This window comes from Leuconostoc aquikimchii (assembly GCF_040838325.1).
Lineage (GTDB): Bacteria > Bacillota > Bacilli > Lactobacillales > Lactobacillaceae > Leuconostoc > Leuconostoc aquikimchii.
In genome coordinates, this window is record NZ_JBFPER010000001.1 from 1672471 (window position 1) to 1730141 (window position 57671).

A 57671-nucleotide genomic window follows, 5' to 3' on the forward strand; every position below is an offset into this window, starting at 1 on the left:
ACCTGGGTGTGCTGCAAGCCAGTTCAACTCTGCTTGTGTTTTACGCAAATATTGCGGATTAAAATCAGCAATATCGTTGACTGGATTGGCCTGTAGGCCTAATGATACAATACCTTGCCCATCAGGTAAACTCTCGCTTGGCGTTAACATATGAGCACGTGTACCAAATGTTTCAGTAATATGCGCAGAAAAAACATCAGTATCACCTAAAAAAATAATTGGTTCATCGTGTGCCTGCAACCAGTTAAACAAGTTAGCAATTGGCTGGTGTGCATCTGCCAAAACATTGTTACCATTGTGATAAACACCCGCAAAGACATTATCATTACGTGCATTAAACAACGGCACAATCAGCCCTGGTGCCGTTACCTGTTGCGCTAAAATAGCCAGGCTAGAGACACCAACGAGGTCTATTTTTAAAGTATTAGCTAATACTTTAGCCACAGTCACACCAATTCGCAAGCCAGTGAATGAACCAGGGCCTTGAGCCACTACAATACGATCAATATCTGTCAGTGTCCAATTTTGAGCTGCAATCGTTTCCTGAATTGCAGGTAAAAGTTGAATCGAATGGTTACGCGCCTCATTGGTTGAAAAAACACGTTTTACCTGATTATCTTCCGCCAAACTCACTGTCAGTGGTTGGTTACTTGTGTCAAATGCTAGAATCTTCATAACCTATATTTTAACACAAAAACAACCACCAAACGGTGGTTGTGATAGAAGTTATTTGATTGGTGCTTGATATGGCATAATTGGCGTTGTGACACCCGCATTTGTCGCATACGTATATTTTTGACTATCTAATCTCGCTAGATTCTGTGTCCGTCCAGTCACAATTACACCAGCAAATTTTGCCGTTTTGAGATTCTTGGAAACTTGTTTTTGACCATCTTTTGCAATATCAACATTATTCACGGTTCGCTGTCCGAACTCTTGTTTTAACGCGCTTTTTAGTCCTTGATAACCCAAAAACTCGTTTCCACCTGCTTTTCCTTCAGTCAGTTTTCCGGTACCATCATCGCTAGCATTTAAACCGACATAAGAACCTGCAGCACTCATTGTGTCCAATTTATCACTATGAATACCTAACCAATAATAATTGATCATGACATTTTCGGGTATCATTTGGCGAATGTCATCATAGGAATAGCGCTTATCAAAAGTGATCGCCACCTCACCCAAAGTATTTGATAATTGACTTAATGTCTCGGCCTCATGTGTTGGTATACTGGGCTCTAACAACGCTTTTTTATCTTTTGCAGATTGATATGCGCGTTCATACTTCACATTGAAAAATATTGGTTCCTTTTGTTGTGATTGCCGGTTTCTAGCAATTATTTCTTTAGTTTTTGGATTTTTATTATACATATTTGGTTCTTGTGCAGAAGCACTTTCAATACCATGCGTGTTAAATGTCACATTTTTTTCTGGATAAGCAACCCGATAACCATCAATATTTTTTTCGCGGTCACTTTTCAATGTGCTCTGTGTTGTTTTTGTCATTGAAAAATATTGTGATGTCGATATAATATTTGGTGAAGAGATAAGATCATCAATATTAAATTGCCGTTGTTGTTTTGCAGCTTGTTTGACCATTTGTCTGCCTAATTGCTTATATACAGCATAGAACAAACTACCACCAACTATTGCTGTTACTGCACTCGTAACCGCTATTATTTTTAACCATTTCTTGCGTTTCTCTGTTCTAATAATCTTTTCAAAATTAACATTATCACTCATTTTCGTACCCCATCATTATGTCTTTTAATTGCTGTCTCGTTCGATACAAATCTACTTTAATTTTTGATGTACTGACATCATATATCATAGCGATATCGTTGATGTGTTTTCGATCATCATAATATAATACAATCAACGCGCTTTGGTAATCATTTAACTTTTCCAATGCGCGTTGTAAACCACTATAATCTGTCAAAACTGGCTCAACTTCAGAATATTGTGCATATTGTTCTAGTAAAATATCACGATAACGTCTTTGTCGGCGGTAGATATCGTAAAAACGCGATAACGCAACACGATACAACCACGGTCTTAATTTATCAGGTGCCAATAAAATATCTGCTTGAAGTAATTTTACAAAAACATCTTGCAGAATATCTTCCGCATCACCCTTTTTAGCACCATTATTAATCAAAAAACCAATGATCTCATTTGCAATATTGATCAGCTCTTTTTCATAGTTATTAATCTTCATATCCCCTCCTTTCATAGATATAACGAACGAATTAGTAAATGGTTACAAAAAACACAAAAAAACTGCAAACACGACTTCAAAACTCAAGTCATGTTTGCAGTTTTTTTAATTTAGTTTGAAAATTACAATACTTTATTTCGTTGCTGCTTCAACTAAGGCAATCACATCTTCATTAGTTTCCGCGTCTAAGGCCTTCGCAGCTAACAACTTCATGTCAGCTGTATCCAACTTTTTCATCAACGAACGTGTCTGCAAAACAGATGGTGCACTCATTGAGAATTCATCCAATCCCATACCCATCAAAACAGGCACGGCAATCGGATCACCAGCCATTTCACCACACATCGCAACAAATTTACCTTCATTGTGAGCTGCTGTAATCACAGTATTAATTAAACGTAGAATTGAGGGGTTATAAGGTTGATACAAATAAGCAACTTTATCGTTACCACGATCGGCAGCCATGGTATAACCAATCAAATCATTCGTACCAATTGAGAAGAAGTCAACTTCTTTAGCAAATTTATCTGCCAAAACGGCCGCGGCTGGAATTTCAATCATAATTCCCAGCTTGACATCACCCATTGACACACCAGCTTTTTCAAGTTTGGCGCGTTCTTCCAAGTACACTTTTTTGGCCGCACGGAACTCACCTAACGTGGCAATCATAGGGAACATAATCCACAAATCACCATAAGCAGACGCACGTAGCAACGCACGTAACTGTGTTCGGAAAATTTCTGTTTGATCCAAAGAAATACGAATGGCACGATAACCTAAGAATGGATTCTCTTCTTTTGGTAATTTCCAGTAGCTCAAATTCTTATCGCCACCAATGTCCATGGTACGAACAGTTACCGGCTTACCAGCCATCTTTTCGACAACTGTTTTATAGGCTTCAAATTGCTCATCTTCGGTTGGCAAGTGATCTGATTCCATATATAAGAATTCAGTTCGGTATAAGCCAACACCTTCGGAACCGTTTTCTAGTACAGCTGCCATATCCTTAGGCGAGCCAATATTAGCCCCCAACACAAAGTTTTTGCCGTCAGCACTAACTGATTGTTGGTCTTTTAACAAAGCCCATTCAGCACGTTGTGCCAAATAATCGGCTGCTTTTTGTTGGTAAGATACCAATGTATCGGCATCTGGATCAACAATCACATCACCAGTCAGGCCATCAACAATCACAGTGATACCATCGGTTATTTTTTGCGTAGCCACTTCAGATCCTACCACTGCAGGAATTTCTAGTGTACGTGCCATAATTGAAGCATGTGCTGTGCGACCACCCAAGTCAGTTAAGATACCCTTAACAAATTGACGATCAAGTTGAGAGGTATCAGAAGGTGTTAAATCTTTCGATACTAAGACAACCTCTTCGTCAATTAAAGCAGGATTAGGTAATGACACATTTAAAAGATGCGACAAAATACGTTTAGTCACATCACGAATATCTGCTGCACGTTCTTGCATATAAGCATTATCAGTCATTGCTTCAAACATGCCAATATACATGTCTGTCACTTCTTTAACTGCTTGTTCCGCATTTACCTTATCATCAGCTATTTTCTGTTTGAATGCGCCAGACATTTCTGGATCTGACAAAATCATTAAGTGTGCCTCAAAAACTTGGGCCTCATCTGCTCCCAAATTCTTTTCAGCGCGGGATTTAATGATTTCAACATCCACACTAGCAGCCTTCAAAGCATCGTCGACACGAGCTTGTTCAGCTGTCACATCTGTAATTGTCGTCTTAGTAAAAGACAAATCTGGATCAACTAACAAATAGGCTTTAGCGATTGCTATCCCATTACTTGCCGCGATTCCTTTGAAGTTATTAGACATTGTTATTCTGCAAGTCCTTCTGTTTCCATTGCTTCAACGATAGCTGTCATAGCAGCTTCTTCATCGTCACCGTCTGTTTTGATTGTCACATCGGCACCTTGACCAACACCCAATGACATCACACCCATGATTGACTTCAAGTTAACATCTTTACCTTGATATGACAATGTCACATCTGAAGTGAATTTCGATGCTGCTTGTACCAACAAAGTTGCTGGGCGTGCATGGATACCTGTTTCTGCTACGATATGAAAGTCTTTTGATTGTGTCATAATTAATTTCTCCTTTTTAGCTGTTAAACAGCCTCTGTTATTAGTTTATCAAAGCGCTTACAAAATATCAAGTGAATTATCGCGTAAATCCTTGATATATCAGGCAAAAACGTCTAGAATGCCTATCTGACGGCGTTTCTTATGTAAACGTTTACATACTGATTACGAATTGTTTTCTGTAAACGTCACCCGTCACGCTTCACAACCTGTTGTCATATACTAAATTCTTGGTTACCTGCAGATTTTGCCAGTCGATTATTAAATGCCTTACCAATACCGATTGGCGACATTTTTTCAACATAAATTGTCGTAATTTGTTCTTCATCATCATAAAAACGTAAACCAGCAAATAATTGTTCCGTTGCGTTTTCCAGTGTTTCACCAAGCGACCATGATTGTTCTAAAGACAACTGCATCACAGCAATTGTTGTATCTTGTGCCATGACAACATCGTTTGATTGTAAAATGCGCTTGAGATCCAAAGCATCTAATCGATCAAACATGATGACTTTTTTATCTGGTGCGTAGTGCCGATATTTCATCCCTGGTGCTTTTGGTATCACATCACTCGCCACTGATTTCGTACTCGTCGCATCAATCACTGTGACACCAAGTGTATCTTGTAATTGTTGCTGCGTGACGGCACCAGGACGTAAAATAGTTGGCACTTTAGAAGACATATCAACAACAGTTGATTCTACACCAATTTGCGTTGGTCCATCATCGATAATTGCAGCAATTTTGCCATTCATATCATGCCACACGTGTTGCGCAGTTGTTGGTGACGGTTTGCCAGAAGTATTAGCACTCGGCCCAACAATTGGTACACCAGCCGCCCGAATCACTGCGCGTGCCACATCATTATCTGGCAATCGAAATGCGACAGTTTGTAAGCCACCAGTGACAATCATAGATACTTTTCCTGGCTTAGTGGGTAAAATAATCGTCAAAGAGCCTGGCCAAAAAACTGCCATTAAGTGTTGCGCCGCTTCTGAAATCACAACAAAGGCATCTAATTGCTGTACATCAGCTACTGTCATAATTAATGGATTATCTGCTGGGCGCCCTTTAGCTGTAAAAACTTTTTTTACAGCCAACTCATTCGTTGCATCAGCGCCTAGACCATAAACAGTTTCCGTGGGAAAAGCCACGACTTCACCTGCTTTAAGTAAACCACCAGCATGTTGTATATCTTTACTTGTTAATAGTTCAGTCTTCATTATAAAAGTATGCGTTGCCAATTGATAATAAGCTTACGCGACTATCCTTTCACTACCCGTACCATTCTATCCAGGCCGGAGAAATCTTTTTTTAGGGTTACTTCTGCTTGTGGTAAGGCATGCTGCATCATCGCCACAACTTGTTGTCCTTGCTTGTAACCAATTTCAAAATACGCACGCCCGTTATCGGATAAGTAAAGCGCCAAATCTGCTGCTATTTTTTCATAGATTGCTAAACCATCATGATCAGCAAATAATGCTGTATGTGGCTCATATTCAAGTACGTTGCCACCCACCTCATCTTCATCAGTTGTTGCAATGTAGGGTGGGTTACTAACAATTATATCAAATTCAAGTCCTGCTACAGCACTATAGACATCACTCTTGACCACATGCAGATAATTCAAACCAAAACGTTGCGCGTTCATTTCCGCAACCGCTAAAGCGCCTGATGAAATATCTGCTGCAAATCCGCGTACACGGGGATTTTCTAACATTAACGTTTCAATAATAGCACCCGATCCCGTACCAATATCTAAGATAGACACCGGTTTACCAGTTGTACGATTCAAATCTTTTAAAATCCATTCAACGAGTTGTTCCGTTTCGGGACGTGGTATCAAAACCCTTGGATCAACCATAAATTCACGACCATAAAAAGGCGCATGCCCTAAAATATACTGCACGGGCTCATTGTTCATCAACTTGGCCAGCCATTGTGGCCAAACAGTTGCTAAATCAGTTGGCATCGTCCGTGTAATATTGGCACGCAGATAAGCATAGTTAATATTTAAGGCACCACTCAATAAAAAATCCACATTATCCTGTGCATCTTCTTTTGGCATACCAACACTTGTTAATTCTGCAATTGCCCACTTACGACCCTCAAGTAACGAAATTTTAACATCGCTTGGTTTTGTCGGTTTCTTAATATCGTCCCAATCATACCAGTTAGGTGCAGTCAACTTATCTGGCGTGATTTTACGTGCCGGTTCGTCATTACCAACCTGCTTAAATTGTTTTGGCGTTTCAAATTTTTTTTCAGTCATTTTTAGGCTTGATTGAGTTCGGCCAATTTGGCTGTCTGATCAGCAATGACCAAGGCAGCCACAATGTCACCCAGTTCACCGTTCATGATACGGTCCAGTTTGTTAAGTGTCAGACCAATACGATGATCTGTGACACGATTTTGCGGATAATTATACGTACGAATACGTTCAGACCGATCGCCAGTACCAACAGCAGACTTGCGTTTTTGAGCATACTCAGCTTCATTTTGTTGTGCATAAAAATCATATACACGGCTGGCAAGTAACTTACGCGCTTTATCACGGTTTTTTATTTGCGTACGCTCTTCTTGCATTTTAACCATGATGCCAGTTGGCTTGTGCACTAAACGTACAGCCGTTGAAACTTTGTTGACATTTTGACCACCAGCACCACCTGAACGGAAAAATTCTTCTTCCAAATCAGATTCAGCGAGTTCAAAATCAATTTCTTCAAATTCAGGCATCACCCCAACAGTCGCAGTTGATGTATGCACACGACCTTGCGTTTCTGTTGATGGTACACGTTGTACACGATGTGCACCGGATTCAAATTTTAATTTTGAATAGACATTGTCCCCAGTAATCATAATAGCGACTTCTTTATAGCCACCAACTTCAGTAGCTGTTTCATCAATGATACTGACAGCCCAACGTTGTTTCTCTGCATAGCGCCGGTACATATCAAGTAAATCTGCAGCAAATAACGACGATTCATCGCCACCTGCTGCGCCACGAATTTCCATAATAATATTCTTATCATCATTTGGATCTTTTGGTAACATCAAAATTTTAAGCTGATCTTCTAATTCAGCTTTTTCAGGTTTCAACGCGTTTAAGTCTTCTTTAGCAAGCGGTGCCATTTCCGCATCATCAAGCATGCCTTCTGCATCAGCAATACCTTGCATTACCCGTTGATAGTGCGTATAAACTGTCACAGTTTCACGCATTTCACCTGCTTCTTTTAACAATGCCATATATTTTTGGCCATCACCAGCAACATCTGGATCGGCTAACTGTTCGTTTAGTTCATCGTAGCGATCAACAACTGTTTGTAATGATTGAAATATTGGGTCCATCTATTATTCTCCAAGATGTGAACTGTTTTCTAATTGTATCAGTTCACGTATTTATTTTATGTTATGTACGAATTAACTGATTGTCAATTCTTATTATATGCTTATTTAGCATTTAAGCACGTCTCTTTTTGTAACTCACACATTAAGTCGTTACTTAATTGGAAACATTGTCGCAATCTTTTCTAAATCAGGATTGTACCAATGCCTGCGGCACGTTGGAATGTACGCTTCGTCACCGCCGATGAAGACTTGCGCACCTTGACGTTGTGGTTTACCATTAACTATTCTCAGTTGTGTTGTTGCTTTTTTACCACAAAACGAACAAATAGTTTTCATTTCTTCTAGCTTATCTGCCAGCTCAATCAAACGTTTTGATCCAGCAAATAAGTTGTTAAAAGCATCTTGTTTTAAGCCAAATGCCATCACTGGAATATGTAACGTATCTACTGTATAGGCTAATTGATCCACCTGTTCTGGCGTTAAAAACTGTGCTTCATCCACTAAAACAACTGCCAAATCGTCAGCTGCCATATTTTTAATCAAGCCATATAAATCGTCTGTTGGTTTGACCGCTAAGGCCTCACGAGACAGCCCAATGCGACTTGCAACAACACCAATACCTGCACGTGTATCAGTAATTGGTGTCATCAAGAGTACTTGTCGACCTTGCGATTCGTAATTGTGCGCCACTTTTAAAATTTCAATCGATTTACCCGAACTCATTGCGCCGTATTCAAAGAATAGTTGTGCCATATTTTTAGCGTGTTAGCGATTGTGTCTCATGACTGCACTACAATCGTTTATAAACACTTATCCTCCTTAATATTAAATAAAAATTTATGTTGTGCATCTTGGTTAAGATGTTCAAACAGAAACTATCACTTACTATTATAGCAATTTTTGACACAACAAAAAACCATGAGTTGACGTGACACCAAAAATTAATGATCAACAACCTGTCGCACTGCTCCGGGTTTAAATAATCCGGCCCACGTCAACGTTTGTGACGTTTTAGCATTCACTAAATCATCCAACCGGCTGATCGCTACACCATGAGTTGGCGCAGAATCATGTAATATGAAACCATTTCCTAGATAAATAGCAGCGTGCAGCCGCTCTTCCGTATATGTATCCGGTGTCACCAATATATCACCACGTTGCATATCAGACCATGCCACAGGCGTACCAACTTGATTCAATAACGTCGTTGAAGCCGCTGACTGAACAACCAAAGGCTGTCCTGCTTGACGATAAAACCAAGCAATAAAAGACGAACAATCAAATTCATTATTGGCAATCGATTTTGGTGTCCTACCACCGCCATAAACATACGGGCTTTTCCCAACGAGTTTCATACCACCGGCGATCGCTTTTTCAACAATTTTGTTGTTACTTGTCACCGATGACGCTGTTTTTTCATAGGCTAATTGTGCGTTACTGACCCCATCTTTATCAAAATAGTAACTATCGCCAGCAATCATTTTTAAGCCATAGACCATTTCACCTGTTTTTGGGGCAAAATAATAGGTTTTTTCCCCAATTGTTTGAAATCCAACTAACTTTTTTTGCGTTGTATTGGCCAGTAAGTATCGCTTAGTCAATGTACTCTTGATTGTTACTTTTTGACCAGTTGTGGTTGTTTGAGTTGGCGATGTGTTAATTGTCATCGCCTGAATTGGCGCGATAAACTGAGATAAATTAATTGTTTTTGTCATCACTAAAATACCCGCTATGCTGCCAAGAACAGGTACGATTAACCACAATCGTTGACGTTTTCTTTTTTTATCCCGTTTCATTCGGGTTCTTTTTGCATTAGGCACTTTGATCATGCTCCTTCTCTAAACAGTTACTTTCTATATCACTTCTATATTAACACGACCGTCTTGTACGAATATTAAATCAACTTAATTGTAATATCACTAAATGGGCCTTAACTTTTAAGTAAAAATCCCCACCACACACCCGCTCGTGGTAAAATTATAGTCATGAAAGTGGGGAAATTATGACACTCAAAAGCACACTAGCACGCGTTACTGCAAAAAGTTCTTATTGGCTCTTGCATGACGTTTTACATCGCGGTGCCACAAGCTTGCCCGGCAAACTCGCGGTAGCAATCGATCCTAATATTTTAACAACTATGCAACAAAATTTTGATTTGATCATTGTAACTGGTACAAACGGAAAAACATTAACTACTGCACTCGTTACACGTGTTTTGCAGGCAGGTGGTTACACTGTTATTACCAACCCATCTGGTTCAAACATGATTCAAGGTATCACCGGTACCCTTGTCACAGCAAAGGTTAAGCCTTCACCAAATGGCGAAAAACCCATTGCTGTCCTTGAAGTAGATGAAGCAAACGTTGAAAAAATCGCCGCTGCTATGAAGCCAAAAATGTTTGTGTTGACCAACATTTTCCGTGATCAACTTGATCGTTACGGCGAAATTTATACGACATACGATAAAATTATTGCTGGTATTAAGCATGCACCCGAGGCTGTTGTTTTAGCTAATGGCGATTCACCCATTTTTACACGCGGTGATTTTACTAATGAACGCAAATTTTTTGGTTTTAATCATGTGCAACCAACCGATTACAGCCCTGCTGTTGCGCCAATTAATACCGATGGTATTTTATCCCCTACCGATCATTCTGTCTTAGAATACGATTTTATAACTTACGCTAATTTAGGTAAATATTTTAGTACGACAGACAGTTTTGTACGTCCAAAACTAAACTATCAAGTCACCAGTGTCGATGAATTAACGCCCAAATATTCAACTTTTAGCATTGATAACACACCACTCCGCATTGAAATTGGTGGTTTGTACAACATTTACAATGCATTAACTGCTTTTGCAGTCGGACGTGAGTTTAACGTCGATTCAAAACAAATCAAAACAGCATTTGAATCTAATGCGCAAATATTTGGCCGTCAAGAAGCCCTTCATGTTGATGGTAAAGATGTCACAATTGTTTTGATTAAAAATCCCGTAGGCACAAATTCTGTCATTGACATGATGCTAACTGAAAAAGATGATTTTTCGTTGTTAGCTTTGCTGAATGCCAATTATGCCGACGGTATTGATACCAGTTGGATTTGGGATGCAGAATTCGAAAAACTACATGATACTCACATCAAAGCAGTTGCTACTGGTGGCGAGCGATACAAAGACCTACAAGTTCGCCTAAAAATGGCAGGTTTCCCAGATCAAGCTGTGTATGAGGATCTGACTAAAATTGTCACAGCAATTAAAGCATTACCAACCGATAAAGTTTATATCGCAGCAACTTATACAGCTATGCTGCAATTACGTGAACAATTGGGTGCAGCTGGCTACATCAAAGGAGGATTTTAATGGCAGATTTTGAGATTTCCGTTGCACACCTTTATGGCAACTTGATGAATACGTATGGCGATTACGGCAATATTATTGCATTGACCTATTATGCTAAACAAATTGATGTGGCTGTTAATTATCATCTGATATCACTTGGTGATAATTTTGATGGCGATAACTTTGACTTTGCTTTATTTGGCGGCGGGCAAGACTATGAAGAAACAATTGTTGCCAAAGATTTGAAAATTAAAGCTGATCAGGTGCGCCACTACATTGAAAACGATGGCCCCTTACTAGCCGTTTGCGGCGGCTTCCAGTTACTTGGCCATTACATGGTCATGGCAGATGGCACGAAGGTTGACGGCATTGGTGTCATGGATCACTACACCACCAACATGCATGACGATAACTTAACTGTGTTAACCGATAAACGACTGACCGGCAATGTTGTGATTAAAAATAATGATACGGGTGAAACTTATCATGGCTTTGAAAACCATCAAGGTCGTACTTTTTTAGGTAAAAATGAACGCGCCTTAGGAACTGTTATTTCAGGAAACGGTAATAACGGTATGGATAAAACTGAAGGTGTGATCTACCGTAACGTTTACGGTTCATATTTCCATGGGCCAATATTTACCCGTAATGGTAATTTAGCTAAACGCGTTTTAGCAACAGCCTTGTCTCGTAAATATCCTAAAGTTGATTGGACTGAGAAATTAGACCAAATTGAAACAGAAACATTTTAGTTAGATAACCGCTATTTTGCAGTCATTCTAAAGTAGCATGTAACACATGACAACAAAAAAGATAACACCAGTAAAAATAATTGTTGGTATTATCTTTTTTTGTGTAGCATGATAGTGAACTATTCACTATCATGCTGCTTCATTTGTTCATCACGTTTAACTTGCTTGACTTTATTTACTTCACGATGGTACCAGCGCATAATCACAACTAAGCCAATTGTCGAGATAAGCATGGCAATTACCACCCAAATAAAAAATAACATTAATTTTGTATCTTGTGACATAACCCATTATTAGCGTGTACTATTTGATGCTATCTCACGCTATTCCCTTTCATATTTACTCTGATAAATGATAATAATAAGTCGATACCGAAATATCTTTTCGCGCAGCAAATGCTGTTCGCAAACGCAACGAATTCTGGTTATGCAAAACATTTTGCCAAGGTTTTTTGGGCACAAACTGTGGTACCAGCACCGTCACAGAATGATTGCGCTTCTCTGCCTGCTTAACCACAGCATCCACAAAACTCAATGCTGGCTTAATAATTGAGCGATATGAAGAATGAATATCAACATATCGGACATCTGGAAAATCAACTTTAAATTGATTAGAAGTTTCTAATTCCTTTTTAGGGTTCACATCAAAGCTCACATGCATGGCCACAACGTAATCACCAATTGATAGCGCATAATCAACTGCTTCCGTTGTTACTTTCGTGACATTTGATACCAATACAATGACAGTTGATCCATCATAATGATGACGCACCGCATGATCATTTTTAGCATATGCTAATCTCAGTTGGCGTGCAATGCTTGTGTAGTGCCGTTTAATTTTCAAGAAAATATACATGACAATGGGCATAATTAATAAATAAGGCCAAACATGTTCGATCCGTGTGGCAAACAACGTTATAACTAATACGGCGGAAATGAAAGCCCCAATAAAGTTAATAATTGCCTTCATCACCCAGTTTTTTGGTCGCTTACGCCACCAGTGAATAATCATACCGGATTGTGATAAGGTAAATGGTACGAATACACCAACGGCATACAATGGAATCAAAGCATTCGTTGACCCATGGAAAATCACCAGCAATACCACTGCCCCAAAAGCGAGTGATAAAATACCATTGGAATATCCTAAGCGATCGCCTTTATCCATGTAAAGGTGTGGCAAATATTTATCGCGCGCCAAATTCAAAGCAAGCATCGGAAAAGCTGAAAAACCTGTGTTAGCAGCAACTGCCAGAATCATGGCTGTTGCTAATTGCACCACATAAAAGCCAACCCCGTGGCCGCCAAATGTCGTAGCCGCAATTTGTGATAATACTGTTGAATGTGCATCTGGTCTAATACCGTACCAATAACTTAAAAATGTAATACCACCAAAGAATGTGGCCAAAATAACGGCCATGGTTGTTAACGTTGCGGCAGCATGACGCTCTTTTGGCACTTTAAAGTTCGGCACCGCATTTGAAATTGCCTCGACACCCGTTAATGATGACGAACCACTAGAAAAGGCACGCATAAATAAGACAAATGATAAACCAGAAAAACTCGTACCCACCCTTGAAGCGGCCTGATAGGGCAACTGTCCAGTGACTGCTTGAAAAAGTCCCCAAAGAATCATTAACGCTATAACCGCCACGAAAAAGTAAACTGGAAACATCAAAAAATTAGCGCTTTCACGTAACCCACGCAAATTCATACCGGTGAGTAAAATAACGACTACAATCGCCAGTGGCACTGCAAAAGGTAACATCTCTGGCACAGCAGCAGTAATAGCATCAGCAGCAGCCGAAGCCGAAACCGCCACGGTTAACATATAATCAACCAATAACGAACCACCGGCAATTAAGCCAGCTTTCGGTCCCCAATTTTCACTGGCCACAGCGTAAGCACCACCACCAGAAGGATAAGCATGAATAATCTGACGATAACTCATGACAATCGCTGCCAGCAGTATCAACACCAATAGAGCAATCGGTAATTGCAACCATAATGCGACAGCGCCAGCAGCCAATAGGGCTGTTGTGATCGATTCAGTACCATAAGCAACTGATGATAAAGCATCTGACGATAATAATGCCAGTGCCTTTGTCTTAGATAAATATTGGCCACCCTCATCCAGTGTTTTTAAGGGCTTTCCAATTAAAATGCGTTTGATATTTTGAAACATATTATTTCTCTCAATACAGTTATTTATTACTCAACATATTGTACGCTCTTTTAACACATAAAAAAATCCCTAAGTTGGATTTATATTCAACTTAGAGATTTTTTAGCTTATTAACAATTGTCATGTCAAATGTCATTTAAATTTTAGCGACAAACGCATTAAATAATGCTTGCGCTTCTGGCACATGCCCCATCAATAACATTTCAGGATGCCACTGTACCGCATAAATTCGGCGGCTCTCATCAGAAAATGCTTCGACAACACCATCAGTACTAGTCGCATCTAGGGTTAGTCCCGCGGCTAAGTCCTTAGCTGCTTGATGATGAAACGAATTAACCAGCGCTTTTTCATTCATCACACCAGTCAACCAGCTATGGCTTTTAAAAACTAAATGATGCGTGGGCATATACCATTTTGTTGGGTATTGATCATGTTTTACCGTCAATGCATGATACTGACTGGGTAAATCTTGATACAATGTGCCACCCAAAGCAACATTGATGATCTGTAAGCCACGGCAAATACCAAAAACAGGTTTTTCTTGTTTGATTGCTTCTAGCACTAGTGCTATTTCAAAAGCATCTCTTCCTTGATCTATTTCAGCTAATTTTAAGTGGGGTTCTTCCCCAAAATATTCAGGGGATACATCCTGTCCACCAACCAAAACTAACGCATCAACGATATCAACATATTCTTTTGCTGCTTCCGGTTTTGCAATTGGTAATATCACGGGTAATGCCCCAGCGTTTGTCACACCATCAATATAATTTTTTTGAACATAATCAACATAATTCGTACCAAATCGCGGATTGGCATGTAAGACATTATTAGACGGAATTCCTATTTTTTTAAGCATGTCATTTCCCTTAGTTAGATTGAATTTTCAGATATTATTTCGCGTACTTATAATTTTGATACCCAATTAATGGATAATTTAGATTTTTAACAGTCTTACTTTGTAAGTGTACGTTTGCTGTTTGATACAATGGCGTGACGCCATTTTCTTCATTATTAATCTTGGCTGCTTCTCGTTCTAATTTATAGCGTGCATCATTAGCAGTATTTTGACGATTAATCTGTTCATAGACTTTATCATAGGCATCATTTTTCCAATTTGTAAAGTTAATAGCACCCTTTGAGTAAGCAATGTCTAAAAAGTCGATTGGATCATCATAGTCTGTTGACCACGACAGTGTGCCTGCCTGAAAATTGTGATTATTAAAGGCAGAAATTTCAGCATTTAAAGGCAATCGATTTAAATTAATCGTGACATCAGGCAATGCAGATTCGATACTTTGTTTCAAGAAAACACCCAAAGCTTTGTAGGAATCCGTATCTGCTGTGTTAAGGGTAATAGCAATTTTTTTCTGACCTAATTCTAACTGCGCTTTTTTAAGGTACTGTTGTGCTTGTTTTTTATTATAAGGTAGTGACAAACCGTCATTTAAATCTTTGCCGTCAATTTTAATTTCACCACTCGGTATAATTGACTTTGCTGGTTTAGAACCATCACCCAATGCTTCGTCAGCTAATGTTTGACGATTAATTGCTAAGCTCACAGCCTTTTTCAAATTAGAATTGCTAGCAACCTTGTCCTTAGCATTCCAAACAATAAAGGCAACACGCCCTGCAGCAGTTTCTTTAATGTCATCGGCATTGGTCTTTTTCAAATCAGACAAGACACTACCCGAAACAGCTGCTTCATCTACTTTTTTCGTTTGAAATTGCTTTGCTGCTAACGTTGTGTCTGTTACTTGAGTCGCTTTAATGATGTCATAGTGCACATCTTTACTATCATTATAATACTTATTTTTTGCAAATTCCCACGTTGTTGATGATTGATTCCATTTTTTAATCGTGTATGCACCATTAGAAACTGTTGTCGCAGCTGTCTGACCGTATTTTTTGCCGTATTCTTTTACCTTAGCGCGATTGATAGGATACAACTGGTTCGCTAAAATAAAATCAAAATAAGGCACAGGATGTGATAACTGAATTTTAACTGTATATTGATCAACAGCCTGAATACCTAAATTATTAACATTTTCATGCTGATTATAAACAGCATCATAGCCAGCGATGTCTTTAAAATGGTTGGCACGCGTTGACTTTGTTTTTGGATCCACTTGCCGTTGGACTGAAGAAACAAAATCTTGCGCTGTTACTTTCGTGCCATCTGACCATTTTGCATTTTTCTTCAAATGCAATGTATATACTGTATTATTTTGTGTTGGTTTAACGATTTTTTGCGCAACGCCAGCCACAATTTCACCATTTTTGCCAGTTGTATAAAGTCCCTCTAATGTTTGGACTTCTGCCCAATTAGCGCCTATTTCATCAGCATAATTAGGATCAAGTGTCGATATGTTATTCTGTGTCGCAATACGTAAAACTTTTTCATTCGTTGATTTTTGTGATTTGGTGGCTATGATAGCGCCACCAATAATCACAACAGCGGCCACAAGGCCGATGATAATTTTTTTGTTCATCTCTCAATTCCCCTTGATTATGTAGTCAACTATACTAACATTAACACATACTAAACATGAGTGTTAGTACAGTTACTGATATTATCACTTATTTAGACTGTCTCTAAAGCATCTTCAAGTGCCAAAATTAAATCAGCCACATTTTCAATGCCAACAGATAAACGAATCAAATCAGGCGTAATACCTGCAGAAGCAAGTTGTGCATCACTTAATTGCGCATGTGTTGTCGATTTTGGATGAATAATCAACGATTTAGCATCGCCAACATTAGCCAATAAGGAAAATATATCCAAATTATTAATCAGGGTTTTAGCCCCTGCTTCACCACTTTTTAAGCCAAAAGTAAAGATTGATCCGACACCGTTTTTGAAGTACTTCGTCGCTAATGACTTATAAGGTGATGCCTCTAATTCTGGATAACTCACCCAAGCCACTTTGTCATGGTGATTTAAAAATGCAACAATTTTACGCGTATTTTCAACATGACGTTCTACGCGTAATGATAGTGTTTCTAAGCCTTGAAGTAAATAAAATGCCGACTGTGGTGCTAACGTTGCGCCTGTATCTCGTAAATATTCTGCTCGAATTTTTGTGACGAATGCGCCTGCCCCAAGCGTCGCCCAAACGAGTCCATTATAAGACTGCGTTGGTGTCGTAAAATCAGGGTAACGACCAGAAGCAACATAATCAAAATCGACTTTTTCAATCACTACGCCACCTAGTGTTGTCCCATGACCACCAATAAACTTAGTTGCTGAATGAACAACAACATCAATGCCATATTCTAATGGTCGTGTTAAAAATGGGGTTGCAAAAGTAGAATCTACCACTGAAATAATGCCATGTTTTTTAGCGATTGCCGCCACTGCTTCAAAATCAATAATATTAATTTTTGGATTCCCCAAACTTTCAAAAAAAATCACTTTGGTATTATCTTGAATAGCATCTTCAAAATTTTTGGGTTCATCTGGATTAACAAATGTCGTTTCAATTCCTAATTTTTTAAGTGTTTCTGAAAATAATTCAATCGTTCCCCCATATAATGTTGACGCTGCAACAATGTGATCGCCACTGTTGGTCACATTTAAAATAGCGGCCGTAACTGCTGCTGCGCCAGATGCTAGTGAGATTGCTGCAGCCCCACCTTCTAGTGCTGCTACACGTGTTTCAAACACCGCATTAGTCGGATTAGTCAAACGCCCATAAATATTCCCAGCGTTTGTTAAAGCAAAACGGCCTGCTGCTTCTTCTGTGTCTTTAAAAACATATGAGGCTGTTTGATAAATGGGTGTCACACGCGCACCAGTTGTCGGATCTGGTACTTCTTGACCAGCGTGTAATTGACGTGTTTCAAAGGCATATTGTTTGTTAAATTTTGTCATAATTAGTCCTCTTTTTTGATTAATGTGATGGCAACTTATTATCATTTAACATCACATTCGACACCAAACCAATCCTGTTCCTAATAGCACGCTAAGAGCGCGCGTAATATCAAAAAAGCGTTGCGGTGTTATTTTTTGCATATTGACCGGTTACTCCTTTTTTTATCTATGTACAGCGGTTACCCGCCTTATTTTCAAGCCCAAACGTCATCTAAAATTTCTTTGACTAACTTTAATTTAGCCCATTGTTGTTCTTCTGTTAACACATTACCTTCTTCAGTTGAGGCAAAACCACACTGTGTCGACAACCAAAGGCGATCAAGTGGTAAATATTGCGCTGCTTCATGAATACGATCAATGATCACTTGCTTATCTTCTAATTCGCCAGTTTTTGTCGTAATCAATCCCAAAACCACACGCTTGTCGCCAGAAACTTTAGCTAACGGTTCAAAACCACCGGCGCGCTCTGAATCATATTCCAAAAAGTAGTTCGCTACATTTTCTTGACCAAATAATTCGTCAGCAACAGCATCATAACCGCCAGTCGCAGCCCAATCTGAATGATAATTGCCTCGGCACACATGCGTATTAATCGTTAAATCTGTTGGCAAATTTTCAATAGCACCATTATTTAAATTCAAATAAACTTTTTTCAAATCATTGACGTTAAACCCAGCCCCAGCCATTGTTTCCCAAAAATTGGGATCTACTAGCATTCCCCAAGTACAATCATCTAATTGTACTGTCCGTGCGCCTGCTTCATACAAGGCAATAATTTCTTCATGATAAACGCGTTGAATATCCGCATACAGTGCCTCATCTGTGTCATAAAATTCTGCAATTTTTTCAGCATTGTTGCCACGCACCAATTCAGCATAAAATTGTGATGGTGATGGAATAGTAATCTTAGCAGCGACACCAGCTGCGTCAGCAACAGCTTTTAAATATTTAAAATGTTGAATAAACGGGTGTGTTTCGGCATTAAAGCTTAACTTTCCTGACAAGCGAGCTGAATCATCTCGCGTTTCTTCATGAGCAAAGACATAGCCTTCACCATAATTGAAATGTTCGACGCCACCAAACCCCCAGAAATTATCTAAATGCCAATATGCCCGACGAAATTCACCATCTGTTACAACATCTAATCCTGCCTCAACTTGCTTTCTTACTAAATCAGTAATTGCTACATCTTCAATTGCTGATAATTCATTTGTCGTTATCTGACCTGTTTTAAAATTTTCACGGGCTTGTTTTAGCTCCGTAGGTCGTAAGAACGATCCAACATGTTGAAAACCAATTTTTTGTAATGTGCTTGTTGTCATTATTTTGTCCTCCTTATTGTCATTGTCTAGTATACTGATGTGATAACACTTGATATGCTTAGTCCCCTGTCTGGGCACCACTCCCACATAAATAGATACCCGTCACAACTTTATTTGTATGTAAATAATATATTTTACAATATTTAATTTTCACGGCTATCTCCTATCTATGACATCATGTCGCATACAACAAAAAACCGCAGTCTTATATATAAGACTGCGGGACGACATCTCGTGTTACCACCCGGGGTTTATGTATTGCTTGCGCAGTACAACTTGATATCAATCATCTCGGCTATTAAAAATAAATTGCGTTGAGAATTGATGTCGCTATAACGGGCTCACCCGGTAATTGTTTATGGCTATCAAAACACACTCACAACGACAATAACTCCGAGACCATTTTCCTAATATCGCAGTGTTCATTTTCACCAATCATGAACTCTCTGTTTAATGCTAAATCAGTACTTTTCTCTTCTTAGTTACAAATATCATATTATAAACTAATCAAAATGTCAATTAATCCTCATAATAAATTAGACAACTTTTCTTTCAAATGCGTCACTTGAAATGCCTTGCGCCAAAATAATTTTAGCCCACTCTTTTGCTGAATGTAAACTGTGATCTTTAAAATTACCACAACTCTCGATTTCAGCAGCTGGTACTTCAGTTATTTCATCACTTACAATTTTTTCAAGTACTTTTTTGAATACTTTTGCCAGTGTTTCGGCGTCATAATCTACCCACGAAATAACATGAAATCCTGTTCGGCAACCGAATGGCGACATATCAATAATCCCATCAATTTCATCACGTACAAGCCCTGCAAATAGATGCTCTAACGTATGCAATCCACCAGTTTCAATCGCTGTTTCATTCGGTTGCGTTAAACGCAAATCATAGTTCGTAATGCGCCCACCTTGTGGACCATTTTGTGACTCAATGACGCGTACATAGGGTGCCTTAACCTTTGTGTGATCCAATGTAAAACTTTCAACAACTGTTTCTGCCATGATTTTTCTCCTTTAAATCTACTGTTTTGTATGTTAAATTTTATGTTTATTATCTCGTATCAATTCAGTTCATTGCATTTTTAGAATTCATTAACCTCCTCCAAAAAATTTCAACTTAACTGTTCATCGGCTATTTTTTTAACCAAAGCCAATTTTTGCCATTGATCAGAAATGGTGAGTACATTCCCTTCCTCAGTTGAAGAAAAGCCGCACTGTGTGGATAATGCAAGATTACTTGCTGGCACATACTTTTGTGCCGCAATAATTCGGGATATAACTGTTTGTTCATCTTCCAAATCAGCTGACTTGGAAGTTAATAAACCAAGAACAATTTCAACATTTTGCCGGTTATGCCAGATATCAATTAATGGCTTAAAATCACCCGAACGCGCATCATCATATTCTAAGAAAAAGCCATCATAATTTAATTGCCCCAAGTATTTGGCAACAGGTTCATAACTACCCTCAAACAGATAAGTTGATTTAAAATTCCCACGACAAATATGTGTTGATAATTTCAAATCTTCTGGTAAACCTGACAGTGCTTTGTTAATGACGTAAACATTATCCTCAGCAATTTGTTCATACTTTTCCCGCTCCTTTAGGTTATCACGATTTGCATTTAATTGTGTAATTAAATATGCCCAAGTCGTGTCATCTAACTGAATATACCGTGCGCCTAAATCATAAAAATGTTGCAAAGTATCATGATACGCTTGTGCGACGTCATCCAAAAAGTCTATCCAATTCACATAATACTTTGACCACAAATCAGACCGATGATCACGATTAATAACCAATGTTGGGGATGGTATTGTCTGTTTCACTTCAACCCCAGTTGGCACAATTGATTGCAGATAAGTAAAATCCTCAAAAAAAGGATGCGTCAAATTCGCGTGAACCTTACCGTTCAAACGGACATTAGTAGTCCGTGTATTAGCACCATGGAATTTATACGAATTTTCTTGTTCATAAGATTCAAAACCACCGAGTTGACCTAAAAAGTCTAAATGCCACCATGAACGATTAAATTCACCATCCGTCACCGCTGATAAACCAGCTTTCACCTGTTCATCAACCACTTTTTTTATTTCCTCATGTTGTATGACCAATAACGCTTGTTTATCAATCTCACCATTAGCAAATTGTTCACGGGCCTTTTTTAATCGATCAGGACGCAGATAAGAGCCAACCTGATCAAAATGATAATGTAGTTTAGTTGCAGTTGTTGTCATGACGTTTTTCCCACGCTGTTTCTGAGTGATTAACAGCGTACTTTCCTTTTTTTAAATGATAATTATTTTAAATTTGTGCAAGTGCTTGTTCTAGATCAACAATTAAATCATCCGCATCTTCCAAGCCAACTGAAAAACGAAGTAATCCAGGTGTAATGCCCGCATTAGCCAATGCCTGCGTGTTTAACTCCGCGTGACTCATTTTTGGTGGATAACTAATAATTGTTTCCACTGCGCCTAAACTCACAGAGAACGCGGGTATTTTTAACGCGTCAACAACCGTTCTTGCATGCGCCTCCGAACCAACGTCAAAGCTCAACACCGCGCCACCTGACTTAGCCTGCCTCATTTGAATAGCATGCCCTTCATGATTGACTAATCCAGGATACAAGACACGTGTTACTTTGCTATGTGATTCAAGATACTCAGCAATTTTTTGAGCAGACTGACTGGCATGTGTCATACGGACCCCTAATGTTTTAATGCCCCGCAATAATAACCAGGTATCCAACACGCCTAATGTCGCACCAACAGCATTTTGTATAAAATAAATTTTATCAGCTAAGTCCGAGCGATTAACCACAACAGCACCTGCCAAAATGTCAGAATGCCCAGCTAAAAATTTTGTCGCTGAATGGACAACAATATCTACACCAAGATCCAGTGGTTTTTGTAAAAATGGTGATAAAAAAGTATTGTCCGCAACCGTGAAAAGATGGTGTGCTTTAGCTAAACTAACTACTGCTGTAATATCTGTGATGTGTAAAGTAGGATTAGATGGTGTTTCAATGTAAAGTACTTTTGTTGCTGGTGTAATCGCTGCAGCAACAGCATCCAAATCACTAAAATCGACCATATCGTGTGTTATACCCCATCGTGGCAAAATATCAGTTAACAGACGAAAGGTGCCACCGTACACATGTTTACTGACCACAATGTGATCACCAGCAGATAATGTCAATAGGACACTACTGATTGCTGCCATCCCTGAACTAAATAAATAACCATGGTTGCCATGTTCTAATTTGGCAACGGCCGCTTCCCCAGATTCTCGTGTTGGATTACCAGAACGCGCGTAGTCAAAATGACCAAAATGATCGAAATCAGGTTGATTAAATGTCGAACTTAACTGAATTGGTGTATTGATAGCACCTGAAATGGGGTCATGTATCGTTGTCGCTTGAATAACGTTTGTCCAATCACTCATACTTTTGCTCCCGCTATGGCTTGCATTAAATCATGCAACAAGTCATCTTTATCTTCCAAACCAGCGCTGACACGGATTAATTGATCTGTAATACCTAAAGCCAGCCGTTGTTCTTGATTCATATCATGGTGCGTCTGTACTGCAGGAATCGTGATCAGTGTTTCTGGCCCACCCAAGCTTTCAGCAAACGATGCAATCTGTAAGCCCTTCAAGAAAGCATCAACATCATAGCCATCGGCCAAATAAAAACTAATCATGCCACCAATGCCTGCATAATTGAGATGTGCTACCCCGCTAACATGACTGAGTTCCTCAGCTAAAAATTGCCCATTTTCATTATGTCGCATCATACGCAAATGCAAAGTTTTTAGGCTTCGAATCAATAACCAAGAACTAAAGGGATCTAAGACCTGACCGCTCGTAACCAAGGCTGTTTCTAATTGTGCTGCAAGTCCATCATCTCCTGTAATCACAGCGCCGGCCAAAATGTCGTTATGTCCGCCAAGATACTTAGTCGCTGAATGCACCACAATATCTGCGCCTAGTGTCAAAGGCTGTTGATATATTGGTGTCAAAAAAGTGTTATCAACAGCAATGATAATATCTGGATATTTTGCTTTTACTGCTGAAGCTATTTTTTGAATATCAAATAGCTTCATCATCGGATTTGAAGGTGTTTCTAGCCAAATGAGTTTCGTTTTTGGTTGAATTTTTGTTAAAAAGTCCTCTAAATTACCACAAGAATCATAACTCACACCTCTTTGTGTTACGAGTCCATCAAAGTAGCGATAGGTGCCACCGTATAAATCATCACTTGTTAGAAAATGATCTCCTGTTTTAAGCACCGTGGAGAAAACTAAATCAATAGCAGACATGCCTGAACTTGTTGCAAAAGCTTGAACCCCTTGCTCTAACACAGCTAGTTGTTCTTCTAAAATATGTCGCGTGGGCGTATTTAAACGCGCATAATCAAATCCTGTCGACTCACCTAACCCTGGATGGCGGTAGGCTGTTGAAAAATATAGTGGCGTCACAATTGCGCCAGTTTTATTAGCATCCGTGTCGTTGCCACCTTGCGCTAGAATTGTATCTATTTTTTCAATCATACCGTTTTTTCTCCTTCACAAGTGTGTTTTAAAACTGGTAACAAATCAATCATTTCTGTACGTTGTGTACCGACCATCAATAATTGGCCCCAATTAAAAAATATTTTTTCGGCACTTTTTTGCCATGTATTATGAGGTTGGCCGTTAACATAATAATTTTTTGGTTCCTGTGTACGGGCATCTTTTTTTATGTCACGTTGATACTCATCTTCTAATGTTGCTGTATCGTATTCTAAATGGCCCGTGATATACGTCGAACGTACGCGTTCGTCGCGTAAAATAAACGCACCAATCATATCGTTTCCCGCCACTTTTAACCGACGCGCAATGCCTTCATTTGGAATAGTAAAATAACGCGAATGTGGCATGGTCATTTGTGTTAAACCGGTAGTCAATTGACTACGTTGGTTCAAAATATGATCCACATGGTAAACACCGTATATTTTTTTTACGCTGCGCCGTACAGGAAAGTTGCGTTCAGCATATCCCGCACCATAAGCTGCCCAACAAGTAAATAAATTTTCTCTCACATGTGTTTTTCGCCATGTCAATAATTGTTGAAATTCTTGCCAGTAGTCAATCGTTTCAAATTTCATACGGTCAACTGGTGCGCCAGTAACAATTAAACCATCATAGGTTTTTTGCCAAATATCTTCAAAAGTATCGTAATTTTCTTTAATCATCGTGGCATTGTTTTTAAAATGGTGTGAGGCTGGAATTGCAAATGTGACGCGTACATTAACTGATAATTGTGTGAGTAACTGTGTAAATTGCCTTTCCGTTTGTAAACGATTGGGCATGAGATTAACCACTAAAACATTTAATGTTGGTTGTAACAATTTAAAATCGCCTACTATCAATTGTTCACGTTTCAATAGACCATTTTGTAATATGACACTCATTTTTCCTTGCCCTCCCTCATTTTTTAGCCTAAACATATGACAAATTATAAAATAAAAAGCGTCCCGTAGTCTATAATATAGACTACGGGACGCTTTAATAACGTGTTACCACCCGGTGTTCATGCAGGGCTCTCGCGCCCACACCTTAACGTACGCCCGTCAGAAATCGTCGAGAACATCTGTGAAAAATTCGAGGTTATACGTTGTGCGTTAACGGGCACCGCCGATTTCAACTTACTGCGCCGCACATATGAGTACTCGCTTGCTCGTATCTATGAAACTCCAAGACCATTTTCCAATGACATATCTTACTCGATTTCACCAACCACGAGCTCTCTTGTTAAGATTTAAAATTGTACTTATCTTTTCAATGTTTATGTTGTACTCACTATAACTTTCATTTTGTGAGATGTCAACACTTTTTACAAATTATATTTTTATTTTTCTCATTTTATAAAATAAGAATCCTTAACAATATTATGGTATACTCTTTATAATATAACAAAAGGAGCAAATTATGTATCAACCAACACATAATACTAATGCTGTCGTCGAAGCAAATATTCAACATTCTGGTCGCAATGTCATGTTTTTGTCCGCTGATTGGTGTGGTGATTGCCGTGCTATCAAGCCTTTCGTTCAAAACATTAAAGATACCGTCAGCGAAACCGCTAACTGGTTTGATGCTGATCGTGATGATAATCTAGCTGTTGCCACAAAATACAATATGCGTGGTATTCCCTCATTCGTTTTGTTTGAAAACGGCAAAGAAATCTCTCGTATCGGGCACGGTGAACGTTTAACGCCTAATCAAGTCCTTGACTGGTATCAAAAAACTGTGTGAGTTAGACGTGTACTGTCGTCTATCATCTACGTCTCATAAAAAAGAAGTCACCTTGCCATCTGGAAGCGCGACTTCTTTTTTGATATCTATTTTTCAGTCTCGGCAATAAAACTTTGCACGATATCTGCTGGAATAGCAAAACCTATTCCCTCAACGTTGACGCCATCATCTGATGACGCAATTTTTGATGAATTGATTCCGATCACTTCACCAGCTAAATTAATAAGCGGACCACCAGAATTGCCCGGATTAATCGCAGCATCCGTTTGAATTACTTTCGCTGCGCCTATACCGGTTTGTTGACTTGATAGATCACGTCGCGGCGCCGAAATAATACCACTTGTTAATGACGTTGCGTAATCAGATCCCAAAGGTGAACCAATTGCTAAAACCTGTTGTCCCGATTGTAACGTATTAATTTTACCAAACGATGCAGCTGATTTAATCACATTTGTCTGCACCTTAATTAATGCAATATCTTTTTCAACATTTTTGCTTACCACGGTGGCCTTTATCTTATCCCCACCAGCCGTTATCACCTGTAAGGCGTCAGAATTTGCTACCACATGATTGTTGGTGACAATGTAGGCATTCCCATCAGCAATTTTGTAAACGACACCAGAACCTTCAGATGCCGTTTCCGTTTCTGATGACTGTTGGCCTTCTTGCGGTGATTGGCCAAACAACGCCGAGAAACCATCGCTTTGTTGTGACGAATTATTTTGTAAATTTTGAACTGTTACGACAGCATTTTTCACTTTATTATATGCTGTCGTTGCGCTATCATTGCTCGTATAAGCCGTTTTTGAAATGGACGTTTGGCCAGATATATGCGCTATCTTTTTTGTCGCCGGCTGCTGTTGAAACCAAGAATTGGGTTGTGTACCGGAATAAACGACACCACCACCCACAATAGCTGATACAATAGCCACAGTAATCAGGGCATGTTTCATAACATAATCCTCCTTATCCAACATAATATAGCATGACAATATTTAATGATTATTAAAGTGGCAGTGTCACTTTAATAATCGTTCCCTTGGGTTGATTATCTAATACAACAATCTTACCACCATGTGCATGCACTATCCATTCAGCAATTGACAAGCCGAGTCCCGTGCCACCAGTCTGTCGGTTCCCAGTTTTATCTTCGCGATAAAAACGATCAAAGACATGCTTTTTAGCTTCGTCACTAATACCACGTCCTGTATCTGCCACACTTAAAACAAATTTACGTTTCTCAATCACTGCCGAAATCGACACGGTTGCACCCGCTTCAGAATACTTCACCGCATTATCTACCAACAAAACTAATAACTGATGAATACGTTTTTGGTCTATAAACACTGGTTGGTTAACTTGTGTAGACAATAACACTTGTTTACCATCAAACTCAGCCATTTCCTGATACGGCGCCACAATTCGTGACAAAAATTCGGCAATATCCGTTGATTCTTTTTCAAGACGTGTCATGTTAGAACCAGACTTTGCCAAAGTAAGCATATTGTTAGTCAAGGATGTCAGACGTCGCACTTCAGATAAAGATAATATAATCGCATCAGATTGTTCTCGAACCGTCGATTCTGGACGCGTTAGCATATTTTCTAATTTACCTTGGATAACAGCCATTGGGGTTCGCAATTCATGCGCTGCATTATTAACAAAATCTTGTTGCTGCTGCCAAGCTTTAAGAATAGGTTTCATATTTTTCAAACTAATCCAATAAGATACCATCAACGCAAGTAAACCAAACGTGCCAAATGACCACAAAATAGCTTTTTTAAATTGGTTAAGATTAAACACCGTGTCTGTCACGTTAACCGTGATAATGCCATATTTAACAGGTTTGCCATCATTATTTTTTGTGCCATTAATAAAGTTTACCTTAGCACCACGATAATAATCATTCCCTATCTGTACGGTTTTTGGTTTGGATAAAACAAATTGCGACGTATATTTAAACTTCTTTTTATAAGCAGATTGCATAGGATCTGGTATACGCTCATCAATAACTAACTTCTTGCTGTTATCGTAGACCCAGACATCGGCTAACATATTTGATTGTAGTAACAATGGTGCTTTTCTATTGGCATCTCCCGAATTTTGTAGCGCACCTGCCATATCAAATTGTTTAATTTGCTGCGTAATAGCTGTATCCGAATTTTGAAAAATGGTCCGCGTATAAGACCAATAAATGACACTACCAAGAACTGAAAATATGACAAAAAAACTCGCAATCAACAACAGAAATCCACGAATTTGTTGTTGCTTGTTAATTACCTTAGGCATCTTTAACCTCTAAAATAAAGCCGATATTACGTAAGGTCTTAATTAAATCATTTTGCCCAACAGCTTCTAATTTACGACGCAAATTGTTGAGATAAATATTAACAACATTGATTGTCGTGTCAGAGTCAATGCCCCAGACACGATCAAAAATCTGATCACGTGTGACAATAATATTTTTATTTTGCGCCAAATATGTCAGAATATCGAACTCCTTACCAACCAGTTTGACCTGTTGACCATGAACTTGTACCCCACGGTTTTCTAGGTTAATTAGGACGTCACCAACAGTAATCATATTATCCTCTGAATAAACACCTGCCCGACGCAACAACGCTTTAACACGCACTAATAGCTCTTCGCGATAGAATGGTTTTGTAAGATAATCATCTGCCCCAACATTGAATCCTTCGATTTTATCATCAAGTGAGCTTTTAGCCGTCAAAATCAAAACTGGCGTTTCTACTGCATTTTTGCGCAAATGCTTAATGACTTCAAAACCACTCTCTCCGGGCAGCATCAAATCAGAAATAATTAAATCATACGGTGACTCCTGACCTTCGAATTCACCATCGAGACCATTATCAACGACATTGACGTCCGCAAAATCTTGTAAAAAGCCGACAATATTATCCGCCAAATTAACGTCATCTTCGATTAATAAGATTTTAATTGCTTTAGCCATTTTCATATCTCCATTGTACCGTTTTTATTTACTCTAGTGTAATACTTTATGATTAATAGGAGATTAAATCTCTCTAATATAAAAAAGTATCATTAACAAATGATACTTTTACACAACTAAAGAACATTAACTTTCACGTTTATTAGCCCATTTCGGCTTACCTTTATCTTTAGATACTTTCGAACGTTTTTTCTTCTTTGGTTTTTCAATCACCTCAGGTGCAGGCGTTGACTTAGCTTTTGGTAAAACAGGCGCGCTGTTTTGTGCTGTTTTTGTTGCCACACGGGCAGTAGTTGTCTGCTCACGGTCATCGCTTCTTGAACGTTCAGGTTTGTTCTTTTCAATCAGTGCGTCAGCTTTTTGAGTAAAAGTATTGACTGCTTTTACTAATTCAAAATCATCCCCCAACTCGCGTTTTAAATCACGTATATCATGATCATTGCCAAGATTTAAGACCCGCCCAGGTTTACCCATGCGGCCAGTACGACCAGTACGATGAACATAGGTCTTTTTACTTTGTGGAATTTGTGCATTAACGACTAAAGGTAAATCTTCAATATCTAATCCGCGAGCAGCAACATCTGTCACTAATAGTAACGTTACTTCACCTTTTTTGAACAGACGTAAGGCATCTGCGCGTTGCACTTGGCGCTTGTCATTACTACCGATACTCATAACACTCGCGTGTGCGTGACGTAAAGTCGCCTGCATATTCACTAAACCACTAATCGTATTAAAAAAAACTAATGCTTGCTGATTATTTCGTGCCAATTGAATTAGCATATTTGCTCGTGCCTTTTGATCAACATACTGAAATTCATGTTTAATCGATGCAGGTGCATCAGTCCCAACTGAGATGGGCCGTACTTCTCGATGAAAAGTATCAGCAACATATTTCAAATCCACACCAGATGTCGCTGAAAATAACCCGAGCTGCACATCTTCAGGTAATTGATTAGCTAATTCTTGCAAACTATCATGACGCTCTTCTGTCAACATCGCGTCTGCTTCATCAAAGATAATAGTTTGTAAACCATTTAATTTCAAGGCACCGCCATCAACCATCGTCAACACACGACCTAAGGTCCCAACAACAATGTGTGGCTTGTCTTTTTTAAGCTTATCCGACTGTCGTCGACCATTTGCCCCGCCAATCAAGCTAGCTACTGAGACACCAATCAAAGCGCCCCATTCACGTGCCACAGCTGTTGTTTGCATGGCTAATTCTTGACTTGGTGCTAAAATTAGCACTTGTGTACGCTTTAATTTAACATCGATCCGCGATAACATTGGCAAAATAAATGCTAACGTTTTCCCGGTGCCAGTTGGTGCTAAACCAAAAATGTCTTCACCATCTGACAAACGTTCCCAAACGGCATCTTGTATTGGTGTTGGCGTCTCAAATTGGGTGTTGAATTTATCTTGTAACTCTGGTTTAATTGCCATTAAATTAATATTCTTTCTGGTCTGCTGGGAATTCTATTCCGGCAGACGAACGTAAGTCAAACAAGGTTTGGTTAACTTGTTTAGCAAGTTGAAACCACTGATTGTACTTCGTGTGATTTTCAACAGGATCATTAATAATATCCGCAAAATCTTGTGCTTCATGAATCATTGGATTATCATCTGGCTTTTGGCCAATATTATCAGCATGACCATCACCGTCATGATAAGTGATTGATTCAAGATCCGCAATATTTGATATTGTAATCGTTTCTTTCAAACCATATATTTCACTGTCTAAGTATGAATTAGCACTCTTCCCAAATAATACAGTCACATTAAAATCATCATAAAACAAGTTAGCCGTGCCTTTACCATCGGCGCCATTAGTCAATAAAGTTGGCAAATATTGCACGGCTCGCGGTGCACCAAATAGTGCAATCGCTGCATAAATTGGGTACACACCCAAATCGTACAATGCGCCTGCACTAAACTCCCGTGACAAGACATTAGGTTCTTCACCTGCTAAATAGGCATCATAACGAGATGAATATTTTTGATAGACTAGCGTGGCGCCTTGTAATTGTGTTAATTCACCCATCGTTTGTTGGATAATCTTAAAATTTGGTTGATGAATATGGCGCGCTGCCTCAAAATAATGTACGTCTGGATGTAATGACAGCACTTGCTCTATTTCCGAAAACTCTGCCGGATTACTCGTTGTTGGCTTTTCAACAATAACATGTACACCTGCTTCGATTGCTACTTTTGACTGTTCGAAATGAAGTGAATTTGGAGACGCAATGTAAACCAACGCAATCCCTGTGTATAAGTCACTTAAAGTTGTGACAATATCCACATCATCAACTGGCAGCGTCTTTAAAAAAGATTCACCGCGTTCTTGCGTACGAGAATAAATTTTTACTAATTGATACTCGCCAGTTTGAAGCGCTGCTTCAATGAACATTTTTGTAATCCAATTTGTACCAATAATACCAAATTTAATCATCTTAGCTCCTTAAATTCCTTTTCGGTCCCGTTAAACACGCTCGTTGGCATTTTAATCGCTTTCAAACCACTGCCAATCGTATGATCTTCACTATATTGAATGAACTGGTTGCTAGTTGCTTTATTCTTTGTATTATTAGCAATCAGCCAATACTTTGTTTCCGAAATGGTTGCTTCTAACTTTTTTTGTACACTGGATGTTGTATAAATTATTGCTGATTTATTATAGTGTGCATTTAAAATTTGTATCAAGGCAGCTAATCGTTCGATACTAGCCTGCGTGTCAATTTGATTATCAGTAACATAAACTGCAATCGGCAACTGACCTATCCGATTACCCACGTTATCAATAAAATATTGTGCTTGCGTTGACGCATCAGCACCAGCATCATAAACTTGAATACTGCCAACTTTCAATTGTTCAGCTCGCGCACGACTATAACTTGATTGATAGCCATCATCCACAAAAGAGGTGCCTGTCGTGGCACGTAAATAAGCATAATCAATCCCATTTGATGCCAGGTTATGATAATCGACGTAACCTGATGTTTGATTAATCGCCACACCCTGCACTGAAAAACCAGTCGGTGTCGTATTGGCCGTCAATACAACCGGCTTAGCAAAAAGCCACACCGCTAGAGTTGCTGCAAAACCGCCAATGATCAACAACCAAGTCAATGATGTTAATGTTTTTTTTGTTTTAATTTTTGTTGTTATTCCAGAGTTATTCGTCATAATATCCATTATACAAAATTTGTCAGTAAATCGCTCGTTAAATACACTAAATTAATCTTCCAACTGATTATCAAACTGTATTATAAATGTTTATGTTCAACTGTAGCTTTGATTGCATGTGCTATCACACTATCAAAATTTTGTGTGTCTAAGTCGTCTAACCCCGCACGCGTTGAACCACCAGGTGAGGCAACCGAAGCTTGTAACTCCTTGGCCGTCTGTGTTGATAAAGACAATGTTTGAGCAGACCCAAGGACTGTTTGTGTTGCAATATTGGTTGCTAAGTCGCCATCCAACCCATTGGCAACCCCAGCCTGTGCTAACGCATCAATATATTTAAACACATACGCTGGACCTGACCCAGCAATGGCAGAAAATACAGCAAACTGAGATTCTGCTAGGTTGACACTGCTGCCAAGGTAATCTGAAAAGGCCTTAAACGCGTTACTGTTAGGTGTTGTTAAGTCAGTTTTAGAAAAAGCTGTCACACCTTGATTAATTGCCACATTGACATTAGGTAATGTTCGAACAATTTGCGTGGTATGTGTTGCAGCAATGAGTTGTTCAACCGTAATTCCTGCCAAAACGGATACCACAAGCTTATCCTGGAAATTTAGGTTGGTTGTGACATTTTCTAATTGGTTTGGCAAAAAAGCCAATACAACTAAATCACTTTCATCAATAAGCGTTTGCGCTGGTAATGATATCACACCCCACTTTTCAGTTAGTTTAGCAGCAGAACGGGGTGAATATACTGCTATTTCCTTTGCCAACACGCCTTTATGTCGTAAACCTTTGATTATGGCCTGCGCCATATTGCCTGTACCAATAAACCCATATTTAATCATTTTTATCCGCCATCTCGCTTTCAATTAGAACTTACGGTGAGCCATATCATATTTTATAAAAAGCGATGAGTCTTAACAACCCATCGCTTTTTATTTTGTGTCAACTCCTGATAATTTGGTATCAATCATATCCAATACTTTACTACGTGCCTCATCATCCATCACAAAGTCGAAACGATCGCCATCAATTTGTACCTTTGGTGAGCGATCATATGCTTCAAACCAAGCATCGTAACGCTTATTTAATTCTTTGTAATACGCATACAAATCTGGATTTGTAGCAATTTGTTCATATGATCGGCCTCGTTTTTCAATACGTTCAAGCATTGTCTCAAAACTAACACGGACATGAATCAATAGATCTGGATTTTTGATATCATTAACGCCAACAATATCAGCCATCATGTTATCAACAAGTGATTTATAAATATCTACCTCTGTTTGTGTCGCACGATTTAGGTCTGCCGTTAACTGAAATAATAACGCATCTTCGTAAATCGAACGATCAACGATATTGTTTCTACCTGTAGCCTGTGCCACTTTTATTTGTGCTAGACGTTTATTTAAAAAATAAATTTGCAATAAGAAACCATATTTTTTAGGGTTTTCATAAAATAATGGCAGAATTGGATTGTCATCAACACTTTCATAAAACGCCTTTGAATCTAAATGATTCGCTAACATCTCCGTTAAACTTGTTTTGCCGGCGCCGATAGTGCCTGATAATACAATCATGCCAATTCTCCTAATTTCAGTCAATTTAATACATACTTAGTATATCAAAAATTGATATGATTTTCAGCGTTACTTTTGCGCTGCTTTTTTAAGTTCATCTCTATATGCTTCCAATGTCAGATGATGTTGCACCATATATTTGGCATTTATCACACCAACATAACGGAAATGCCATGATTCATAATCAATACCAGTTTGTGCAATTGATTTTGAATCAGCCAAGTACCTTAAAACAAAACCATAATCAGATGCATGTTTAATTAACCACTGTTGTGATGCAAACGTATCCATTTGTGCTACCAAATTAGGATACTTTGCTAAAGCATCGTTTCCTGCTAAATCAACCGCCAAACCTGTCTGATGTTCAGAGGACCCTGGTGTTTGAATGACGCTTTCAGTCAGTTTTTTTGCCGACTCTTTATTCATGCCATTGGCTTCATTTTGTTTTAATGATGTATTGTAAACTTCAGCTTGATAAGCGATTGAACGATATGCTGACACAAGTGTTGTATCATACCCTGCATTTTTAGCACCCGCACGAAAATTTGCTAATGGTCTGGCAATTCTTTGATCTATTTGCTTGTCATCAACAGTGACTTTGTTAAAACTAATTTCAGATGTGCGTGGCTGCTGTTTATTGACCAACAACAACTGCCAATCTGACAATTTAGTATGCTTTGGTAAGGCGTTACTTTGATTTTTAACAGACGTTTTTTGTAATCTTTGTTGCTTTTTATTCGTAGTACCACTGTGACTAACTTGAAAAAAGCCAATTATCAGCATACTTAAAATGATGATAATCGCCAAACCCAATAATTTTGAACGCGTTTTCATTCTCAAACTTACTCCCCATTATCATAATTGTGTGTTTTTTTGTCATTAGAAGATCATCAGATGATCGGCCTAATTTGCGTTAGAAAGCATCTGACACCGACAACCGACTCTGATTTGTAGTTGGTGTCTCCAGTTCATCAAGAACAGCCAGTGCCATGTTGCCGGTCGTTACATGTGACTGACCGGCGGCATCTTCCACAATTTTTCCCTGAGTAAGCATATACGCAGTTGGTTCACCTACCAAAAAGTTACTTTGTGGTGAGAATCCTATCCAATTAACATCTTTTACCCAACTCAAAAATGTCAACTCATAGAACCCATGCTGAGGTTCGTTAATCCACGCTGCGCTTTCTGGTAGTTGTTTCAAATCTTCTAATAGTTGACGACCTGTTGTATTAATAAGTGACGCCGCACCGAGCATAAAGATAGCACGCACAGGCGTGCCTCGCAGAATATGAATTAAATGTGTGGCAGCATCTAATATCAATTCTGGCTGTTTATGATTAGCAAATGTATTGATAATCACATCAAAATCCTTGACATCTGCTAATGTCAGCGCAAATACATCCTTCGTAATCGTTGCTATACCTGAAATATTAGTATCACTATGGACAAACGCGGTCACTTCGTGACCACGTTTGACTGCCTCTGTTGTAATAGCACTACCTGCATTTCCTGTTGCACCTATAATTGCAATTTTCACAGTGATCACCTTTTTCTTTATTTTAGCCGCTATATTAATAGTTATTAAACGTTCTTACTTTCATTATAACAAAAAACGCCAAAAACATTTCTGTATTGGCGTTTAATTTAGTGGACAGCCAGGGGCTCGAACCCTGGACCCACGGATTAAGAGTCCGTTGCTCTACCAACTGAGCTAGCTGTCCATTTGTCACTTTCACAACAAAAATTATTATATCACGTATTTTTGTTGTGTGCAACACTTTTTAAAATCCTCATAGTAATGACACTATTTATGTTTCACGTAATTCATAAAACAAACGTAAAATATAAGCAAACTGCGCAATGAAAGCGACGATTAGTAATAAGATTCCTATTTGACCTAATGTTAACGTGGTTGTGCCAAAGCTTTTATGGAAAGAGACAGCAACAATCCCTAGTATGATTAGTATACCAAACACAACATGTAATGAAAAACGATTAGATACCATAATAGCATCTAATTCACGCTCATCATTGTATAATTCATCTATTGTAATTTTGAGATGCGATTTTTTTGACATGACTTTGGCACGCTTTTTGTGTTTATTATTGTAGTGTATGAGTAAAACGAGATAAATAAAATAACTTATATGTAATAATTTATACTCTGTAAAACTATACAAAACAAGCAGCACAATCATTCCAAGTGCTGATACTGTTGCTCTTAATGCATTTTTCTTAACATCAACCATGTTGTCCCCAATCCTATTTAACCTTGGCTATCGCATACAAATGCACGGATAACGATTCTCAAAATAATCACTATTTTTGTTCTATGTTACTCACTTTTTACACCTTTTATAAATAATTGATCAACTGTTGTCTCCAATATCTCTGCTAATCTAAACGCTAATTCTAACGACGGATCATATTTAGCATTTTCAATCGCATTGATTGTTTGCCGAGTCACATTTGCTTTTTTAGCTAAAGATTCTTGCGATAATTGCCGCTTTTTTCGACGTTCACGAATATTATTTTCCATCTCACGTGCTCTTTCTGTCAAATATGTTTAACATATATAGTAAAACATGTTTGACTTTTTTTGTCAAATACTTTTGACAAAAAAATAGTCCTACAACTTGTAGGACTATTTTTAAAGATTTATTTATCATCATAACCTGTTGGGTGATTTTGATGCCAATGCCAAGCTGTTTTAATAATATCTTGCACATTATCATACTTTGGTGTCCACCCTAAAACGTCACGTGCTTTATCGGAATTAGCAATCAAAATATCTGGATCACCAGCACGACGCGGACCTTTTTTTGATGGGATATCAACACCCGTTGCCTCACGCGCTGCTTCAACCATTTCTTTAACAGAAAAACCAGTTGCCGATCCCAAGTTAAATTGATTTGAATCATGCCCATCAGCTAAGTATTTTAAAGCACGCATATGCGCATCAGCTAAATCAAGTACATGTACATAATCACGGACATTAAAACCATCTGGTGTCTTATAATCATCACCAAACATTTCAATATACTCACGCTGCCCTAAGCCAGCCTGTAGAATAATTGGTACAAGATGTGTTTCTGGTGTGTGATCTTCACCAATTGAACCATCTTCAGCAGCTCCGGCTACGTTAAAGTAACGCAGAGCAACCCATTTTACGCCATCAGATTTGTCCGACCAAGCCATGATTTTTTCCATCATAAGCTTTGATTCACCATAAGGATTAATAGGGTTTTGTGGATCAGTTTCTTTAATTGGAATATTTACTGGATTACCATAGGTCGCAGCCGTTGATGAAAAGACAATTTGCTTCACATCATGTTCCTTCATCACTTCGAGTAACGTAATCATACCACTTGTATTATTATCGAAGTACTTCAATGGATTAGCTACTGATTCCGGCACAATTGAAAAGGCTGCAAAATGCACAACTTGTTCAATATTTTCTTTATCAAAAACTTCTGACAACGCAGTTTTATTGCGAATATCAACTTGATAAAACTTAGCCGCTGAATTGACCGCATCACGGTGACCTGTGAACAACGCATCTGCCACGACAACGTCACACCCAGCTTCAACAAGTGTTTTAACCATATGTGAGCCAATATAACCGGCCCCACCTAATACTAATACTGACATAATAAGCCTCTTTACTTTAGAATTATACTTTTAGTGTACACTAAACCGACACATCGCGCCACTTAAACTCAGCCTCAGCGCTAACAACATCACCCATCATTATACGGTGTTTACTGTCATGTTCTTGTAAAATAACTTGTGATTGAATCATATGCCCCAATCGAATTTCATTTTCAAATTTCAAATTAACATATGTCACTTCATGCGTTGATAGGAATTCTGGTGCAATAACATCTTGCATCCACTCAAAATACTTTGAATTATTGACATGTTTATTAGCATCAATGTCAAGATAACGTACATGATAGTCATTTTCTTCAAATACCTCGTCAACACCAAATTGCGCAGGCTTAGCAATACGTGGTACTTGTTTCACACGTTCTGCCTGATATTTGTCAACAATATCTTGCGGTAGTCGTGCCATGCGGCGATTTTCAATGTCAATCATTGTCCAAATTGAATCGACACGAATAATTTCTTGCCCAGCAGCATCAAAAAAAACAAATGGCCGACTGACAAAAAAAGGATTGTATTTTGCAGCGTATGTTTTAATTGTAATGTCTTCGTTTACTTTTGGACGACGTGTAATTTGTAGTTCATATTGCAAGATAATCCATCCCAAACCACGACCTAAATATATTTTTTGTCCAACACCTAGTTCATCGCTTTGCTTCTTTGATGCCAACACTGCCCAGTTCAAAATCATCGGTAAGGTTAAGCGACCAGTAGTATCAGCTTCATAATATTCGACGTGTCGCTCAATTTCAAACGTATGCATCATATTTTCCCCTATGAATTACAAATTTCTCTACACTGATTTTTTCAAGCAATACCATGATAATCTGCATAAACTGCTTGTCTATCTAATCCACGTAATTTAGCAATTTGCTTGATTGCTGCATTAGGTTTCAAACCACGACTTATCAAGTTTTCAACAGCATCATGAACAGACAAATCAAGATCATCAGGTTCATTTTGTTCTTTAATTACGCCATGATAACCATCAATCATCACAACAAATTCACCACGAATATCATTATCTTTCGTCCAAGTTACGAGTTCTTGTGTTGTGCCACGTAAAAATTCTTCGTAACGCTTAGTAAGTTCACGTGCAAGAACCACAAGGCGATCGTCACCCATCACTTTTTGTATATTCTCTAGCGTTTTCTTAATACGATGTGGTGATTCATAAAAAATAATAGTATCTCGTATGCTGGATAATTGTTGTAACTCTGCCAGCTGCTCATTATTTTTCCGTTGTAAAAAGCCATAAAAATAAAAAGGTTGCGGCACTAATCCGCTAGCGATAAGGGCTGTAACACCAGCTGTTGCACCTGGAATTGGCACAACCGTTAAATTGTTTTCGATTGCAGCAGCCACGAGTTCTTTACCCGGATCTGAAATTGATGGCATACCAGCATCACTGACTTGCGCAATATTTTTGCCATTTTGTAAATCCAAAATAATCCCAGGTATTTTTGCCTGCCAATTATGCTCATGAAAACTGGTTTGCTTTGTTTCAATATCAAAATAATTGAGTAATTGTTGTGTGTGTCGCGTATCTTCAGCCGCTATTAAGTCAACTTCTTTTAACGTGTCAATCGCACGCGGGGTCATATCTTGCAAATTGCCTATCGGGGTTGGCACCAGAAACAACGTCCCTGTTTGGCTTTTCTCAAAACTTTTTTGTCGTTGCATGCTATTCTCCTAAAGCAATCGTCACATCAAGCACAATTTTTTCAAGTCGTGTTTGTAAGGCCACATTATTTTGACGTATTTTATCATCCATAAATACAGCATCGCTCGCCTTCACTAACTGCTGTGTTGTGTAATGCTGCGTCAGCGTTTTATATAAGCCAACTAGCGTTGGAAAGCGCAGCATGTCATCTGGAATTTGCCCAAAGACAACCGTGTCACGTGATAATTGATGAAGCCAATTAAAAAATAATTGCTGCTGTTTAATATCTTTTAGTTGGTTTACCAGTTGTGTTTGCACATAGACAAAAGCTTCGATACGTCGCTGCATTATCAATTCAAACCATTTAAATAAAATGAGTTGTGTCGCCTTTCGCCAGTCAGCATCAATTAAATCGATTGCCTGGTCTATCATCGTTTCAGGCAATAAATGAACAACTTGTGCTCGTGATTGAATTGTTGTCATCACTTCATTGAGATTTTCAGCTAACATCACAATTAATTGTGGTCCAGTAGGCTCCTCAATAAATTTTAGTAGTGAATTACCAGATTCAGCGTGCAACGTTTCTACAGCATCAAAAACAAAAACTTTGCGTGTACTTTCTTGAGCAACCGTCACAAATTCAGGTTTCAAAGTTCTGATTTGATCAACTTTCCAAGTTCGATTTGATCCGGTGCCACTCTTTGGCAAACTTGGTTGTGTCATTTTAACATCAGGATGATCATTTTCTGTAATTCGGACTGCATTGCGTTCATTTGCACCAACAATTTGCCAGGCCAGATACTGCGAAAAAGCCAGCTTTTCTGGCTGACTTGGTCCAATAAATAAATAAAAATGGCTTAACTGGTTTTCATTAATTAAATTTACAAAATGCGAAACTTGTGTTGGATAGACCATTTGTGCAATTGTTACGAAATCTGATTGCATTAGAACTGATGAAATGATTCAATACTTTGTGTATAAACAGTTGCGCCACCGACCTCAACTTCAACTGGATACGCACCAACATGGGCACCTCCAGCATCCAAACTAACCGGTGGTACCATATACTGTTTTCTTTTTTGAGAAACAGATTGAATAATATCAAGTACCGCTTGTAAACGGTCATCTTCAATAGCAATTAAAAATGTCGTATTTCCTGATCGTAAAAAACCACCAGATGTCGCTAATCGTGTCGCACGTATATTTGATTTTACAAATGCATTGCTTAATTTTGTTGTGTCTTTATCCTGAACAATAGCCGTAATAAGTTTCATAAGAAATTACTCCTTTCGAGCTTTAAGTGCTTCTGACAGTAAAGTACGCGTATCAGCCACTACTTGATCTAACGAATTTGTGGCATCAATTATTTTAATTCTATCAGAAAAGTCATGTTGTAGTTGTAAATAAGTTTGACGTACTGTTTGATGAAAAGATAATTTTTCCTTATCCAGTCGATCAATTTTCCCTTGACGATTGGCCTTAACACGCGCCAAACCAATCTCTGGTGGTATATCAAAATAAACTGTCAAATCAGGCATCAAACCTTCTGTCGCAAACTGATTAATTTGCCATATATTGTCGACGCCCAGGCCGCGACCACCACCCTGATAGGCTAACGAGCTATCAATGTAACGATCAGAAATGACTACTTTACCAGATTTTAATGCTGGCAATACAATTTCTACCAAATGTTGACGACGTGCCGCCGTATAAAGCAACGCTTCGGTTCGCACATCCATACCGTTATCTTCTGCTGGTTGCAAAATGGCACGAATGGCTTCAGATATAGGATTTCCCCCAGGCTCGCGTGTCGTAACTAAATCGTCAGCAAGAAGTGGTTTTAATTCAGCAATTAAAATTTCTAAAACACTCGTTTTGCCGGCGCCTTCTGGTCCTTCAAACGTAATAAATAATGGTTTTGACATGCTTTTGACACCCTATTTCTTCATTTCGTACAGCTTATATGGAAAATATTGATAAACTGCATCATTAGAATTGATTACGATCGGTTTTTAACACATGTGTTTGCATGTGTCCGACCGTTTTTCGACGCCTTGCTTCGCGATAAAGGTAATTAAATTTTGCCTTATTCAATGCTGTTTGAGACTGTATTAACCGCACGTTCACTTGCCCATCTAATAGAGCTTCTTCAGAATTTTTCGCCGTATCCCAATCTATTTTCGCCTTATCAATTTGAAAAACAAGGGCTTGATCATATTCATGACGTAAGTCACGTTTCTTTTTCCCAAATATCATAATTCTGTTCGTCCTTGTACCGCTTTAATCAGTGTCAATTGATCCGCATAGTCAATGTCTGAACCGACTGCTAAACCATGTGCTAAACGCGTTACTCTAATCCCTGCAGGTTTAAGTAATCTTGCTAAATACATTGCTGTCGCCTCACCTTCAGCTGTCACATTGGTTCCAACAATGACTTCATTAATTTCTTGATGTTCTGATAACCGGCGAATTAAACTGGGTAAATTGATGTCTTCCGGCCCTGTTCCAGCACTTGGTGAAATAACGCCGTTCAAAACATGGTACAAACCATGAAAATCTCTTGTATTTTCCATGGCCATCACATCACGTGAATTTTCCACAACAAATACTGTTGTTTGGTCACGCGATGTATCTTGACATATCACACAAGGATTAATGTTGTTTTCCGTAATATTACCACATACTGAACAAAATGTCAGGTCTTTTTTGGCGGAAATTAGTGCCTTAGAAAAATATATCACGTCCTCTTCAGCCATACCAAGAGTATAAAAAGCCAAACGTGTTGCTGTTTTTGAACCAATACCAGGTAATTTTGTATAACTATCTATTAATTTTGCAATAGGTTCTGGATAATCCATAGATCACAAGGCTTCATGAGCCCAATCCTTTCTTTATTAATCAACGACGGTTACAAGATCACTACCAAACATTTTTTTTGCTTCCGCAACAACCGCCGGTTCCGTTGTTGCCACCGGTGCTGATTTTTCTATCCCTGCTACTGCCTTTTGACTACTAACAAGTGGTACTTCAGTTAAGTCAATCCGTTGTATGGCACCGGATTTAAGTTGTGTAACATAGGCTGCACGTTCTTGCTGCCAATCATCTTGTGAAATAAACACCATTAACGTCGGTAAATTTCGTTCTCGTAAGGCTGAATCTAGATTGTGTTGCATTTCCGCATCGTCTAAGGCTTGTTCAAGTAACGCCGGATAATCAAAGGCTAACACGACAGCTACCTCACTGGCAGCAACAGGTTCAGCAATTGTTAGCATTGCTTGTTGCGCAACATCAAAACGCGCAATAAGCGCCGCCCACTCATTTTTGGTACGACTCAACGATTCACGTTTGGCCGTTTGTAATACAGCAAATACTGCTTGCTGCCCAGTTCGAACTAACAAGTTAGTTTCATCTTCTTGTCTACCTGATACTGGGGCCACAGGCATCGCCCTTTGTTCTAACGACACTTCTTGCTCAGACACAGCTGGTCCTGGATTTATAATTTCTTCAACAACCATAGATTTAGAAGGCGCTGATTTTTCTGGTATCTCTTTTTTGGACGTTACTGTTGTTTTTACCGAGATGGGTGTTGTTGTGTCTACTGGCTCTATTTCTGCTGCCATACTTAATTTCACTGTTAACAGTTCCAAATAAACATCACTTTGTACAGTTTGCATCAACTGTCTTTGAATATCATCCAGTGTCAACATCATTTGTTCAATACGTGCTATACTCAGCTTTTTTGATAATAATTGTAACGCTGTTAATTGTACTGTTGATTTAATCAATTCTGGTGCAATATTGACAAGCATGACATCACGTAGTAAGCCAAGAATATCTACCACAAAACGTTGTGCATCTTTGCCTTCAATTAAAATATCATGCAATATTTGTAAGCTTTTAGGTGTATCGCCAACGCTTATTGCTTTAACATACGCTAACAATTCTGTTGTCGTTGTTGATCCTGTTACTTGTAGCGCATTATCAACCGTCACATTATCAGTACCAAATGCAATCACCTGATCTAATATGGACAGCGCATCACGCATACCACCTTCAGCAACATTGGCAATAATCCGTAGTGCATCGTCTTCGTATTTTATTTGCTGTTTTTTTAATATATCTGCTAATCGTGTTTGTATGACTAAACTATCAATACGTTTAAACTCAAACCGTTGTGTACGTGACAAAATAGTAACAGGTACCTTTTGTGGCTCAGTTGTTGCTAAAATAAATTTTACATTTTCTGGTGGTTCTTCTAATGTTTTAAGTAACGCATTGAATGCACTATTGGAAAGCATATGTACTTCATCGATAATGTATACTTTAAATTCTGCTTCGATTGGCGCATAATCAACGTTTGATAAAATATCTCGTATATCTTCAACACGACTATTTGAAGCAGCATCAAACTCAACAATATCAGGTATTTGTGAATCATCAGTTTTGGGGTCAATACCATTTATTTCACGTGCAAATATCTTAGCTGCCGATGTTTTCCCTGTGCCGCGTGGCCCAGAAAATAAATACGCATGCCCTGTTTGTCTCGTTTCAATGGCGTTTCTAAGTGTTTGTGTGATAACTTCTTGTCCAACCATATCATCAAACGTTCGTGGCCTGTAAACCCGATATAATGCCTGATATGCCAATGTACCACCTCCATTATTCGTTTATTGCTATGTCGTAAAAATCTGCTGACTGCTTTTTTCTTATCACAGCTCACATGTTATTTACAAAAAAAGACCGCATTGCGGTCAAATATGTACACAAGCACAGCATCGAACAACCTTAGGGCTGCTACATTTCTGTCCTGACCCAGTTCGAGAGCCAATGCTTGCCTGCTTTACTATTATATCTAATTTTCAAAGTTTACGCAAATACTTCTGCAATTTTTTTAGTCCACTTTGTATGCCATTTAAAATATGTCAAATATGCTTTCGGTATCAAGTACTCATTCACTGCAGCAAAATCATCCACAATTGACACAATCCAGCTTTCCCGGTATTTTGGTAATGCAATGGTTGCGCCAAACATATGTTTCAAAATAATATCTGCTTCTTTTGAATTAATATGTGTGATTTTTTGTGCATTTTTTAACGCAACACGAGGATGAACATAAGCATGTGATCCTTCTTCAAACTTTGTTACGCGCCAATCATAATAAAACATATCATGCAACAATCCTGCGCGTGCAGTGGCCGTTTCATCTGCACCAATTTTTTTAGCAATAAGATAAGACTGGTATGACACAGAAATAGAGTGTCGTAAGCGATTTGAAAAATGATGTTGCGTATATTGTGACAGTTGTTGTACTTCATTGTGTTGTAACAAGTCATCTACGATATTTAAATAGTCTTGGTCTTTACGCCAAGCATTCGGATTTTGCATGTATACTATTCCTCATTTGATAAGTCTGATTATATTATAGTACTAAATGTGATCATTGTATATTATTTTGCTTCGCATCTTTTTCTAGCTTGCGTTGTAATCGAATTTTCTTAAAAAAATTTTGCAATAATGCCCCGCCTTCGGCACCACGAATATCGGTATGAACATCAACACGATGGTTTAAACGGTCATCCTCTAATAACTGATACAACGATCTGGTCCCGCCACCTTTGATATCCTCTGCACCATAATAAACTGAAGGAATACGTGCATTAATGATTGCCCCTGCGCACATAATACAAGGTTCAAGCGTCACAAATAATGCCGTGTTTTCTAAACGCCATGAACTTAATGTCCGATTTGCAGCCTCTATAGCTAATAATTCTGCATGTGCTGTCGCTATTTGATGTGCCTCACGATGATTGTGTGCACGAGCAACAATGACATTGTCTTTTACAATGACTGCGCCAATTGGTACTTCGCCATCTGTTTCAGCAATTTTTGCTTCATTTAATGCGACTTGCATGAAATAATCAACTTGTTCATCACTAAACGTTGGTTTTTGGATCATATGTACTCTCCAAGATATAATAACCTTTGTCTTTATGAATAATTTTCACGTTTCCAAACACAGCTGCCATGTTTTTTTGGGCTGAGGGCGCTCCTTGCTTTTTTTGTAGAACAGCAATTAACTTACCACCTGGTACTAAATATTGGATCGCTTCTTGTAACATGGCTGTGACAACAGTTTTTCCGGCGCGAATGGGTGGGTTAGCCAAGATTAAAGCATACTTTTCTGATACATTAGTATATATATCAGATTGAAAAACGTTAATTAAATCAACCACGCCATTTTGTTCTGCATTTTTACGTGCTAAGACAAGAGCCCGTTCATTGACGTCTGTCATGTCTACTGCTCGTTGCAAAGCTTTTGCTACAGCTACACCAACTGGTCCATAACCTGTGCCAAGATCTAATATTTTCCCCGAGATAATTTCCGTCTTATTTAGTGCATCTAACATCGTTCGTGTACCATAATCAACAGTTGATTTAGAAAAAACACCACTATCTGTTGTAAAATGCAACTGATTGCCTAATAAATCAAAATCAAAATTTTGATAATGATGCTCTGAATTTGGATTAGCTGTAAAATACATTTCCCCAGCAAACTCTTCCTTAGATGTATCCATGATGTCTCCTTAAGTTCTATGTACAAAAAAAGAAGTACCGAAGCACCTCTTTTAATATAGTGAATCAGTTATAATTTTAAATCATACAATTTCAAACCATAATGATTACTTCATAATGCCGTAAAAACGAAATTACTTTAACGCTACTGCTGCGCCAGTTGCTTCCAAAGTTTCTTTCAATTCGTTGGCAGCTGCTTCGTCAAGACCTTCCTTGACGATTGAAGGTGCATTGTCAACTAAGTCCTTAGCTTCCTTCAATCCAAGACCAGTTGCTTCACGAACTGCCTTGATAACCTTAACTTTAGCAGTACCTGCTGAAGTTAATTCTACGTCGAAGTCTGTCTTTTCGGCGGCACCGCCATCGGCGGCTCCAGCTGCTGCTACGGGTGCTGCTGCTGAAACGTCAAATTCTTCTTCGATTGCTGAAACCAAGTCAGCCAAATCCAAGATTGTTGCATCCTTCAATGATGCGATAATCGCGTCTTTATCAAAAGCCATGATTAAAATCCTCCAATTTTTTGTGTGTTAGTTTTTTTATTATTCAGCATCTGTTGCTGCTTCAGCAACAGGCGCTTCTTCGGTAGTAGTGGCTGAGCCACCATTTTCCTCTTCCAACTTTTCTTGCAATGCCTTAACAGCATATGCAAATGAACGGATTGGGAATTGGAATTCGGCCAACAATTGTCCAAACAACCCTTCGCGTGATGGCAAAGAAGCATATTTGTTAATGTCATCCAAGTTAGCAATGTTGCCATCGACAACACCACCCTTGATTTCCAACTTTTCGTTGGCGTCAGCAAATTTCTTCAAAATACGTGATGGTGCAATTGCATCATCATTTGAGAATGCGACGGCTGAAGGACCGGCGAAAACGTCGTTCAATTCAGCAAATCCAGCTTTTTCAGCAGCACGTGTCAAAATCTTGTTCTTGATAACTTCAAGCACAACACCTTCTTGACGCAACTGATGACGCAACTCTGTAGATTGAGCAACTGTCAATCCACGAGCATCAACAACAACTGCTGAAGCAGCATTCTTGAATTGATCAGCAATTTCTTCAACTTTTTGCGCTTTAACTGCAATAGCTTTTTCACTCATGATATATATTCTCCTTTCATCATATTATTTTGCAAAAGAAATCCCGTGTACCAAAAGACACACGGGAAAAGTTTTTTAAACTTCCTCGGCAGGATATTAAGGTACAAGTACCTCCTGAGTCTTAGGCAAAATGATTTAATTTACTTAATAAGTATATCAAACGAAGTTGATATCGTCAAATTTTACAATGAATTAACATCCAACGCAACGGCTGGACTAACTGTTGATGAAAGTGACACGTGTTCTACATACGCACCCTTAACAGCGGCTGGACGAGACTTCAAAACAGTATCAGCAATTGTCTTGATATTTTCAGTCAACTTAGCTTCATCAAATGATACACGACCAACAGGTACAGCAACGTTTCCGTCACGGTCTGTACGGTATGTCACTTGTCCACCCTTAGCATCTGAAACAGCCTTGGTAACATCCATTGTCACTGTACCAGTCTTTGGGTTAGGCATCAATCCCTTAGGACCCAAGATACGCGCAACACGGCCAACTTGAGCCATCATATCAGGTGTCGCAATGGCTGTGTCAAAATCCATCCAACCACCTTGAATTTGTGCTACTAAGTCAGCAGCACCAACAACATCAGCTCCGGCAGCTTCCGCTTCCTTAGCTTTGTCGCCTTGCGCAAAGACAATAACCTTCTTGTCTTTACCAGTTCCGTTTGGCAAAACAACGGCACCACGTAATTGTTGATCTGCTTGACGTGTGTCAACATTCAACTTAAAGACAACTTCAACAGAAGCATCATAGTTAGCATAATCAATTTCTTTAATCAAAGTTACTGCTTCAGTCAAAGCGTAGTTCTTTTCAGCTTCTACCTTTGCTAAGGCTGCAACATACTTTTTACCATGTTTTTGAGTCATTATTCTGCGTCCTCCTTGATTGCTGTACCGTCAACAGTCAAGTCAACACCTTCAACAGTAACACCCATTGAACGTGCTGTACCTTCGATCATACGCATAGCTGCTGTAACGTCATTGGCATTTAAATCACCCATTTTGTTTTCAGCAATTGCACGAACTTGATCCAATGTCACGTTTCCGACCTTTTTAGTATTAGGTTCGCCTGAACCCTTACCAACGATCTTACGTAGCTGGTCAGCTGCGGGTGGTGTCTTTGTAACGAATTCGAATGAACGGTCATCAAAAACAGTAATTTCAACCGGAATGATTGAACCTGCTTGTTCTGCAGTACGTGCATTAAATTCCTTTGTGAATTGCGCAATATTGATGCCGGCTTGTCCCAACGCAGGACCAACTGGTGGTGCTGGCGTTGCCTTAGCAGCGGCAATTTGTAGTTTAACTACTGTTGTAACTTTTTTAGCCACGATTTTTTCCTCCTCGTGTTGTGGTAGACGCAGCTTAAGTGCTGCTCCCACGCATGTCGATGACATACTTGTTCATTATATAAGAAAATAGATTTTTTCGCAAGTCTTTTTATTTTAAATTGGTACTATCTCAAGCATTATCCAAAACAGTATCAACATCAGCAAAGTCTAGCTCTGTTGGCGTTTCACGACCAAATACTTCGACTGTTGCTTCTAATGTTTGCTTCTCAACATCAACTGTTGTAACAGACCCTTCCATACCAGAAAATGGTCCAGCGATAATTTTAACCGTTTGCCCAATTTCAACTGTCAAATCAGCTACTTCACGTGTTACCATACCCATACGTTTCATCAAAAGATCGACTTCTTCCGGTAATAACGAATTTGGTTTTGAACCGGCACCATGCGAGCCTAAGAACCCAGTGACACTGGGCGTGTTACGCACCACATACCAAGCTTCATCAGTCATGTTATAATCGTGTGGCGTTGCCATTTCGACTAACACATAACCTGGAAAATCATTTTCAACAGATGTCTTTGCTTCACCATCTTGAATAGTTGTCACTTCTTGTTCTGGCACTAAAATACGAAAAATTTGGTCTGACATCCCCATTGTTTGTGCACGAGACTCTAAGTTAGCTTTCACTTTATGTTCATATCCAGCATAAGTATGAACAACGAACCAAGATGTTTCGATATTGTCGGTATTGACAACCGTTTCTTCGGTTTTATTGTCTTGTGGTAATTCATTATTTTCTGACATATTAGTATGTGCTCGTAGCTACCATCAGTATCATTTGATAGTATCTAAAGCTTCTCCTTTTTTTACTATAAAAAAGAACTCCCATAAAGAAGTCCTCGTTGTTAATATCAGTATACTATATTTTAAATTGTTTCGCTATCAATTTAGGATGAAATTAAAACCGCTCTGCAAAAGCCAGTCGATACCACCTAAAAACAGCGCAAAAATGACAGAAACAGTGATAACTGTGACAGTTTCTTTTGATGCTTGTTCTTGTGATAACCAAGTCACTCGCTTCATTTCTGTTGCAACATTTCTAAAATAATTTAGCATATCATAACCTTTACTTTGTTTGTTGATGTAATGTGTGCTTCCCGCAAAAAGCACAAAACTTGTTAACCGCAAGACGCTCTGTGCGATCTTTCGATAATGCTACTGTGTAATTTCGCGATCCACAAACTGTGCATGCGAGTGATACCTTTTGACTAGCCATATATGTTGTCCCCGTTAAATTCTCATTATATCATACCATCTAACAGCATATAATTCAACGTTCTGCCACTCCATAGAGTATTAAATCAAGTAATTGTTGAATTCTTTCCGTCATTTCCAATGTACCATCAAGACTGTGAAAGCCACCAAACAGAGGGGCTAAACTTGTAATATAAAATGAACTAGCTATTTTAGAATCAATATTTCGGCGTAGCTTCAATGCCTCTTGATTAAAAAATTGCGCAATCGGCGCCACATAGTCACGACCAAATATCATCCCTAATTCTTGCTGGTTTTGCGATGATAACGCGTTAAAGCTGCCATGTATCAAAGTAAAAACATCACGCGGGTGGCGCGTAACAATGACCATAGTCATTGCAACAAGTTGATCTTTAGGTTGATCATACGTTTGATCTAGCACAAGTTGCATGTTTGTTGCAACCTGTGTGCCCACACGTCTGATCACTTCCACAAACAACGCCTCTTTATCGCCAAAATAATGATACAGTGCTGGCTGTGTCATATTAAGTACTTTAGTAATTTGGCGTGTCGTTGTTTGATCGTATCCGTTCGCCAAAAAAAGCTCTGTCGCTGCTAGTAAAATTCGTTCACGTGTTGCTTCACTTGTCTTTGTTCCCATACGATTATTTTACACCTTTTTAGTTGTAAAATAGCACAACTTTTCTCATGTTTATCCTCATCGCCAATATTAATTGTTTACACAACAAGTGTTTCTTTGAGGTTTTGACGTTGCTTTATACGGTAGTATGTTACTAACAAAATAGTAAATACGAGCAACCAAAGCACTAATATCGCCACACTTTGTTGTACCTTGCCACCAAAAATCACGTGATTAATCGCCTGATTTAAAGCCGTTAACGGCCAGATATTTTGTAGTAAATTAAATAGGTTCGTTGACATGACCTTAGGCCCTGTCGTTACTGAAAAAATTGCTTGTATTGTCATAAAAATGCTTGATAACCACCAACCAGCTTGGCCTAGTACCTGTTTTAAATACCACACAATACTCATCATTGCCCATGAAGCCAACAGTGTAACTACCGTAATGGTCAAAAAGCTTCCTAATGATATATGCCAGAGCGCCGCACTAGCTACCATGAATGATGCGGCAATCACACTCAACGTACCAGCAATTTGAAAATTCCCCCACCATTGCTCTAATGCAAATATTTCTTGCTTAACCGATTTGATCGGTAACAGCAGACCAAACAAAATAGCTAGTAGTGTTACCCCAATAACCAATATATTCGGCAAGAAGACTTGGCCGTCTTGTTTAATTGGTTGGTCATCTTTTAAATTAAAGACCATCATTTGTGACAATGGTGACACATTTTTACTAGCATCTTGTTCACCTAATGTATCGTTTAATTTACCAGCAATACTAGATTGTCCTTGCTGAATTTTTTTCGCACTGGATTGAATTATACCAGATTCATCACTCAACGCTTTCGTATTATTTAAATTAGCAGCTATATTATCAATTCCACCTACTACAGAAGTCTGCAGCGTATACGATACATCATTAATTGCCACGGCCATTTCACTTATTTTTGACGTATCACCTGCGCTAACCGCATCATTAAGTTGCGCAGAATAAGTTGCTAATTTCGCTGTTTCCGCCTTAGCCGTCTCTTGCAGATCACTAGCCGGCTGTGTATCGATCCCATTTCCAACTGCTTGCAAATTAACCTGTAAATCATTGGCCTGTTGAGACAATGACTGGCTTTGATTGGCAAGATTCTTCAATAACGAACTGTCGGCCGTACCCATCATCAACATATCATTTTCACGATTCAAAACTTGTGTTAATTCACGTTGCACATGTTGCGCAGCAAACTGACTTTGCCCGCTAGCAATTATTTGTTGTACACTCGTGGCTTTTCCCGTTTTTTGAAAATTTGATAATTGACTTGTCAATGCCGTTGGCATAACGACAATCGCACTGACTTTGCCATCACGCAAATCAGATTTTGCTTGATTCTGTGTAGTATAGCGCACAGCTGTAAATGTTTTTGCAGTATGTAACCTACGTGAGAAGTCATTCCCAATATTTTGTTGCCGACCGCGATACGTGCCACCACGGTCTAGATTAATAACGGCAACTCTTAGTTTACTAGCGTGTTGCGTTTTATGGCTCACGGTGCCTAAAAATCCGGCCACGAATATAATCGGGATGATAACGGCAACTAACCACTTCACTAATTGCCGCTTATTTTTGAATAAATACTGCCAACTTGACATAAAAATCTCTCCTAATTTTACATATACCTTACTAGCATAACGGTAAAACTTGTTTTTGGGGAGGACTTTATAAAGTTTTATAACTTTTACAACATTTATTTAAGCACACTAAAAAAGTTAAACTACATTGTAATTTAACTTTTTGTTCTAAATTAATTATCTGCTGTTTCTAGCAAGCCGTACTTGCCATCTTGGCGCTTATAAATAACCGAGTCAGTATTTGTTTCTGCATCTTTGAAAATAAAGAAATTATGCTCTAACAAATCCATTTGTAATGCCGCTTCTTCTGGTGACATTGGCTTTAAATCAACTTGCTTTGTACGAACAATTTGCAAAGCCTCATCATCAACTTCTGCAGCTGGAATCTCATCGTTGGAGTCAATACCTTTAAATCCAGTTTCGCGTGACTTACGGTTAATCTTAGTCTTGTACTTACGAATCTGACGTTCCAACTTTTCAGAAACCGCGTCCACTGCCGCATACAAATCAGGATTTGTATCCTCCGCACGTAACACAACATAAGGTAATACAATTGTTACTTCGGCTTTACCAGAGTTATCTGACTTATAGGTGCGTAAGTTAACATTGGCTCTCGAATTTTCCTCGATGTAACGATTCAACTTTGTTAAACGCTTCTCCACATATTCGCGAAGTGCATCAGTTACTGCAATATTTTCGCCACGTACATTATAATCTAACATAATTAATTCCTCCATTGAGTTACTACATATATTATACCATATGTGTAAGCGTTTTCTGTTAATATATTCATTTTTTCATAATTAACGAGATAAAGATATACTTTTCACATTTTTAGCCCCTAATTCGTACATCAAATCCGCTGCATGATATAACGTATTTCCTGTGGTATAGACATCATCGACTAATAATATCTGCTTTTCTTTTAATATCATAGATTCTGTCACCGAAAATGGCTGATGTCGCGTCATGCGCATTTGCCGATCAAATTGTGATTGATGTTGCTTTTGAACTGCAGATACTTTCAGCAATTGTTTATACTGCACACCTGTAATTAATCCTATCGTTTGATTAAATCCTCTTGTAACCATCGTATGATCACTAACAGGAATTGGGACAATAATATCTGCGCCCAAAGTATTCATTTTTTGACTTAACTGACGATTGAAAATAACACGCAAATCATAGTCGCCATTAAATTTATATTGTTGCATAAACTGACGCATAGCGTCATTATATTGATATAACGCCGTGTGCCTGAGCAATTTTTTCCCTTGCTGTTGCCAACGGTGACAATCATAACAAAGTTTCTCATCTTTTTGTTGTCTGCCACATCCTAAGCACCCCATTGAGATCACTGAAAAATCAGCTTCACAAGTATGACACAATTGTTTTTCTTGACGTGTAATTAAGCCCAATGTTTGTAATAACGATGGCATATTATTGCTGTCACTTTGACATAATTGGCACTTCATATACGGCCGCCTAATTGTTTACCAAGTTTGTTCATCTGTTTAATTTGCCGCTGTGCTGCGTAAACTTTAAAATTTGTGTGCTGCACATAGGCCTTTACCAAACCAGTGGGACGATCTTTATTTCGACCAACGCGACCAGCAATTTGAACCAAGGCATTTTCACTAAATATTTTTTCATCAGCACCTAAAATCAAAACATCTATACCAGGAAAAGTCACGCCACGTTCTAAAATGGTAGTCGTCACAAGATATTGAATTGTTTGATCTCTCATATTTTGAACTTTTTCTTGTCTTTTCAAATCACCGGCATACACATGATCCCCCAACATTTTAGGAAAATGCTTGTTTATATTTTGGTACACACTTATCAAATCTGATACTTTTGGCACAAAAATTAAAAATCTTCTCTGTGTTTGATTAAATTGTTTGATCTGCCGTAAAAATTTCGATGGTAATTTTTTTCGCCAAGGACCGACAATTGTTGTTTTTAAAACAGGCAATAAATGCTGATGAAATCGTAACGGTAAATAGGAAGTTGTTAATACCTGTCGTTTCACTTGCTGTTGCAATGCTTTTGTTGGTGTTGCGCTAAGATAGATTACCGCACTACTTATTTTCCGAGCATTTTTTACCGCATGTACTAACATGTGATCGCCAGCATATGGAAAGCTATCAACTTCATCAACAATTAATAAATCAAATGCTGATTTAAAGCGTAACATTTGATGTGTTGTCGCTAAAACAAGTGGCGTATAGCGGTAATCTTCAGTTTGTGCACCATGTAAAACGACCATATCAGTGTGTGAAAAGGCCTGATGTAGCCTTGGTGCTAATTCAATGATGACATCAACTCGAGGCGAAACAATAGCCACACGATATTTTTGTGTCAACGCTTGATGAATAACTGGGAATAGCATCTCTGTCTTACCTGCGCCAGTAACTGCCCAAACAAGATGTTCACGTTGCTGTGACAATGTCTCAAGCAAATCACTACTCACGACTTGTTGTTGTTGTGTTAGCTGACCATCCCATGATAAAATATCATCGCCCTTAAAATTATTGGGCTCAGGTAATGATAAGAGTACATCATGCGAACTAACACGCCCTAACGCTATGCAAGCACGGCAATAAAAGTGGTTATTCGGTAACTCCCCATGAACGTTCTGACCACATCTCTGACAAACATTGTCAATAAACGTTGCTGAAGATATTAAATTATCTGGTATGGCATCTATTTTTGGCTGGACAAGTTGTCGCCCATAATATAATTTCATACTGTATAATACGTTTTATGCCCAACTATATCACAATCGCGCCCGATACTTTTTCTTGGGAACAAAACATTAAAAAATCGCGTTTTATTTTAAACATTGCCCGTGTCACTTCCGAAGCAGATGCACGCTTATTTATTGATCAAATATCTAAATTACACTATAAGGCAAATCATAATGTGTTTGCTTACGTAATAGGCAATAATGATCAAATTAAACGTTATTCTGATAACGGGGAGCCCAGTGGTACAGCTGGGATTCCCATGTTAGAGGTACTGCAAAAAAATAAACTACACGACGTTGTCGCAATTGTTACACGTTACTTTGGTGGTGTTAAATTAGGCGCTGGTGGTTTAATACGCGCCTATGCTGGGACAGTAGGCGATGGTGTTAAGGCCGCTGGACTAGTTTCGCGTTTGGTTCGTTTACAAGTAACGCTGACAGTAAACTATAAAAGTTCAGATGTGCTCACCTACTGGCTGACTAGCCACGACTACCAAATTATGGATACCCAATATGATACTGCTGTTCATGTTATTGTGCCCGTTTCAACAGATGACATGGCTGAATTTCAAAAAAATTTAAAAGATTTATTTGCTGGTCAAATAACATTTGAAATTGGTGCAGAAACTTTCTTTGAAATTCCAGTAAAATAGGCTATAATTGAATAGTTATGATCTGCTAGTGTAATGGATCGCACACAAGATTCCGGTTCTTGAGATCCGGGTTCGACTCCCGGGTGGATCATATATACCTTTGGTATAACAGCACATATTGACGACATGTCGTCAAAAAACAACACCGACATCTTAATGTCGGTGTTGTTTTTACGTTTTACAATAAATTCTAAATTTGCTCAATGACAGAAAATACATGTTTTCACTACAAATCTTCTGTATCTACAGTCATTGCTGCAGGTTCTGGTGAGACAACATCATGTCCTGTATTTTTCGCAATTTGTTCAAAAAGTATCCCTTCTCGTAACCCACTTTGTGAGAAGATAACTTGCTGACCCTCAGTAAATAAAAGTAACTCAACCAATGGTAGTAACCCGCCAACAATAATGTCTCCTCGCTCTTTTGCGAGACCTGGCATTTTTTTTCGGCCTTCAAGATCTTTTTTTAGAATTTCTTGATAAATTAACGCGACTTCACCAACATTTAAATGATAACCGTGAACTGCCATACCTTGAATTTTTTCTTTTTTTCGACTGATTTTTGCTAACGTACGATTGCTCCCACCAAGTGCAATCAATGGCATATTAATTGATTCACGCAACCATGAAACGTCACCAAATAGTTGTCTTAATGCAACTATTGCTGCAAATAACGCACCCGCCGATATATGATCTTTTTCCAAATAACTTTCTGAAATGTTAACTGCACCAACTGGCAAACTGACAGCGTGAACCGCTTGTTTACTACGCACAAGAATTAACTCTGATGACGCACCACCTGTATCTAAAATTAAAGCATCATTAATTGGAAATGTATTGATGACACCAACATAATCAAAATGTGCTTCCTCTTCACCAGTCAAAACATTTAACTCAAAGCCCATGTCTTTTTTAAATGCAGCCAAAAATTCAGCTTGGTTACTGGCTTGTCGAACGGCAGCCGTGGCAACGGCATATATCTCTAGTTTATTATTATCGTACACTTTTAAAGCTTGTTTGAACTTATTTAAGGCCGTTAAAGTACGTAGAACTGCTTCTGGTTGCAGCACTTTATCTGGTCCCATACCAGTTGATAGACGGACCATTTCTTGAAATCTTGCTAAAACTTCATAAGAACCATCACGATGATAACGACTAACCGTCATACGTACTGAATTAGATCCTAAATCAATCACTGAAATGACTGTCATTCTTCGCCTCCATGCGTTTCATTAATAAATGGATTGTTCAATGGTTCAAATCGCTGCTTTGTTTCCGCTAATTTTTCTTGTTTAATTTGATTTGTTTGCTGTAATAACGTGTTTTTTGTAAACAATTCTTGCGCATCCAATGTCGGAACGCCTCGGCGATCTTTCTTTTCAAAACTACCATCTGGTTGCAAGACACGTGTTTTAACATTATCGTGCCACATAGTTTGAAAAATAGATAACACCTTGTCACGTAAACGATCATTTTTGAGTGGGAACAATAGTTCAACTCGTCGATCTAAGTTACGCGTCATCAAATCGGCTGATGACAGGTAAACTTTTGGATTGCCGTCATTTTCAAAGCTATAAATACGACTATGTTCCAAGAATCGACCAACAATAGAATGCACTTCAATTGTCTCACTAACCTCCGGTATACCAACTTTTAACATGGTAATACCGCGAATAATTAATGACACATTAACCCCTGCTTGGCTCGCTTGATATAGGTGTCTTATCATACGTTCGTCTGATAATGAATTGAACTTCATTTTAATGCCGGCAGATTTACCCGCCTTTGCATTTGCAATTTCATTATCAATTTGTTCATAAATAAACTCACGGATACCATCTGGCGACATGTGTAGTTGATGAAAATAACCTGGGTCAGAATAACCGGTTAAAATATTAAAAATAGAAGCAACATCCGCACCTAATTCCGAATCACTAGTTAATAATCCTAAATCAGTATAAAAATGAGCTGTCACATCATTATAATTTCCAGTACCCAGATGGACATAACGTCGAATCGTGTCAGCCTCACGACGCACGACCAATACAACTTTTGCATGGGTTTTTAAACCACGTAACCCATAAACTACGTGTACACCTTGTCGCTCAAGTTCCCGTGCCCAGTGCACATTGTTTTCCTCATCAAAACGTGCTTTAATTTCAACCAAAACTGTGACTTGTTTTCCCTGTTGCGCAGCTTCTCCAAGTGCTTTAATGATAGGCGATTTGCCAGAAACACGATACAATGTCATTTTAATAGCGAGTACTTGATCGTCTTTTGCAGCAGTTTGAATAAATTCTATCACCGGTCGAAAAGAATCATAGGGATGATGCAATAAATAATCTTGACGCTTAATACTTTCAAACAAGTGATCCGGTGCTAAATTAGGATTATTATACCCTTTAAATGGTGGGAATTTCAGTTCTGGTGCCTGAATAAATTTCAGCCACACTGTCAAAAATGTCAAATCAATTGGCCCATTAACCATGTATACGCGCGCTTCATCCACATGCAGCAACTTGATTAACTTTGTGCGTAACGATGAACTTGTTGTACGTGACAAAATAACACGAATAATTCGGCCACGCTCACGTTCTTGCAATTTAGATTGTACATCTTGCAGGATATTTGGGGTATCCTCATCATCTGCTATATCTAATTCCATATCTCGTATCACATGAAATACTGTTGATTCTTTGATTATATAGCCTGGAAATAAAGAAGCCAAAAAGAGCTGAACAACATCTTCAATTAAAATATACTGATTTTTTTCTGGTAAGGCTATGACACGGCCAGACGTTTCTGGTACTTGTAAAACAGCAATATACTTTTCTATCTTATCTTCTGACTTTTTGAGACGCACCCCTATATTTAGCGTATCATTGGCTAAAAAAGGAAATGGATGTGTTGTATCAACCGCCATCGGCGTTAAAACGGGCAGTAATTCTTGATCGAAAAAGCGTTTCAAAAATTGTGTTTGATTGCTAGTTAAGTCTTCTGAACTGAGTAATTCAAAACCCCCACGTTTTAACGCTGGCAATAAACTACGATTCAACACCTGATATTGTTTTTTGATTTGTTCACCAGCAACCTTTGAAATGTCATCTAATTGTTTTGATGGTGTTAACCCGGCCGCATCTATTTTGTCGTGCCCTATCAAAACTTGCTGTTGCAAACTGGCAACACGGACCATGAACCATTCGTCCATATTTTTTTGCGTGATTGCTAAAAAATTTGCCCGTTCCAATAATGGAT

General features: G+C 38.6%; 63 protein-coding genes, 1 tRNA gene, 1 other RNA gene and 1 other annotated feature (2 of these 66 only partly in view). Of the genes, 4 read left to right on the forward strand and 61 right to left on the reverse strand.

Annotated elements, in window-relative coordinates:
• The 10 genes from tsaB to AB3K24_RS08235 all read right to left on the reverse strand — a co-directional run.
• Positions 1 to 675, reverse strand: the 5' portion of a protein-coding gene (gene tsaB, locus AB3K24_RS08190; RefSeq protein ID WP_367975022.1) for a tRNA (adenosine(37)-N6)-threonylcarbamoyltransferase complex dimerization subunit type 1 TsaB. It extends 36 nt beyond the left edge of the window; the window shows 675 of its 711 coding nt (coding positions 1-675); its start codon is at positions 673 to 675; the stop codon falls past the left edge of the window.
• A 51-nt stretch (positions 676 to 726) separates the two neighbouring features.
• Positions 727 to 1743, reverse strand: a complete 1017-nt coding sequence (locus AB3K24_RS08195; RefSeq protein WP_367975024.1) for an anti sigma factor C-terminal domain-containing protein — start codon at positions 1741 to 1743, stop codon at positions 727 to 729.
• Positions 1736 to 2218: an RNA polymerase sigma factor gene (locus tag AB3K24_RS08200; RefSeq protein ID WP_367975025.1), complete on the reverse strand. Its 483-nt coding sequence runs from the start codon at positions 2216 to 2218 to the stop codon at positions 1736 to 1738. Before AB3K24_RS08200 ends, AB3K24_RS08195 begins: the two co-directional genes overlap by 8 nt.
• Positions 2219 to 2350: 132 nt before the next feature.
• Positions 2351 to 4066, reverse strand: coding sequence for a phosphoenolpyruvate--protein phosphotransferase (gene ptsP, locus AB3K24_RS08205; RefSeq protein WP_367975026.1), 1716 nt, complete (start codon positions 4064 to 4066; stop codon positions 2351 to 2353).
• A gap of 2 nt (positions 4067 to 4068) precedes the next feature.
• Positions 4069 to 4338, reverse strand: coding sequence for a phosphocarrier protein HPr (locus AB3K24_RS08210; protein WP_294975634.1), 270 nt, complete (start codon positions 4336 to 4338; stop codon positions 4069 to 4071).
• 212 nt (positions 4339 to 4550) lie between these two features.
• Positions 4551 to 5558, reverse strand: a complete 1008-nt coding sequence (locus AB3K24_RS08215) for an L-threonylcarbamoyladenylate synthase (RefSeq protein WP_367975028.1) — start codon at positions 5556 to 5558, stop codon at positions 4551 to 4553.
• Between the two features lie 41 nt (positions 5559 to 5599).
• The gene (gene prmC / locus AB3K24_RS08220; RefSeq protein ID WP_367975029.1) at positions 5600 to 6607 is read right to left on the reverse strand and encodes a peptide chain release factor N(5)-glutamine methyltransferase; all 1008 of its coding nucleotides are present in this window, start codon (positions 6605 to 6607) and stop codon (positions 5600 to 5602) included.
• A gap of 2 nt (positions 6608 to 6609) precedes the next feature.
• A complete protein-coding gene (gene prfA / locus AB3K24_RS08225; RefSeq protein WP_367975031.1) occupies positions 6610 to 7683 on the reverse strand; it encodes a peptide chain release factor 1 in 1074 nt (357 codons plus the stop codon).
• 150 nt (positions 7684 to 7833) lie between these two features.
• Complete coding sequence (locus AB3K24_RS08230) at positions 7834 to 8436, reverse strand: thymidine kinase (RefSeq protein ID WP_367975033.1); 603 nt, start codon at positions 8434 to 8436, stop codon at positions 7834 to 7836.
• Between the two features lie 188 nt (positions 8437 to 8624).
• Positions 8625 to 9512, reverse strand: coding sequence for a C40 family peptidase (locus AB3K24_RS08235; protein WP_367975034.1), 888 nt, complete (start codon positions 9510 to 9512; stop codon positions 8625 to 8627).
• 173 nt (positions 9513 to 9685) lie between these two features.
• Between AB3K24_RS08235 and AB3K24_RS08240 the strand changes: the two genes are divergently transcribed.
• Together AB3K24_RS08240 and AB3K24_RS08245 are read left to right on the forward strand one after the other, a co-directional pair.
• Positions 9686 to 11044 carry a MurT ligase domain-containing protein gene (locus AB3K24_RS08240; RefSeq protein WP_367975036.1) on the forward strand — a complete coding sequence of 453 codons (1359 nt, stop codon included), beginning with the start codon at positions 9686 to 9688 and terminating at the stop codon, positions 11042 to 11044.
• A complete protein-coding gene (locus AB3K24_RS08245) occupies positions 11044 to 11775 on the forward strand; it encodes a type 1 glutamine amidotransferase (protein WP_367975037.1) in 732 nt (243 codons plus the stop codon). Before AB3K24_RS08240 ends, AB3K24_RS08245 begins: the two co-directional genes overlap by 1 nt.
• A 119-nt stretch (positions 11776 to 11894) precedes the next feature.
• Here AB3K24_RS08245 and AB3K24_RS08250 read toward each other — a convergent pair whose 3' ends face one another.
• The 11 genes from AB3K24_RS08250 to AB3K24_RS08300 form a co-directional block, all read right to left on the reverse strand.
• Complete coding sequence (locus AB3K24_RS08250; RefSeq protein ID WP_367975039.1) at positions 11895 to 12059, reverse strand: hypothetical protein; 165 nt, start codon at positions 12057 to 12059, stop codon at positions 11895 to 11897.
• A 55-nt stretch (positions 12060 to 12114) separates the two neighbouring features.
• Entirely contained in the window at positions 12115 to 13959 is a 1845-nt protein-coding gene (locus AB3K24_RS08255; protein WP_367975041.1) for an APC family permease, read from the reverse strand.
• Between the two features lie 136 nt (positions 13960 to 14095).
• Entirely contained in the window at positions 14096 to 14815 is a 720-nt protein-coding gene (locus AB3K24_RS08260; RefSeq protein ID WP_367975042.1) for a gamma-glutamyl-gamma-aminobutyrate hydrolase family protein, read from the reverse strand.
• A gap of 34 nt (positions 14816 to 14849) precedes the next feature.
• Positions 14850 to 16448, reverse strand: coding sequence for a peptide ABC transporter substrate-binding protein (locus AB3K24_RS08265; protein WP_367975044.1), 1599 nt, complete (start codon positions 16446 to 16448; stop codon positions 14850 to 14852).
• 92 nt (positions 16449 to 16540) lie between these two features.
• Positions 16541 to 17830 carry an O-acetylhomoserine aminocarboxypropyltransferase/cysteine synthase family protein gene (locus AB3K24_RS08270; protein ID WP_367975045.1) on the reverse strand — a complete coding sequence of 430 codons (1290 nt, stop codon included), beginning with the start codon at positions 17828 to 17830 and terminating at the stop codon, positions 16541 to 16543.
• Between the two features lie 194 nt (positions 17831 to 18024).
• Positions 18025 to 19152 carry a 5-methyltetrahydropteroyltriglutamate--homocysteine S-methyltransferase gene (locus AB3K24_RS08275; RefSeq protein WP_367975047.1) on the reverse strand — a complete coding sequence of 376 codons (1128 nt, stop codon included), beginning with the start codon at positions 19150 to 19152 and terminating at the stop codon, positions 18025 to 18027.
• A gap of 536 nt (positions 19153 to 19688) precedes the next feature.
• On the reverse strand, positions 19689 to 20165 hold the full coding sequence (locus AB3K24_RS08280) for an S-ribosylhomocysteine lyase (protein WP_097002159.1): 477 nt from the start codon (positions 20163 to 20165) through the stop codon (positions 19689 to 19691).
• Between the two features lie 110 nt (positions 20166 to 20275).
• Positions 20276 to 21400 carry a vitamin B12 independent methionine synthase gene (locus AB3K24_RS08285; RefSeq protein ID WP_367975049.1) on the reverse strand — a complete coding sequence of 375 codons (1125 nt, stop codon included), beginning with the start codon at positions 21398 to 21400 and terminating at the stop codon, positions 20276 to 20278.
• 67 nt (positions 21401 to 21467) lie between these two features.
• Positions 21468 to 22607 carry a trans-sulfuration enzyme family protein gene (locus tag AB3K24_RS08290; protein WP_367975051.1) on the reverse strand — a complete coding sequence of 380 codons (1140 nt, stop codon included), beginning with the start codon at positions 22605 to 22607 and terminating at the stop codon, positions 21468 to 21470.
• Positions 22604 to 23713 (reverse strand): trans-sulfuration enzyme family protein, encoded by a 1110-nt coding sequence (locus AB3K24_RS08295; RefSeq protein ID WP_367975052.1) that lies wholly within the window; start codon positions 23711 to 23713, stop codon positions 22604 to 22606. Before AB3K24_RS08295 ends, AB3K24_RS08290 begins: the two co-directional genes overlap by 4 nt.
• On the reverse strand, positions 23710 to 24615 hold the full coding sequence (locus AB3K24_RS08300) for a homoserine O-acetyltransferase/O-succinyltransferase family protein (protein ID WP_367975054.1): 906 nt from the start codon (positions 24613 to 24615) through the stop codon (positions 23710 to 23712). The genes AB3K24_RS08295 and AB3K24_RS08300 overlap by 4 nt, the downstream gene beginning before the upstream one ends.
• 517 nt (positions 24616 to 25132) lie before the next feature.
• Between AB3K24_RS08300 and AB3K24_RS08305 the strand changes: the two genes are divergently transcribed.
• Positions 25133 to 25459 (forward strand): thioredoxin family protein, encoded by a 327-nt coding sequence (locus AB3K24_RS08305; RefSeq protein ID WP_367975055.1) that lies wholly within the window; start codon positions 25133 to 25135, stop codon positions 25457 to 25459.
• Between the two features lie 86 nt (positions 25460 to 25545).
• Here the strand turns inward: AB3K24_RS08305 and AB3K24_RS08310 are convergent, their stop codons facing one another.
• The 38 genes from AB3K24_RS08310 to AB3K24_RS08495 form a co-directional block, all read right to left on the reverse strand.
• A complete protein-coding gene (locus AB3K24_RS08310) occupies positions 25546 to 26412 on the reverse strand; it encodes a S1C family serine protease (protein ID WP_367975057.1) in 867 nt (288 codons plus the stop codon).
• 52 nt (positions 26413 to 26464) lie between these two features.
• The gene (locus AB3K24_RS08315; RefSeq protein ID WP_367975059.1) at positions 26465 to 27748 is read right to left on the reverse strand and encodes a sensor histidine kinase; all 1284 of its coding nucleotides are present in this window, start codon (positions 27746 to 27748) and stop codon (positions 26465 to 26467) included.
• Positions 27741 to 28430 carry a response regulator transcription factor gene (locus AB3K24_RS08320; RefSeq protein ID WP_367975061.1) on the reverse strand — a complete coding sequence of 230 codons (690 nt, stop codon included), beginning with the start codon at positions 28428 to 28430 and terminating at the stop codon, positions 27741 to 27743. Before AB3K24_RS08320 ends, AB3K24_RS08315 begins: the two co-directional genes overlap by 8 nt.
• A gap of 126 nt (positions 28431 to 28556) precedes the next feature.
• On the reverse strand, positions 28557 to 29876 hold the full coding sequence (locus AB3K24_RS08325; RefSeq protein WP_367975062.1) for a DEAD/DEAH box helicase: 1320 nt from the start codon (positions 29874 to 29876) through the stop codon (positions 28557 to 28559).
• Between the two features lie 4 nt (positions 29877 to 29880).
• Positions 29881 to 30882, reverse strand: a complete 1002-nt coding sequence (locus tag AB3K24_RS08330) for a Gfo/Idh/MocA family protein (RefSeq protein WP_367975064.1) — start codon at positions 30880 to 30882, stop codon at positions 29881 to 29883.
• Complete coding sequence (locus AB3K24_RS08335; protein WP_367975066.1) at positions 30879 to 31616, reverse strand: GH25 family lysozyme; 738 nt, start codon at positions 31614 to 31616, stop codon at positions 30879 to 30881. Before AB3K24_RS08335 ends, AB3K24_RS08330 begins: the two co-directional genes overlap by 4 nt.
• Positions 31617 to 31696: 80 nt before the next feature.
• The gene (gene proC / locus AB3K24_RS08340) at positions 31697 to 32464 is read right to left on the reverse strand and encodes a pyrroline-5-carboxylate reductase (RefSeq protein WP_367975068.1); all 768 of its coding nucleotides are present in this window, start codon (positions 32462 to 32464) and stop codon (positions 31697 to 31699) included.
• Between the two features lie 90 nt (positions 32465 to 32554).
• A complete protein-coding gene (locus tag AB3K24_RS08345) occupies positions 32555 to 33199 on the reverse strand; it encodes a deoxynucleoside kinase (RefSeq protein WP_367975069.1) in 645 nt (214 codons plus the stop codon).
• Between the two features lie 69 nt (positions 33200 to 33268).
• Complete coding sequence (locus AB3K24_RS08350; RefSeq protein WP_367975071.1) at positions 33269 to 34033, reverse strand: M15 family metallopeptidase; 765 nt, start codon at positions 34031 to 34033, stop codon at positions 33269 to 33271.
• Between the two features lie 79 nt (positions 34034 to 34112).
• Entirely contained in the window at positions 34113 to 34736 is a 624-nt protein-coding gene (locus tag AB3K24_RS08355) for an NAD(P)H-binding protein (protein WP_367975073.1), read from the reverse strand.
• Positions 34737 to 34847: 111 nt separating this feature from the next.
• A tRNA-Lys gene (locus AB3K24_RS08360) sits at positions 34848 to 34920 on the reverse strand.
• A gap of 87 nt (positions 34921 to 35007) precedes the next feature.
• A complete protein-coding gene (locus AB3K24_RS08365; RefSeq protein WP_367975075.1) occupies positions 35008 to 35448 on the reverse strand; it encodes a hypothetical protein in 441 nt (146 codons plus the stop codon).
• A gap of 86 nt (positions 35449 to 35534) precedes the next feature.
• The gene (locus AB3K24_RS08370) at positions 35535 to 35738 is read right to left on the reverse strand and encodes a helix-turn-helix transcriptional regulator (protein ID WP_367975077.1); all 204 of its coding nucleotides are present in this window, start codon (positions 35736 to 35738) and stop codon (positions 35535 to 35537) included.
• Positions 35739 to 35857: 119 nt separating this feature from the next.
• Entirely contained in the window at positions 35858 to 36850 is a 993-nt protein-coding gene (gene galE, locus AB3K24_RS08375; RefSeq protein ID WP_367975079.1) for a UDP-glucose 4-epimerase GalE, read from the reverse strand.
• 40 nt (positions 36851 to 36890) lie between these two features.
• Positions 36891 to 37628 carry an acyl-[acyl-carrier-protein] thioesterase gene (locus AB3K24_RS08380; RefSeq protein WP_367975611.1) on the reverse strand — a complete coding sequence of 246 codons (738 nt, stop codon included), beginning with the start codon at positions 37626 to 37628 and terminating at the stop codon, positions 36891 to 36893.
• Between the two features lie 44 nt (positions 37629 to 37672).
• The gene (rsmI, locus tag AB3K24_RS08385; protein WP_367975080.1) at positions 37673 to 38548 is read right to left on the reverse strand and encodes a 16S rRNA (cytidine(1402)-2'-O)-methyltransferase; all 876 of its coding nucleotides are present in this window, start codon (positions 38546 to 38548) and stop codon (positions 37673 to 37675) included.
• 1 nt (position 38549) lies between these two features.
• Complete coding sequence (locus AB3K24_RS08390; RefSeq protein WP_367975082.1) at positions 38550 to 39473, reverse strand: DNA polymerase III subunit delta; 924 nt, start codon at positions 39471 to 39473, stop codon at positions 38550 to 38552.
• On the reverse strand, positions 39473 to 39802 hold the full coding sequence (locus AB3K24_RS08395; protein WP_367975083.1) for a cyclic-di-AMP receptor: 330 nt from the start codon (positions 39800 to 39802) through the stop codon (positions 39473 to 39475). The genes AB3K24_RS08390 and AB3K24_RS08395 overlap by 1 nt, the downstream gene beginning before the upstream one ends.
• 6 nt (positions 39803 to 39808) lie before the next feature.
• Positions 39809 to 40453, reverse strand: coding sequence for a dTMP kinase (tmk, locus tag AB3K24_RS08400; RefSeq protein ID WP_367975085.1), 645 nt, complete (start codon positions 40451 to 40453; stop codon positions 39809 to 39811).
• A gap of 64 nt (positions 40454 to 40517) precedes the next feature.
• Positions 40518 to 40784 carry a YaaL family protein gene (locus AB3K24_RS08405; protein ID WP_367975086.1) on the reverse strand — a complete coding sequence of 89 codons (267 nt, stop codon included), beginning with the start codon at positions 40782 to 40784 and terminating at the stop codon, positions 40518 to 40520.
• Positions 40781 to 41386, reverse strand: a complete 606-nt coding sequence (gene recR / locus AB3K24_RS08410) for a recombination mediator RecR (protein WP_367975087.1) — start codon at positions 41384 to 41386, stop codon at positions 40781 to 40783. Before recR ends, AB3K24_RS08405 begins: the two co-directional genes overlap by 4 nt.
• 36 nt (positions 41387 to 41422) lie before the next feature.
• Positions 41423 to 43174 carry a DNA polymerase III subunit gamma/tau gene (gene dnaX / locus AB3K24_RS08415; RefSeq protein WP_367975088.1) on the reverse strand — a complete coding sequence of 584 codons (1752 nt, stop codon included), beginning with the start codon at positions 43172 to 43174 and terminating at the stop codon, positions 41423 to 41425.
• A gap of 107 nt (positions 43175 to 43281) precedes the next feature.
• Positions 43282 to 43375, reverse strand: an RNA gene (ffs, locus tag AB3K24_RS08420) — signal recognition particle sRNA small type.
• Positions 43376 to 43394: 19 nt separating this feature from the next.
• Entirely contained in the window at positions 43395 to 43913 is a 519-nt protein-coding gene (locus AB3K24_RS08425; RefSeq protein WP_367975090.1) for an HD domain-containing protein, read from the reverse strand.
• Positions 43914 to 43965: 52 nt separating this feature from the next.
• Positions 43966 to 44484, reverse strand: coding sequence for a tRNA adenosine(34) deaminase TadA (tadA, locus tag AB3K24_RS08430; protein ID WP_367975092.1), 519 nt, complete (start codon positions 44482 to 44484; stop codon positions 43966 to 43968).
• Positions 44462 to 45103, reverse strand: coding sequence for a class I SAM-dependent methyltransferase (locus tag AB3K24_RS08435; protein WP_367975094.1), 642 nt, complete (start codon positions 45101 to 45103; stop codon positions 44462 to 44464). Before AB3K24_RS08435 ends, tadA begins: the two co-directional genes overlap by 23 nt.
• Positions 45104 to 45235: 132 nt before the next feature.
• Positions 45236 to 45601, reverse strand: a complete 366-nt coding sequence (gene rplL, locus AB3K24_RS08440; protein WP_174249419.1) for a 50S ribosomal protein L7/L12 — start codon at positions 45599 to 45601, stop codon at positions 45236 to 45238.
• A gap of 39 nt (positions 45602 to 45640) precedes the next feature.
• A complete protein-coding gene (gene rplJ, locus AB3K24_RS08445) occupies positions 45641 to 46201 on the reverse strand; it encodes a 50S ribosomal protein L10 (protein ID WP_367975096.1) in 561 nt (186 codons plus the stop codon).
• Between the two features lie 27 nt (positions 46202 to 46228).
• Positions 46229 to 46345: a sequence feature (ribosomal protein L10 leader region), on the reverse strand.
• Positions 46346 to 46383: 38 nt separating this feature from the next.
• On the reverse strand, positions 46384 to 47076 hold the full coding sequence (gene rplA / locus AB3K24_RS08450) for a 50S ribosomal protein L1 (RefSeq protein WP_294975040.1): 693 nt from the start codon (positions 47074 to 47076) through the stop codon (positions 46384 to 46386).
• Entirely contained in the window at positions 47076 to 47540 is a 465-nt protein-coding gene (gene rplK / locus AB3K24_RS08455) for a 50S ribosomal protein L11 (protein WP_367975098.1), read from the reverse strand. Before rplK ends, rplA begins: the two co-directional genes overlap by 1 nt.
• Before the next feature lie 130 nt (positions 47541 to 47670).
• Positions 47671 to 48303, reverse strand: coding sequence for a transcription termination/antitermination protein NusG (gene nusG / locus AB3K24_RS08460; RefSeq protein WP_367975100.1), 633 nt, complete (start codon positions 48301 to 48303; stop codon positions 47671 to 47673).
• Positions 48304 to 48441: 138 nt separating this feature from the next.
• On the reverse strand, positions 48442 to 48615 hold the full coding sequence (secE, locus tag AB3K24_RS08465) for a preprotein translocase subunit SecE (protein ID WP_367975101.1): 174 nt from the start codon (positions 48613 to 48615) through the stop codon (positions 48442 to 48444).
• 10 nt (positions 48616 to 48625) lie between these two features.
• Positions 48626 to 48775 (reverse strand): 50S ribosomal protein L33, encoded by a 150-nt coding sequence (gene rpmG, locus AB3K24_RS08470; protein WP_010001468.1) that lies wholly within the window; start codon positions 48773 to 48775, stop codon positions 48626 to 48628.
• 54 nt (positions 48776 to 48829) lie between these two features.
• Positions 48830 to 49414 (reverse strand): TetR/AcrR family transcriptional regulator, encoded by a 585-nt coding sequence (locus AB3K24_RS08475; RefSeq protein ID WP_367975104.1) that lies wholly within the window; start codon positions 49412 to 49414, stop codon positions 48830 to 48832.
• 77 nt (positions 49415 to 49491) lie between these two features.
• Positions 49492 to 51036 (reverse strand): YhgE/Pip domain-containing protein, encoded by a 1545-nt coding sequence (locus AB3K24_RS08480; RefSeq protein ID WP_367975105.1) that lies wholly within the window; start codon positions 51034 to 51036, stop codon positions 49492 to 49494.
• A 152-nt stretch (positions 51037 to 51188) separates the two neighbouring features.
• Complete coding sequence (gene hpf / locus AB3K24_RS08485) at positions 51189 to 51737, reverse strand: ribosome hibernation-promoting factor, HPF/YfiA family (protein WP_367975107.1); 549 nt, start codon at positions 51735 to 51737, stop codon at positions 51189 to 51191.
• 81 nt (positions 51738 to 51818) lie between these two features.
• On the reverse strand, positions 51819 to 52490 hold the full coding sequence (locus AB3K24_RS08490) for a ComF family protein (protein WP_367975108.1): 672 nt from the start codon (positions 52488 to 52490) through the stop codon (positions 51819 to 51821).
• Positions 52487 to 53764 (reverse strand): DEAD/DEAH box helicase, encoded by a 1278-nt coding sequence (locus tag AB3K24_RS08495; RefSeq protein ID WP_367975110.1) that lies wholly within the window; start codon positions 53762 to 53764, stop codon positions 52487 to 52489. Before AB3K24_RS08495 ends, AB3K24_RS08490 begins: the two co-directional genes overlap by 4 nt.
• A gap of 17 nt (positions 53765 to 53781) precedes the next feature.
• Here AB3K24_RS08495 and AB3K24_RS08500 point away from each other — a divergent pair, with 17 nt between their 5' ends.
• Complete coding sequence (locus tag AB3K24_RS08500) at positions 53782 to 54417, forward strand: YigZ family protein (RefSeq protein ID WP_367975112.1); 636 nt, start codon at positions 53782 to 53784, stop codon at positions 54415 to 54417.
• Between the two features lie 226 nt (positions 54418 to 54643).
• Here AB3K24_RS08500 and AB3K24_RS08505 read toward each other — a convergent pair whose 3' ends face one another.
• Complete coding sequence (locus tag AB3K24_RS08505) at positions 54644 to 55627, reverse strand: Ppx/GppA family phosphatase (RefSeq protein WP_367975113.1); 984 nt, start codon at positions 55625 to 55627, stop codon at positions 54644 to 54646.
• Positions 55624 to 57671, reverse strand: the 3' portion of a protein-coding gene (locus AB3K24_RS08510) for an RNA degradosome polyphosphate kinase (RefSeq protein ID WP_367975115.1). Its footprint extends 97 nt past the window's final position; the window shows 2048 of its 2145 coding nt (coding positions 98-2145); its start codon lies beyond the right edge, outside the window; its stop codon occupies positions 55624 to 55626. Before AB3K24_RS08510 ends, AB3K24_RS08505 begins: the two co-directional genes overlap by 4 nt.

What these genes read in the sequence shown, in the direction of transcription:
- AB3K24_RS08490 (WP_367975108.1), bottom strand. Translation starts at nt 52,490, where the DNA reads ATGAAGTGCCAATTATGTCAAAGTGACAGCAATAATATGCCATCGTTA.
- AB3K24_RS08380 (WP_367975611.1), bottom strand. Translation starts at nt 37,628, where the DNA reads ATGCATACGTTTGAAATTGAGCGACACGTCGAATATTATGAAGCTGAT.
- hpf (WP_367975107.1), bottom strand. Translation starts at nt 51,737, where the DNA reads ATGTTAGATTATAATGTACGTGGCGAAAATATTGCAGTAACTGATGCA.
- AB3K24_RS08285 (WP_367975049.1), bottom strand. Translation starts at nt 21,400, where the DNA reads ATGACAACAACTGCAACTAAACTACATTATCATTTTGATCAGGTTGGC.
- AB3K24_RS08245 (WP_367975037.1), top strand. Translation starts at nt 11,044, where the DNA reads ATGGCAGATTTTGAGATTTCCGTTGCACACCTTTATGGCAACTTGATG.
- ptsP (WP_367975026.1), bottom strand. Translation starts at nt 4,066, where the DNA reads ATGTCTAATAACTTCAAAGGAATCGCGGCAAGTAATGGGATAGCAATC.
- AB3K24_RS08395 (WP_367975083.1), bottom strand. Translation starts at nt 39,802, where the DNA reads ATGAAACTTATTACGGCTATTGTTCAGGATAAAGACACAACAAAATTA.
- AB3K24_RS08300 (WP_367975054.1), bottom strand. Translation starts at nt 24,615, where the DNA reads ATGAGTGTCATATTACAAAATGGTCTATTGAAACGTGAACAATTGATA.
- AB3K24_RS08250 (WP_367975039.1), bottom strand. Translation starts at nt 12,059, where the DNA reads ATGTCACAAGATACAAAATTAATGTTATTTTTTATTTGGGTGGTAATT.
- AB3K24_RS08260 (WP_367975042.1), bottom strand. Translation starts at nt 14,815, where the DNA reads ATGCTTAAAAAAATAGGAATTCCGTCTAATAATGTCTTACATGCCAAT.
- nusG (WP_367975100.1), bottom strand. Translation starts at nt 48,303, where the DNA reads ATGTCAGAAAATAATGAATTACCACAAGACAATAAAACCGAAGAAACG.
- secE (WP_367975101.1), bottom strand. Translation starts at nt 48,615, where the DNA reads ATGCTAAATTATTTTAGAAATGTTGCAACAGAAATGAAGCGAGTGACT.
- rpmG (WP_010001468.1), bottom strand. Translation starts at nt 48,775, where the DNA reads ATGGCTAGTCAAAAGGTATCACTCGCATGCACAGTTTGTGGATCGCGA.
- AB3K24_RS08495 (WP_367975110.1), bottom strand. Translation starts at nt 53,764, where the DNA reads ATGAAATTATATTATGGGCGACAACTTGTCCAGCCAAAAATAGATGCC.
- rplJ (WP_367975096.1), bottom strand. Translation starts at nt 46,201, where the DNA reads ATGAGTGAAAAAGCTATTGCAGTTAAAGCGCAAAAAGTTGAAGAAATT.
- AB3K24_RS08290 (WP_367975051.1), bottom strand. Translation starts at nt 22,607, where the DNA reads ATGAGTGATTGGACAAACGTTATTCAAGCGACAACGATACATGACCCC.
- AB3K24_RS08230 (WP_367975033.1), bottom strand. Translation starts at nt 8,436, where the DNA reads ATGGCACAACTATTCTTTGAATACGGCGCAATGAGTTCGGGTAAATCG.
- AB3K24_RS08350 (WP_367975071.1), bottom strand. Translation starts at nt 34,033, where the DNA reads ATGAAAACGCGTTCAAAATTATTGGGTTTGGCGATTATCATCATTTTA.
- AB3K24_RS08295 (WP_367975052.1), bottom strand. Translation starts at nt 23,713, where the DNA reads ATGATTGAAAAAATAGATACAATTCTAGCGCAAGGTGGCAACGACACG.
- AB3K24_RS08390 (WP_367975082.1), bottom strand. Translation starts at nt 39,473, where the DNA reads ATGCAATCAGATTTCGTAACAATTGCACAAATGGTCTATCCAACACAA.
- AB3K24_RS08265 (WP_367975044.1), bottom strand. Translation starts at nt 16,448, where the DNA reads ATGAACAAAAAAATTATCATCGGCCTTGTGGCCGCTGTTGTGATTATT.
- rplL (WP_174249419.1), bottom strand. Translation starts at nt 45,601, where the DNA reads ATGGCTTTTGATAAAGACGCGATTATCGCATCATTGAAGGATGCAACA.
- AB3K24_RS08315 (WP_367975059.1), bottom strand. Translation starts at nt 27,748, where the DNA reads ATGCCTAAGGTAATTAACAAGCAACAACAAATTCGTGGATTTCTGTTG.
- AB3K24_RS08310 (WP_367975057.1), bottom strand. Translation starts at nt 26,412, where the DNA reads ATGAAACATGCCCTGATTACTGTGGCTATTGTATCAGCTATTGTGGGT.
- tadA (WP_367975092.1), bottom strand. Translation starts at nt 44,484, where the DNA reads ATGATCCAAAAACCAACGTTTAGTGATGAACAAGTTGATTATTTCATG.
- AB3K24_RS08210 (WP_294975634.1), bottom strand. Translation starts at nt 4,338, where the DNA reads ATGACACAATCAAAAGACTTTCATATCGTAGCAGAAACAGGTATCCAT.
- galE (WP_367975079.1), bottom strand. Translation starts at nt 36,850, where the DNA reads ATGTCAGTATTAGTATTAGGTGGGGCCGGTTATATTGGCTCACATATG.
- prfA (WP_367975031.1), bottom strand. Translation starts at nt 7,683, where the DNA reads ATGGACCCAATATTTCAATCATTACAAACAGTTGTTGATCGCTACGAT.
- AB3K24_RS08475 (WP_367975104.1), bottom strand. Translation starts at nt 49,414, where the DNA reads ATGGGAACAAAGACAAGTGAAGCAACACGTGAACGAATTTTACTAGCA.
- AB3K24_RS08500 (WP_367975112.1), top strand. Translation starts at nt 53,782, where the DNA reads ATGCCCAACTATATCACAATCGCGCCCGATACTTTTTCTTGGGAACAA.
- AB3K24_RS08280 (WP_097002159.1), bottom strand. Translation starts at nt 20,165, where the DNA reads ATGGCAGAAACAGTTGTTGAAAGTTTTACATTGGATCACACAAAGGTT.
- AB3K24_RS08335 (WP_367975066.1), bottom strand. Translation starts at nt 31,616, where the DNA reads ATGACGAATAACTCTGGAATAACAACAAAAATTAAAACAAAAAAAACA.
- AB3K24_RS08195 (WP_367975024.1), bottom strand. Translation starts at nt 1,743, where the DNA reads ATGAGTGATAATGTTAATTTTGAAAAGATTATTAGAACAGAGAAACGC.
- AB3K24_RS08270 (WP_367975045.1), bottom strand. Translation starts at nt 17,830, where the DNA reads ATGACAAAATTTAACAAACAATATGCCTTTGAAACACGTCAATTACAC.
- AB3K24_RS08480 (WP_367975105.1), bottom strand. Translation starts at nt 51,036, where the DNA reads ATGTCAAGTTGGCAGTATTTATTCAAAAATAAGCGGCAATTAGTGAAG.
- AB3K24_RS08330 (WP_367975064.1), bottom strand. Translation starts at nt 30,882, where the DNA reads ATGATTAAATTTGGTATTATTGGTACAAATTGGATTACAAAAATGTTC.
- AB3K24_RS08200 (WP_367975025.1), bottom strand. Translation starts at nt 2,218, where the DNA reads ATGAAGATTAATAACTATGAAAAAGAGCTGATCAATATTGCAAATGAG.
- recR (WP_367975087.1), bottom strand. Translation starts at nt 41,386, where the DNA reads ATGGATTATCCAGAACCTATTGCAAAATTAATAGATAGTTATACAAAA.
- proC (WP_367975068.1), bottom strand. Translation starts at nt 32,464, where the DNA reads ATGATTAAATATGGGTTTATTGGTACAGGCAATATGGCGCAGGCCATA.
- AB3K24_RS08370 (WP_367975077.1), bottom strand. Translation starts at nt 35,738, where the DNA reads ATGGAAAATAATATTCGTGAACGTCGAAAAAAGCGGCAATTATCGCAA.
- rsmI (WP_367975080.1), bottom strand. Translation starts at nt 38,548, where the DNA reads ATGCAACGACAAAAAAGTTTTGAGAAAAGCCAAACAGGGACGTTGTTT.
- prmC (WP_367975029.1), bottom strand. Translation starts at nt 6,607, where the DNA reads ATGACTGAAAAAAAATTTGAAACGCCAAAACAATTTAAGCAGGTTGGT.
- AB3K24_RS08405 (WP_367975086.1), bottom strand. Translation starts at nt 40,784, where the DNA reads ATGATATTTGGGAAAAAGAAACGTGACTTACGTCATGAATATGATCAA.
- AB3K24_RS08325 (WP_367975062.1), bottom strand. Translation starts at nt 29,876, where the DNA reads ATGGCAATTAAACCAGAGTTACAAGATAAATTCAACACCCAATTTGAG.
- rplA (WP_294975040.1), bottom strand. Translation starts at nt 47,076, where the DNA reads ATGACTCAAAAACATGGTAAAAAGTATGTTGCAGCCTTAGCAAAGGTA.
- AB3K24_RS08240 (WP_367975036.1), top strand. Translation starts at nt 9,686, where the DNA reads ATGACACTCAAAAGCACACTAGCACGCGTTACTGCAAAAAGTTCTTAT.
- tmk (WP_367975085.1), bottom strand. Translation starts at nt 40,453, where the DNA reads ATGTCAAAACCATTATTTATTACGTTTGAAGGACCAGAAGGCGCCGGC.
- AB3K24_RS08275 (WP_367975047.1), bottom strand. Translation starts at nt 19,152, where the DNA reads ATGACAACAAGCACATTACAAAAAATTGGTTTTCAACATGTTGGATCG.
- AB3K24_RS08435 (WP_367975094.1), bottom strand. Translation starts at nt 45,103, where the DNA reads ATGGATACATCTAAGGAAGAGTTTGCTGGGGAAATGTATTTTACAGCT.
- AB3K24_RS08365 (WP_367975075.1), bottom strand. Translation starts at nt 35,448, where the DNA reads ATGGTTGATGTTAAGAAAAATGCATTAAGAGCAACAGTATCAGCACTT.
- AB3K24_RS08305 (WP_367975055.1), top strand. Translation starts at nt 25,133, where the DNA reads ATGTATCAACCAACACATAATACTAATGCTGTCGTCGAAGCAAATATT.
- AB3K24_RS08235 (WP_367975034.1), bottom strand. Translation starts at nt 9,512, where the DNA reads ATGATCAAAGTGCCTAATGCAAAAAGAACCCGAATGAAACGGGATAAA.
- AB3K24_RS08505 (WP_367975113.1), bottom strand. Translation starts at nt 55,627, where the DNA reads ATGACAGTCATTTCAGTGATTGATTTAGGATCTAATTCAGTACGTATG.
- AB3K24_RS08425 (WP_367975090.1), bottom strand. Translation starts at nt 43,913, where the DNA reads ATGCAAAATCCGAATGCTTGGCGTAAAGACCAAGACTATTTAAATATC.
- AB3K24_RS08215 (WP_367975028.1), bottom strand. Translation starts at nt 5,558, where the DNA reads ATGAAGACTGAACTATTAACAAGTAAAGATATACAACATGCTGGTGGT.
- AB3K24_RS08320 (WP_367975061.1), bottom strand. Translation starts at nt 28,430, where the DNA reads ATGGCTAAAGCAATTAAAATCTTATTAATCGAAGATGACGTTAATTTG.
- AB3K24_RS08345 (WP_367975069.1), bottom strand. Translation starts at nt 33,199, where the DNA reads ATGATTGTATTATCAGGCACTATCGGCGCCGGCAAAACAAGTTTAACG.
- AB3K24_RS08255 (WP_367975041.1), bottom strand. Translation starts at nt 13,959, where the DNA reads ATGTTTCAAAATATCAAACGCATTTTAATTGGAAAGCCCTTAAAAACA.